The 57,671-nt window shown below is 68.3% G+C and carries 39 protein-coding genes and 1 pseudogene (2 of these 40 running past the window's edge); 19 read left to right on the forward strand and 21 right to left on the reverse strand.

The features are described from left to right. A protein-coding gene (locus tag OEJ36_RS12940) for a mechanosensitive ion channel family protein (protein WP_317891579.1) crosses the window boundary here: on the forward strand, window positions 1-136 show its final stretch. It extends 986 nt beyond the left edge of the window; 136 of the gene's 1,122 nt are visible here — the last part of the coding sequence; its start codon lies beyond the left edge, outside the window; the stop codon is at window positions 134-136. Between the two features lies 1 nt (window position 137). Here the strand turns inward: OEJ36_RS12940 and OEJ36_RS12945 are convergent, their stop codons facing one another. Beyond that, entirely contained in the window at window positions 138-656 is a 519-nt protein-coding gene (locus OEJ36_RS12945; RefSeq protein ID WP_263401822.1) for a CinA family protein, read from the reverse strand. A 366-nt stretch (window positions 657-1,022) separates the two neighbouring features. Between OEJ36_RS12945 and glgA the strand changes: the two genes are divergently transcribed. The 16 genes from glgA (at window position 1,023) to OEJ36_RS13025 (ending at window position 20,595) form a co-directional block, all read left to right on the forward strand. After that, window positions 1,023-2,564: a glycogen synthase GlgA gene (gene glgA / locus OEJ36_RS12950; protein WP_411860999.1), complete on the forward strand. Its 1,542-nt coding sequence runs from the start codon at window positions 1,023-1,025 to the stop codon at window positions 2,562-2,564. Further along, complete coding sequence (gene treZ / locus OEJ36_RS12955; RefSeq protein WP_263401824.1) at window positions 2,564-4,330, forward strand: malto-oligosyltrehalose trehalohydrolase; 1,767 nt, start codon at window positions 2,564-2,566, stop codon at window positions 4,328-4,330. Before glgA ends, treZ begins: the two co-directional genes overlap by 1 nt. Continuing rightward, window positions 4,327-6,411: a 4-alpha-glucanotransferase gene (malQ, locus tag OEJ36_RS12960; protein WP_263401825.1), complete on the forward strand. Its 2,085-nt coding sequence runs from the start codon at window positions 4,327-4,329 to the stop codon at window positions 6,409-6,411. Before treZ ends, malQ begins: the two co-directional genes overlap by 4 nt. Beyond that, complete coding sequence (locus OEJ36_RS12965) at window positions 6,404-9,202, forward strand: malto-oligosyltrehalose synthase (RefSeq protein WP_263401826.1); 2,799 nt, start codon at window positions 6,404-6,406, stop codon at window positions 9,200-9,202. Before malQ ends, OEJ36_RS12965 begins: the two co-directional genes overlap by 8 nt. Continuing rightward, complete coding sequence (locus OEJ36_RS12970; protein ID WP_263401827.1) at window positions 9,199-9,522, forward strand: DUF2934 domain-containing protein; 324 nt, start codon at window positions 9,199-9,201, stop codon at window positions 9,520-9,522. Before OEJ36_RS12965 ends, OEJ36_RS12970 begins: the two co-directional genes overlap by 4 nt. Before the next feature lie 43 nt (window positions 9,523-9,565). Then, window positions 9,566-11,692, forward strand: coding sequence for a glycogen debranching protein GlgX (gene glgX, locus OEJ36_RS12975; protein WP_263401828.1), 2,127 nt, complete (start codon window positions 9,566-9,568; stop codon window positions 11,690-11,692). Then, a complete protein-coding gene (locus OEJ36_RS12980) occupies window positions 11,692-12,726 on the forward strand; it encodes an acyl-CoA dehydrogenase (RefSeq protein ID WP_263401829.1) in 1,035 nt (344 codons plus the stop codon). Before glgX ends, OEJ36_RS12980 begins: the two co-directional genes overlap by 1 nt. Further along, window positions 12,723-13,478: a PIG-L deacetylase family protein gene (locus OEJ36_RS12985; protein WP_263401830.1), complete on the forward strand. Its 756-nt coding sequence runs from the start codon at window positions 12,723-12,725 to the stop codon at window positions 13,476-13,478. The genes OEJ36_RS12980 and OEJ36_RS12985 overlap by 4 nt, the downstream gene beginning before the upstream one ends. Continuing rightward, window positions 13,475-14,086: a class I SAM-dependent DNA methyltransferase gene (locus tag OEJ36_RS12990; RefSeq protein ID WP_263401831.1), complete on the forward strand. Its 612-nt coding sequence runs from the start codon at window positions 13,475-13,477 to the stop codon at window positions 14,084-14,086. The genes OEJ36_RS12985 and OEJ36_RS12990 overlap by 4 nt, the downstream gene beginning before the upstream one ends. Then, window positions 14,083-14,730, forward strand: a complete 648-nt coding sequence (locus OEJ36_RS12995) for a glycosyltransferase (protein WP_263401832.1) — start codon at window positions 14,083-14,085, stop codon at window positions 14,728-14,730. Before OEJ36_RS12990 ends, OEJ36_RS12995 begins: the two co-directional genes overlap by 4 nt. 222 nt (window positions 14,731-14,952) lie before the next feature. Continuing rightward, the gene (locus OEJ36_RS13000; protein ID WP_263401833.1) at window positions 14,953-15,366 is read left to right on the forward strand and encodes a CBS domain-containing protein; all 414 of its coding nucleotides are present in this window, start codon (window positions 14,953-14,955) and stop codon (window positions 15,364-15,366) included. A gap of 23 nt (window positions 15,367-15,389) precedes the next feature. Further along, window positions 15,390-16,676, forward strand: coding sequence for a zinc-dependent alcohol dehydrogenase (locus tag OEJ36_RS13005; RefSeq protein WP_263401834.1), 1,287 nt, complete (start codon window positions 15,390-15,392; stop codon window positions 16,674-16,676). A 13-nt stretch (window positions 16,677-16,689) separates the two neighbouring features. Further along, window positions 16,690-17,610, forward strand: coding sequence for a DUF72 domain-containing protein (locus tag OEJ36_RS13010; protein WP_263401835.1), 921 nt, complete (start codon window positions 16,690-16,692; stop codon window positions 17,608-17,610). Continuing rightward, a complete protein-coding gene (locus OEJ36_RS13015; protein ID WP_263401836.1) occupies window positions 17,607-18,395 on the forward strand; it encodes an endonuclease/exonuclease/phosphatase family protein in 789 nt (262 codons plus the stop codon). Before OEJ36_RS13010 ends, OEJ36_RS13015 begins: the two co-directional genes overlap by 4 nt. Next, on the forward strand, window positions 18,392-19,612 hold the full coding sequence (gene clsB, locus OEJ36_RS13020) for a cardiolipin synthase ClsB (protein WP_263401837.1): 1,221 nt from the start codon (window positions 18,392-18,394) through the stop codon (window positions 19,610-19,612). Before OEJ36_RS13015 ends, clsB begins: the two co-directional genes overlap by 4 nt. Continuing rightward, window positions 19,609-20,595 carry a lysylphosphatidylglycerol synthase domain-containing protein gene (locus OEJ36_RS13025; RefSeq protein ID WP_263401838.1) on the forward strand — a complete coding sequence of 329 codons (987 nt, stop codon included), beginning with the start codon at window positions 19,609-19,611 and terminating at the stop codon, window positions 20,593-20,595. The genes clsB and OEJ36_RS13025 overlap by 4 nt, the downstream gene beginning before the upstream one ends. Window positions 20,596-20,703: 108 nt before the next feature. Here OEJ36_RS13025 and OEJ36_RS13030 read toward each other — a convergent pair whose 3' ends face one another. The 11 genes and pseudogenes from OEJ36_RS13030 to OEJ36_RS13080 all read right to left on the reverse strand — a co-directional run bounded on the left by OEJ36_RS13030 (window position 20,704) and on the right by OEJ36_RS13080 (window position 32,630). Further along, complete coding sequence (locus OEJ36_RS13030) at window positions 20,704-21,675, reverse strand: LysR family transcriptional regulator (protein ID WP_263401839.1); 972 nt, start codon at window positions 21,673-21,675, stop codon at window positions 20,704-20,706. A gap of 52 nt (window positions 21,676-21,727) precedes the next feature. Continuing rightward, complete coding sequence (locus tag OEJ36_RS13035; RefSeq protein ID WP_263401840.1) at window positions 21,728-22,705, reverse strand: peptidylprolyl isomerase; 978 nt, start codon at window positions 22,703-22,705, stop codon at window positions 21,728-21,730. Window positions 22,706-22,710: 5 nt separating this feature from the next. Further along, complete coding sequence (locus tag OEJ36_RS13040) at window positions 22,711-23,193, reverse strand: YbjN domain-containing protein (RefSeq protein WP_263401841.1); 483 nt, start codon at window positions 23,191-23,193, stop codon at window positions 22,711-22,713. A gap of 49 nt (window positions 23,194-23,242) precedes the next feature. Next, entirely contained in the window at window positions 23,243-23,896 is a 654-nt protein-coding gene (locus OEJ36_RS13045) for a DNA repair protein (RefSeq protein ID WP_263401842.1), read from the reverse strand. Between the two features lie 26 nt (window positions 23,897-23,922). Continuing rightward, a complete protein-coding gene (locus OEJ36_RS13050; RefSeq protein ID WP_263401843.1) occupies window positions 23,923-25,617 on the reverse strand; it encodes a putative porin in 1,695 nt (564 codons plus the stop codon). Window positions 25,618-25,652: 35 nt separating this feature from the next. Continuing rightward, on the reverse strand, window positions 25,653-26,381 hold the full coding sequence (locus OEJ36_RS13055) for an energy transducer TonB (RefSeq protein ID WP_184492168.1): 729 nt from the start codon (window positions 26,379-26,381) through the stop codon (window positions 25,653-25,655). 2 nt (window positions 26,382-26,383) lie between these two features. After that, window positions 26,384-26,809, reverse strand: coding sequence for an ExbD/TolR family protein (locus OEJ36_RS13060; protein ID WP_021221719.1), 426 nt, complete (start codon window positions 26,807-26,809; stop codon window positions 26,384-26,386). Between the two features lie 10 nt (window positions 26,810-26,819). Beyond that, the gene (locus tag OEJ36_RS13065) at window positions 26,820-28,679 is read right to left on the reverse strand and encodes a DUF2341 domain-containing protein (protein ID WP_263401844.1); all 1,860 of its coding nucleotides are present in this window, start codon (window positions 28,677-28,679) and stop codon (window positions 26,820-26,822) included. A 31-nt stretch (window positions 28,680-28,710) separates the two neighbouring features. Then, on the reverse strand, window positions 28,711-30,321 hold the full coding sequence (locus tag OEJ36_RS13070; protein WP_411861001.1) for a ShlB/FhaC/HecB family hemolysin secretion/activation protein: 1,611 nt from the start codon (window positions 30,319-30,321) through the stop codon (window positions 28,711-28,713). A 365-nt stretch (window positions 30,322-30,686) separates the two neighbouring features. Beyond that, a pseudogene (locus OEJ36_RS30635) lies at window positions 30,687-30,801 on the reverse strand (transposase); the annotation flags it as partial. A 935-nt stretch (window positions 30,802-31,736) separates the two neighbouring features. After that, the gene (locus tag OEJ36_RS13080) at window positions 31,737-32,630 is read right to left on the reverse strand and encodes a LysR family transcriptional regulator (RefSeq protein ID WP_263401845.1); all 894 of its coding nucleotides are present in this window, start codon (window positions 32,628-32,630) and stop codon (window positions 31,737-31,739) included. Between the two features lie 146 nt (window positions 32,631-32,776). On the opposite strand from OEJ36_RS13080, the gene OEJ36_RS13085 reads away from it, so the two are divergent. After that, window positions 32,777-33,754, forward strand: coding sequence for a hypothetical protein (locus tag OEJ36_RS13085; protein ID WP_263401846.1), 978 nt, complete (start codon window positions 32,777-32,779; stop codon window positions 33,752-33,754). A gap of 126 nt (window positions 33,755-33,880) precedes the next feature. Next, the gene (locus OEJ36_RS13090; RefSeq protein WP_263401847.1) at window positions 33,881-34,657 is read left to right on the forward strand and encodes a sulfite exporter TauE/SafE family protein; all 777 of its coding nucleotides are present in this window, start codon (window positions 33,881-33,883) and stop codon (window positions 34,655-34,657) included. Window positions 34,658-35,014: 357 nt separating this feature from the next. Here the strand turns inward: OEJ36_RS13090 and OEJ36_RS13095 are convergent, their stop codons facing one another. The 9 genes from OEJ36_RS13095 to gspG all read right to left on the reverse strand — a co-directional run. Beyond that, window positions 35,015-47,701, reverse strand: coding sequence for a filamentous haemagglutinin family protein (locus OEJ36_RS13095; RefSeq protein WP_263401848.1), 12,687 nt, complete (start codon window positions 47,699-47,701; stop codon window positions 35,015-35,017). A 208-nt stretch (window positions 47,702-47,909) separates the two neighbouring features. Further along, window positions 47,910-49,061, reverse strand: coding sequence for a substrate-binding domain-containing protein (locus OEJ36_RS13100; protein WP_263401849.1), 1,152 nt, complete (start codon window positions 49,059-49,061; stop codon window positions 47,910-47,912). A 516-nt stretch (window positions 49,062-49,577) separates the two neighbouring features. Then, window positions 49,578-50,786, reverse strand: a complete 1,209-nt coding sequence (gene gspF, locus OEJ36_RS13105; protein WP_263401850.1) for a type II secretion system inner membrane protein GspF — start codon at window positions 50,784-50,786, stop codon at window positions 49,578-49,580. Continuing rightward, the gene (gene gspE, locus OEJ36_RS13110; RefSeq protein WP_263401851.1) at window positions 50,786-52,204 is read right to left on the reverse strand and encodes a type II secretion system ATPase GspE; all 1,419 of its coding nucleotides are present in this window, start codon (window positions 52,202-52,204) and stop codon (window positions 50,786-50,788) included. Before gspE ends, gspF begins: the two co-directional genes overlap by 1 nt. Then, entirely contained in the window at window positions 52,201-54,597 is a 2,397-nt protein-coding gene (gene gspD, locus OEJ36_RS13115; protein ID WP_263401852.1) for a type II secretion system secretin GspD, read from the reverse strand. The genes gspE and gspD overlap by 4 nt, the downstream gene beginning before the upstream one ends. Continuing rightward, window positions 54,594-55,145 (reverse strand): type II secretion system protein M, encoded by a 552-nt coding sequence (locus OEJ36_RS13120; protein ID WP_263401853.1) that lies wholly within the window; start codon window positions 55,143-55,145, stop codon window positions 54,594-54,596. The genes gspD and OEJ36_RS13120 overlap by 4 nt, the downstream gene beginning before the upstream one ends. Next, window positions 55,138-56,304, reverse strand: a complete 1,167-nt coding sequence (gene gspL, locus OEJ36_RS13125; RefSeq protein WP_263401854.1) for a type II secretion system protein GspL — start codon at window positions 56,302-56,304, stop codon at window positions 55,138-55,140. Before gspL ends, OEJ36_RS13120 begins: the two co-directional genes overlap by 8 nt. After that, complete coding sequence (gene gspK, locus OEJ36_RS13130) at window positions 56,301-57,269, reverse strand: type II secretion system minor pseudopilin GspK (protein WP_263401855.1); 969 nt, start codon at window positions 57,267-57,269, stop codon at window positions 56,301-56,303. The genes gspL and gspK overlap by 4 nt, the downstream gene beginning before the upstream one ends. Before the next feature lie 8 nt (window positions 57,270-57,277). Then, a protein-coding gene (gene gspG, locus OEJ36_RS13135) for a type II secretion system major pseudopilin GspG (protein ID WP_021217637.1) crosses the window boundary here: on the reverse strand, window positions 57,278-57,671 show its 3' portion. The gene runs 56 nt beyond the window's last position; the window shows 394 of its 450 coding nt (coding positions 57-450); the start codon falls outside the window, past its right edge — the gene reads right to left on this strand; its stop codon occupies window positions 57,278-57,280.

The raw sequence follows: 57,671 nt of genomic DNA on the forward strand, positions 1-57,671 counted from the left end.
GCTGAATTTCATCGCCCACCGCTACCCGCATTGCCTGCCGCAGCTGCGCGCCGAGCTGACCCGCAGCCAAGCGCCGGAACTCGGCGGGCGGCACCCGGAACCCATCGTCGAGCCCGAGCGCCAGCCGCCGGTGTGACTCAGCCGTTGGCCGCCGCGCCCGGCAGGCGTGCGGCGATGGCCTGGTGCAGGCGCTCGTAGTAATAGGGCAACTGCAGCAGCACATGCTGGGCGGCGGCCTCGCGCACCTGGTTGCGATCGCCGTCGAAGCGCAACTGCTCGCTGACCACCCAGGGCTCGCCGTCCATCAGCATGGCGCAGGCGAAGCACACCAGGCCGTCCAGGGGGCCTTCAGCCTCGGCCATGCCGGTATTGGCCAGGGCCACGCTGGCCTCGCTATTGGCCAGGGCGCCCAGGGCCATCTCCCGCGCCACCTCTTCGCTGGTCAGCCCGTAGCGGGCGATGGTCGCCGGGTCCACCCCCAGGCATTGCTGCTTGGCGGTGGGCGAATAGGCCACGTAGCCGCGGTCCAGCACCGCGCCGCAACCGGGCACGCCGGCCAGCAGGGAAGCCATCAGCCCCCCGGTGCAGGATTCGGCGGTCACCAGGGACAGCTGGTACTTCTCGAGGAAACTCACAACCTGCTCGACGCTCTGCATGACGGCCTCCGGGTATCGCTGTGCCTGTTGTAGAGGCTAGGAATACCCCCGCGCCCCCGAGTTCCCCCAATCCACCGTCCCAGGCGACGGGCGCGCATGTCGTGGGAGCGAATTCATTCGCGATGCGGCAGCCGACAACCGCCATCGCCAAAGTTCCCCGACAGCCGGTCGGAGGGAAAAAAAGTCGAAACTTCTCCGCGCTGCGCCCGGTCAGGGTTTATGTGGGGATGTGACGTCTGTGCTCGGTTTTCAAACTCATCTTTCCAACTGGCATCGGCGTTCATGCGATGCAGGAACGATGGCCCGTGCATGGGTGGCGAGGACGGCATCCCCCGTATCAGGGAATTTCGGATAGCGGAGGATGATATGGGAAATGCTGTAGCGAGCGCTCAGCTCGGGGGTTTGAGTTCCATGACCAATCGCCCCCAGCTGCATGTTGAAAGCCTGCACACCAACAAGAAAAGAATTCTCTTCGTCACCTCGGAGTTCGCCGATCTGGTCAAGGTCGGCGGCCTGGGGGACGTTTCTGCTGCCCTGCCCCGTGCCCTGGCTTCCCGACATGACGTTCGCGTCCTCATCCCCGGTTACCGGCAGGTGCTGGAGAGTGGCCACCCGATCCGCGTGATCGGCCGGGTGCCGGGGCACGCCGCCCTGCCCGCCTGCCGCATCGGCCGCATGGACCTGCCCGACGGCCTGATCGTCTACGTGATCATCTGCCCCGAGCTCTACGAGCGCGAAGGCACGCCCTACGGCGACGCCAACGGCCGCGACTGGCCGGACAACCACATCCGCTTCGCCCGCCTGGGCCTGGCCGCCGCCGAGCTGGCCGCCGGCACCGCCTGCCTCAGCTGGTGCCCGGAGCTGATCCACGCCAACGACTGGCCCGCCGGTCTAGCCCCCGCGTACATGGCCTGGCGCGGGCAGACCACGCCCAGCGTGTTCACCATCCACAACCTTGCCTACCAGGGCCTGATCGACCCGCAATGCAGCCCCGAGCTGGGCCTGCCGCCGGAAGCCTGCAGCCACGAGAGCATGGAGTTCTACGGCAAGCTGTCGTTCCTCAAGGCCGGCATCGCCCATGCCAACCACGTGACCACCGTGAGCGAGAACTACGCCCACGAGATCACCACCGAGGACTTCGGCTGCGGCCTGGAAGGCATGCTCAAGCACCGCGTCGACCAGGGCCAGCTCAGCGGCATCACCAACGGCATCGACGAAAGCTGGGACCCGCGCACCGACGAACACCTGGTGGCCAGCTTCAGCGCCCAGCTGTGGCAGGGCAAACGGGAGAACCGCGAGTACGTCGAGAAGCTCTTCGACCTGGAGCCCATGGACGGCCCGCTGTTCGCCGTGGTCTCGCGCCTGGTGCAGCAGAAAGGCATCGACCTGACCCTGGAGATCGCCGACGCCATCGTCGAAGGTGGCGGTCGCATGGCCATCATCGGCCGGGGCGAACCGGCCCTGGAAGCGGCCATGCAGGACCTCGCCCAGCGCCACCCGCGGCGTATCGGCGTGCACGTGGGCTTCAACGAGACCGACGCCCGGCGCATGTTCGCCGGCAGCGACTTCCTGCTCATGCCGTCGCGCTTCGAGCCCTGCGGCCTGAGCCAGATGTACGCCCAGCGCTTCGGTTCGCTGCCCATCGCCCGGCGCACCGGCGGCCTGGCCGACACCATCGAGGATGGCGTCACCGGCTTCCTGTTCCGCGAGGCCGATGCCGCCAGCTACCTGGATGCCGTGCAGCGCGCCCTAAACGTCTACCGCCACCCCGAGCTGCTCAACGCCATGCGCTGCCAGGCCATGGCCTCGCCGCTCTACTGGCGGCAATCGGTGAAGCCCTACGACCGGCTCTACAAGCGGCTGCTCAAGGCCACCTCGGTGGCGCTGCAGGCGGAGGGCCCGGCTTGATGTTTCCCCTCACGCGCAGCCATGGGGCGCTGCTCGAGGAGGACGGCACCACGCGCTTCGCCCTCTGGGCACCCGACGCCCGCTTCGTCGAAGTGGAGCTGGCCGACGGCAGCCGCCACCCGCTGCGTGCCCACGGCGAAGGCTGGCACTGCTGCCACCTGCCCGTGGGCGCCGGCACCCTGTACCGCTACCTGATCGACGAACACCTGCGCGTGCCCGACCCGGCCTCGCGGGCCCAGGAGGACGGCCCCCACGGCTTCAGCCGGGTGGTCGACCCCGAGGCCTACCGCTGGCGCCACCCGGCGTGGCGCGGGCGGCCCTGGCACGAGGCGGTGATCTACGAGCTGCACGTCGGCCTGCTGGGTGGCTTCGACCGGGTCGAGGCCCTGCTGCCCGGGCTCAAGGAGCTGGGCGTCACCGCCATCGAACTCATGCCCCTGGGGGAATTCCCCGGCGCGCGCAACTGGGGCTACGACGGCGTGCTGCCCTTCGCCCCCGACAGCACCTACGGCACGCCAGAGGCCTTGAAGCGGCTGATCGATAGCGCCCATGGCCTGGGCCTGATGGTGTTCGTCGACGTCGTCTACAACCACTTCGGCCCCGACGGCAACTACCTGGGCCAGTACGCCAGCGCCTTCTTCAATGCCGAACGGCAGACGCCCTGGGGCCCGGCCATCGACTTCCGCCAGGTGCAGGTGCGCGACTTCTTCTGCGAGAACGCCCTGATGTGGGTGCTCGACTACCGTGTCGACGGTCTGCGCTTCGATGCGGTGCACGCCATCGCCGAGAAGGATTTCCTCACCGAACTGGCCAGCCGCCTGCGCGCGGCCGCCGGCAACGGCCGCCACCTGCACCTGGTGCTGGAGAACGAAAACAACGACGCCGGCCTGCTGGAACAGGGCTACGACGCGCAATGGAACGACGACGGCCACAACGTGCTGCACACGTTGCTCACCGGCGAGCGCGAGGGCTATTACGCCGACTTCGCCAGCGATTCCACCAGCAAGCTGGCGCGCTGCCTGGGCGAAGGTTTCGTCTACCAGGGCGAGGCCACCCGCCGCGGCCACCTGCGCGGCGAACCCAGCGTGCACCTGCCGCCCACCGCCTTCGTGCTGTTCCTGCAGAACCACGACCAGGTGGGCAACCGCGCCTTCGGCGAGCGCCTGGCCAGCCTGGCCGAGCCCGACGAACTCAAGGCCGCCACCGCCCTGCTGCTGCTCAGCCCGATGATCCCGCTGCTGTTCATGGGCGAGGAATGGGGCTCACGCCAGCCCTTCCTGTTCTTCACCTCGCACAACGAGGAACTGGGCCGCGCGGTGCGTGACGGCCGGCGCAACGAGTTCCGCGAGTTCGCGGTGTTCGCCGACGAGCAGATCCGCCAGAGCATCCCCGACCCCAACGCCCTGGGCACCTTCACCGGTTCCATTCCCGACTGCGCCACCTGCACCGAGCCCGTCCAGCAGGCCTGGCGCGTGTACTACCGGCGCTTGCTGGAACTGCGCCACGCGCAACTGGTGCCGCGCCTGCCCGGCAGCCAGGCCATCGGCACCCGGGTGCTGGAGGAAAAGGCCGTCTCGGCCAGCTGGCGCCTGGGCGACGGCAGCCTGCTGCGCATCGACCTCAACCTCGCCGCCGAGCCGGTACGCGCGCCGCTGCCCCGTGAAGGCGCGCGGGTGATCTTTTCCCACCGCACGGCCCTGGACGACTACCGCCAGGGCCTGCTGGCCGCGCGCAGCGTCGCCGTAACCCTGGAGGACAGCGCATGAGCGACGCCCTGTTGGCCGAACTGGCCGGTGCCGCCGGCCTCAGCATCCACTGGACCGACGCCGATGGCCGCCCCCAGCAGGTGGCGCCCGAGGCCCAACGCGCCCTGCTCGAAGCCCTCGGCTACCCGGCGCAGAGCGAGCAGCAGCTGCACGCCGGCCTGGCCCACCTCGAACAGCAGCGCAGCCAGGCCGCCCTCGCCCCGCTGCTGACCCTGGACCAGGGCCAGCCGCTGTCCCTGGCCCGTCACTTCGCCGCCGACACCCCCTTCCAGCTGCAGCTGGAGGATGGCGCCCGGGTCGACGCCCGCCTCGACCACGAAGGCCGCCTGCCCGCCATCGCCGCCTGCGGCTACCAGCGCCTGCTGATCGGCGACCAGGCCCTGACCCTGGCAGTGGCACCACCGGCCTGCCAGAGCGTGGCCCAGCTCAGCGACCACCAGCGCCGCCACATCTGGGGCCTCACCGCCCAGCTGTACTCCCTGCGCCGCCCCGGCGACGGCGGCCTCGGCGACACCCAGGCCCTGGAGGAACTGGCCCGCAGCGCCGCGGCCAAGGGCGCCGATGCCATCGCCCTGAGCCCGGTGCACGCCATGTTCAGCGCCAACAGCTACAACTACAGCCCCTACTCGCCCTCCAGCCGCCTGCTGTTCAACGTGCTGCACGCCGCCCCCGGCTGCATCCTCGGTGAACGCGCCCTGCAGGAAGCCATCAACGCCAGCGGCCTGGGCGCCGAACTGGCGCGCCTGGAGGCCGAGCCGCTGATCGACTGGCCCGCCGTGGCCGCCAGCCGCCAGGCCATCCTGCGCCAGCTGTTCGCCGGTTTTGCCGGCCCGGAGAACGCCTTCAGCGCCGACTTCGCCAGCTTCCGCCAGCACGGCGGCGACGCCCTGCTGCAACACTGCCGCTTCGAGGCCCTGCACGGCTTCATGAGCCGCAGCGGCCTGCCCACCGACTGGCGCGTGTGGCCCGAGCAATACCGCGACCCCCACCACGAGGCCGTGCAGCGCTTCGCTGCCGAGCACGAACAGGAAGTCACCTTCCACGCCTTCTGCCAGTGGCTGGTGGCCCGGGGGCTGGATCGGGTGCAGAGCGCCGCCCGTGGCGCCGGCATGAAGATCGGCCTGATCGCCGACCTCGCCGTGGGGGCCGACGGTGCCGGCAGCCAGGCCTGGGCGCGCCAGGCCGAATTACTGCCTGCCGTGACCGTGGGTGCGCCGCCGGACATCCTCAACCGCTCCGGGCAGAGCTGGGGCGTCTCGGCCTTCTCCCCCGAAGGGCTGCAACGCCACGGCTACCGCGCCTTCATCGAAATGCTCCAGGCCAACCTGGCCCACGCCGGCGGCATCCGCATCGACCATGTGATGGGCCTCAAGCGCCTCTGGGTGCTGCCCCAGGGCGCGCCGCCGGAAGCCGGCGCCTACCTCAACTACCCGCTGCAGGACCTGCTGCGCCTGCTCTCGCTGGAATCCTTCCGCCATCGCGCCCTGGTCATCGGCGAAGACCTCGGCACCGTGCCCGCCGGCCTGCGCGAGGAACTGGCGCAGCGGATGATCCTCGGCATGCGCGTGCTGCTCTTCGAGCAAAGCGACGGCCGCTTTCTGCCGCCCCACAGCTGGCCCCGCGACGCCCTCGCCACCACCACCACCCACGACCTGCCGAGCATGCGCGGCTGGCTGCTGGGCCGCGATATCGAGTGGCGCGAGATCACCGGCCAGCGCAGCGCCGAGCACAGCCACGGCGACCGCGAGACCCGCGCCCGGGAAAAGCTCGCCCTGACCACCGCGCTCTATGCCAGCGACCAGTCCCAGGCGCTGCAGGGCGAACGCGACAACGACGAGCAACTGGACGCCTGCATCGGCTTCATCGGCCGCACCCCCGCGCCCCTGGTGCTGCTGCCCCTGGAAGACGTGATGGGCAGCGACGAACAGCCCAACCTGCCCGGCCCCGGTGACCACCACCCCAACTGGCGGCGGCGCTGGGCGGAACCCGCCGCGACCATGCTCGACGGCCCCGCCGCCGAGCGACGCCTGCACCGCCTCGACGAAGCACGCCGCCAGGTAGAGGACCAGGGCCATGAGTGAAATCCGCGCCACCCAGCGCCTGCAGTTCCACCGTGGCTTCACCCTCGACGACGCGGTGCCCCTGGTGCACTACTTCGCGCGCCTGGGCATCAGCCACCTCTACGCCTCACCCCTGCTCACCGCGCGCAGCGGCTCCACCCACGGCTACGACGTGGTCGACCCCACCCGGGTCAACCCCGAGCTGGGCGGCGAGGCCGCGCTCAAGCGCCTGGTCGCCGCCCTGCGCGAGCAGCGCATGGGGCTGATCCTCGACATCGTCTCCAACCACATGGCCGTGGGCGGCGACGACAACCCCTGGTGGCTCGACGTCCTCGAATGGGGCCGTGGCAGCCCCTACGCGCAGTTCTTCGACATCCAGTGGCGCTCCCACGACCCGCTGTTGCGCGGCCAGCTGCTGGTGCCCTTCCTGCGCAGCGACTATGGCGAGGTGCTGGCGGCCGGGGAGATCGCCCTGCGCTACGACGCCGACAGCGGCAGCCTTTATGCCCAGCACTTCGACCACCGTTTCCCCCTCACCCCGCCCAGCTATGGCGAGCTGCTGCGGGCCAGCGATGCCCCAGAGCTCACCGAGCTGGCCGCGCGCTTCGAGGCCCTGGAGGGGCAGCCCGAGGCCTGGCAACAGGCCGCTGAACTGCGCCGCCAGCTGGCCGCCGCCGCGCCCAGCGACGAGCCCCTGCTGCGTGCCCTGGAGCGCTACCACCCCGACACGCCCGAGGGCCTGGAACGCCTGCACCAGTTGCTGGAACGCCAGCACTACCGCCTGGCCAGCTGGCGCACCGCCGCCGACGACATCAACTGGCGGCGCTTCTTCGACATCAACGAGCTGGGCGGCCTGCGGGTAGAACGCCCCGAGGTGTTCGAGGCCACCCACGCCAAGGTCTTCGAGCTGATCGAAGCCGGCCTGGTGGACGGCCTGCGCATCGACCACGTCGACGGCCTGGCCGACCCGCGCGGCTATTGCCGCCGCCTGCGCCGGCGCGTCGAGGGCCTGCTGGACAAGCGTCCGCGCGCCCTGCTCGGCCAGCACTTCCCCATCTACGTGGAGAAGATTCTCGGCCCGGGCGAGCGCCTGTCCCGCGACTGGCTCGTGGACGGCACCACCGGCTATGAATTCATGAACCAGGTGTCGCTGTTGCAGCACTCACCCCTCGGCGAACTGCAGCTCACGGCCCTGTGGAGCACCCTCAGCGGCCGCTCCGGGCGCTTCGAGGATGAAGTGCGCGAAGCCCGCCAACTGGTGCTCACCAGTTCCCTGGCGGGCGACCTGGAAAACCTCGCGCAGAACCTGCTGCTGGTGGCCCGCGAGGACATCGCCACTCGCGACCTGACCCTGGGCGCCATCCGCCGTGCGCTGCTGGAGCTCATCGTGCATTTCCCGGTGTACCGCACCTATGCCGGCGCCCTCGGCCGCTCCGAACAGGACCGGCGGGTCTTCGAGCAGGCCCTGGCCGGCGCCCGCAGCACCCTGGGCGAAGCCGACCAGCCCCTGCTGCAGCACCTCGACCGCTGGCTGGGCGGCCAGCCCCTGCGCGAGGTGCCGCCGGGGCCGCAGCGCAAGCTACGGCGCAAGGTGCTCGCGCGCTTCCAGCAGCTCACCTCGCCAGCGGCGGCCAAGGCGGTGGAAGACACCGCCTGCTACCGCTCGGCGGTGCTGCTCTCGCGCAACGACGTGGGTTTCGACCCGCAGCAGTTCAGCGGCCCGGTCGGCGACTTCCACGCCCAATGCCTGGCCCGCTCGCTGGATTTCCCCGGCAACCTGCTGACCACCGCCACCCACGACCACAAGCGCGGCGAAGACAACCGCGCACGCCTGGCGGTGCTCAGCGAACGCTCGGCCTGGTTCGCCGCCCGCTGCGAGCACTGGCGCCGCCTGGCCACGCCGCTGCGCGAGGTACTGGACAACCAGGGCGCGCCCAGCGCGGCCGACGAGCTGATGCTCTACCAGTGCCTGCTCGGCAGCTGGCCGCTGGACCTGGACGCCGACGACCGCCACGCCCTCAACGCCTACCTGGAGCGCCTGCTGCGCTGGCAGGAAAAGGCCCTGCGCGAGGCCAAGCTGCAGAGCAGCTGGAGCGCGCCCAACGCCGCCTATGAAGTGGCCTGCCGCACCTTCCTCCATGACCTGCTGGCCCGCGACACCGCCCGCGAGCTGCGCATCGAGATCGCCGCGGCGGCCAACGCCATCGCCCCCGCCGGCGCCCTCAACGGCCTGGCCCAGTGCCTGCTGCGCATGACCACGCCGGGCATCCCCGATCTCTACCAGGGCACCGAATTCTGGGACTTCAGCCTGGTGGACCCGGACAACCGCCGCGAAGTGGATTTCGCCCGGCGCATCGACAGCCTCACCGAGCTGGCCGACCAGCCCGGGCTGATCGCGGCCTGGCGTGACGGCCGCATCAAGCAATCACTGATCGCGACCGTGCTCTCGGTGCGCTACGCCCGCGCCGAGCTGTTCGCCCGGGGCGATTACCAGCCCTTGCAGGTGGAAGGCGCCCATGCCGAGCAGGTGCTGGCCTTCGCCCGCAGCCACGGCGGCGATTACCTGGTGGTGCTGGTCCCGCGCCTGGCCAGCGAGCTGCTGGGCGAGGCCGTCACCCCGCACATTCCGCCCGAGCGCTGGGCCGACACCCGCGTGGTGCTGCCCGCCGCCATCGGCGACAGCCCGCTTACCGGCGTGTTCTCCCGGGCGCCGCTGCACCCCGTAGAAGGGTGTATCGCCCTGGCCGAGGCGCTGGCCGACTTTCCCGTCAACCTCTTGTGTTTCAGACCCCATCAGGAGCAGCAGCCATGAGTGCAGATGAACAGCGCATCCGCGAATTCGCGTACCAGATCTGGGAGTCGGAGGGCAAACCCAGCGGCCAGGACGCCCGCCACTGGGAGATGGCGCGCAAGCTCGCCGAATCGGAAACCCGTGGCGAACGCCCACCGGCCCCCAAGCCACGGCGGGTGAACAAGCCCAAGGAAGTGCCGGCCAGTGCCCCGGCCGAAGCGGTCGCCGCCCCGACACCCACGCGCAAGCCCCGGGCGACCAAGGCCGCCGCCGAAGAGAAGCCGGCGCTGCTGAAGAAACCCCGCGCCACCAAGGCCGCCGCCAAGCCGCCGAAAGCCTGATCCGCCCCTGAAGACGAACCGAGCCGTGTGAGGAGAGACACCAATGAGCAGGCAACGCTCACGGATAACCGAAGGCCACCCCTTCCCCCTGGGCGCCACCTGGGACGGGCTGGGGGTGAACTTCGCGCTGTTTTCCGCCCATGCCACCAAGGTGGAACTCTGCCTGTTCGACGCCAAGGGCGAACGGGAACTGGAGCGCATCGAACTGCCCGAATACACCGATGAGATCTGGCACGGCTACCTGCCGGACGCCCACCCCGGGCAGATCTACGGCTACCGCGTGCACGGCCCCTACGAGCCCGACGCCGGCCACCGCTTCAACCCCAACAAGCTGCTGGTGGACCCCTACGCCCGCCAACTGATGGGCGGGCTGCGCTGGTCGGAGTCGCTGTTCGGCTACACCATCGGCCACAAGGACGGCGACCTGTCGTTCGACGAGCGCGACAGCGCCGCCTTCGTGCCCAAGTCCAAGGTCATCGACCCGGCCTTCACCTGGCCCGAGCACAAGTCGGTGCGCGTGCCCTGGGACGCCACGGTCATCTACGAGGCCCACCTGCGTGGCACCAGCATGCGCCACCCGGCGGTGCCCAAGCACCTGCGCGGCACCTGCGCCGGGCTGATGAACGCCGAGCTGCTGCAGCACATCCGCTCCCTGGGCATCACCAGCATCGAGCTGCTGCCGATCCACGGCTTCGTCAACGACCAGCACCTGCTGGAAAAGGGCATGAACAACTACTGGGGCTACAACAGCCTGGCGTTCTTCGCGCCCCACGCCGCCTACCTCGCCAGCGGCCACATCAATGAGTTCAAGGAGATGGTCGCGCACCTGCACGACGCCGGCCTGGAGCTGATCCTGGACGTGGTCTACAACCACACCGCCGAGGGCAACGAGCTGGGCCCGACCCTGTGCATGCGCGGCATCGACAATGCCACCTACTACCGGCTGATGCCCGACAACCGCCGCCACTACATCAACGATTCCGGCACCGGCAACACCCTCGACCTCAGCCACCCCTGCGTGCTGCAGATGGTCACCGACTCGCTGCGCTACTGGGCCACCGAGATGCACGTGGACGGCTTCCGCTTCGACCTCGCCACCATCCTCGGCCGCCACCCCCACGGCTTCGACGAGCGCCACGGCTTCCTCGTCGCCTGCCGCCAGGACCCGGTACTGAGCAAGCTCAAGCTCATCGCCGAACCCTGGGACTGCGGCCCCGGCGGCTACCAGGTGGGCGGCTTCCCGCCCGGTTGGGTGGAATGGAACGACCGCTTCCGCGACACCGTGCGGGCCTTCTGGCGCGGCGATGGCGGGCAGATCGCCGGGCTCGCCAGCCGCCTCACCGCCTCGGGCGACCTGTTCAACCAGCGCGGCCGGCGGCCCTACGCCTCGGTCAACTTCGTCACCGCCCACGACGGCTTCACCCTGCGTGACGTGGTCAGCTACGACCACAAGCACAACGAGGCCAACGACGAAGGCAACCGCGACGGCAGCGACAACAACTACTCCTGGAACCACGGCGTCGAAGGCCCCACCGACGACGCCGACATCCGCGAACTGCGGCTGCGCCAGATGCGCAACATGATGGCCACGCTGCTGCTCTCCCAGGGCACGCCGATGCTGGTGGCCGGCGACGAGTTCAGCCGCACCCAGCAGGGCAACAACAACGTCTACTGCCAGGACAACGAACTGGGCTGGGTGGACTGGGAACTCGACGACGAAGGCCGCAGCCTGCTGGACTTCACCCGCCGGCTGATCAGCCTGCGCCGCGCCTACCCGATCCTGCGCCGGGGCCGCTTCCTGGTGGGCGAGTACAACGAGGAACTCGGGGTCAAGGACGTCACCTGGCTGTCGCCCTGCGGCAACGAGATGACCGAGGAACAGTGGCAGGACGGCAACGCCCGCTGCCTGGGCATGCTCCTGGACGGCCGCGCGCAGCCCACCGGCATCCGCAAGAGCGGTGCCGACGCCACCCTGCTGCTGTTGCTCAATGCCCACCATGACGTGGTCAACTTCCGCCTGCCGGAAGTCGCCCAGGGAACCGCCTGGACCCTGCTGCTGGACACCAACCGCCCCGACGAACGCTCCCTGGAGCGCTTCGAGTTCGACACCGAGTTCACCCTCACCAACCGCTCGCTGCTGCTCTTCGAGCTGCAACGGGAGATCGGCTGATGCAGGGCGCCCCGGCCGTTCCTGTCGAGCGCCTGGAAGGGTGCCTGGCGGAACACCCGCGCCCGGGCGCCGACGCCCTCGAACTCGGTCATCGCCTGGCCGCGCTGGTGGCCGAGGGCCTCGACCGCCTGCCGTTGCCCGGCTTGGGCGCCACCCTCGCACGCTGGCAGGCCCTGGCCCGGGTCGCCGCCCGCGACCTGGGCCTGTGCAAGCTCTACGAAGGCCACACCGACGCCCTGGCCATCCTCCATGAACTGGGCGCCGACGCTCCGCCGGCCGGCAGCACCTGGGGCGTCTGGGCCGCCGAACCGCCCCAGGCGCGGGTGCGCATCAACGCCCGCACCTCGCAGCAGGACGTGCGCCTGGACGGCACCAAGGCCTGGTGCTCGGGTGCCGCCGTGCTCAGCCACGCGCTGCTCACCGGCTGGAACGAGGAAGGCCAGCAACAACTGGTGGCCGTGGCCCTGGACCAGCCCGGCGTGCGCGTCGGCGAAGGCGGCTGGAATGCCGTCGGCATGGCCGCCACCGGCAGCGTCGCGGTGCACTTTGAGCAGGCCCGCGCCCACTGCATCGGCCCCGCCGCGGGCTACCTGGAGCGCCCTGGTTTCTGGCACGGGGGCGCCGGCATCGCCGCCTGCTGGTTCGGCGCCGCCCAGGCCCTGGGCGAGGCGCTGCGGACGCATGGCCGCGAACATGACGAACCCCACGCCCTGGCCCACCTGGGCGCCCTGGACGCGCACCTGCACGGAGCGGCCTGCGCCCTGCGCGAGTGCGCCGCCTGGATCGACCGCCACCCCCGCGCCGACGCCGAAGGCCAGGTGCGCCGCCTCCGCGCCCTCTGCGAAAGCGCGGCCGAAGCGGCCCTCCTCCATGTCGGCCACGCCCTGGGCGCGGCCCCCTATTGCCTCGACCCCTACCTGGCCCGGTTGCTCGCCGACCTGCCGGTGTACCTCCGCCAGAGCCACGCCGAACGCGATCTCGCCGTCCTCGGTCGCCTCGCCGCCCTGGCCCCACAAGGGAGCTGGATGCCATGAGAGCCCACCTCATCCACGGCAACGGAACGCCGCTGCAGGCCTGGAACGCCTCGCACCACCTGGGCCTGGTGCCCAGCATCGATTGCGAGCGCCTGGTGCCGCCGGAAGCCCGCGCGGTGATCATCGCCCCGCACCCGGACGACGAGGTGCTCGGCTGTGGCGGCCTGCTGCAGTTGCTGTTCCAGCTGGGCCGCCAGGTGCTGCTGATCTCGGTCACCGACGGCAGCGCCAGTCACCCCGGCTCGCCCTACTGGACGGCGCACCGCCTCAGCATCGTGCGCCCCCAGGAGAGCGCCGAGGCGCTGCACCGGCTGGGCATCCCCGTGGCCGAGCTGAAATGGCTGCGCGGCGGCTTCCCGGACACCGGCGTCGAGCGCCACCTGGGCGAGCTCAAGCGCTTCCTCACCACCTACCTGCAACCCTCGGACGTGGTCTTCACCACCTGGCGCGAGGACGGCCACGCCGATCACGAGGCGGTGGGCCTGGCCACCCTCGAAGCCGGCATGGAAGTCGGCGCGCTGGTCCATGAAGTGCCCATCTGGGCCTGGCACTGGGCCGCCCCCGAGGACCCGCGCATCCCCTGGGAGCGGGCGCGCAAGGTGGAGCTGGATATCTGGACCCTGGCCCGCAAGCGCCATGCCGTGCAGGCCTTCGCCAGCCAGCTGTACGCGGACCCGGACGGCGGCCAGCCGGTACTCACCCCCGCCAGCCTGGAACGCCTGCAGCAACCTTTCGAGCTGGTCTTCCTGTGAGCGTGGCCGACACCTATTTCGACAAGCTCTACCAGGACAGCCGCGACCCCTGGGCCTTCCGCAAGCGCTGGTACGAGAAGCGCAAGCGCAACCTGGTGCTGGCCGCCCTGCCCCGCGGCTTCTACGACAAGGTCTTCGAACCCGGCTGCAGCAACGGCGAGCTGAGCCTGCGCCTGGCCGACCGCTGCCATGACCTGCTGTGCTGCGACACCTCCGGCCGCGCCATCGAGCTGGCCGGCCAGCGCCTGGCCAACAAACCCAACGTGCGCCTGCAGCAGGCGCGCCTGCCGGAGCAATGGCCCAGCGGGCGCTTCGACCTGATCGTCCTCAGCGAGCTGTGCTACTACCTCGACGCCGCCGACCTCGATCGCCTGATCGGATGCGTGCTACGGGCCCTGAACCGTGGCGGCACCCTGCTCGCCTGCCATTGGCGCCCGGTGATCGAAGGCTGCCCGCTGACCGGCGACCAGGTCCACGCGCGCCTGCATGAAGGCCTCGGCATGCCGCGCCTGCTGCGCCACGAGGAGCCCGACCTGCTGCTGGAGGTCTGGTGCCACGACGCCACCTCGGTGGCCGAGCGCGAAGGACTGCGGGAGCGCGATGCATGATCGGCGTCGTCATCCCGGTGCATGACGAGGAACAGTTGCTGGGCGCCTGCATCGACTCGGTGCTGCAGGCCGCCATACACCCCGATCTGGGCGGTGAAGCCGTCCAGGTACTGGCGGTGCTGGACGCCTGCAGCGACGGCTCCGCCGCCATCGCCGAGGCCGCCGGCATCGCCACCCTGGCCATCGATGCACGCAACGTCGGCCAGGCCCGCGCCACTGGCGTGCGCTGGCTGCTGGACCGGGGCGCGCGCTGGATCGCCTGCACCGATGCCGACAGCATCGCCGGCGCCAACTGGCTGGCCGCGCAGCTGGCCCTGGGTGCCGATGTGGTCTGCGGCACCGTGCGCATCGCCCAGTGGGACGGCATCCACCTCGACGCCCAGGCGCGCTACCACGCCCACTACCAGCAGCACGACGACCACCGCCACGTGCACGGCGCCAACCTCGGTTTCAGCGCCGAGGCCTACCTGCGCGCCGGTGGCTTCCCGCCCCTGGCCGCCCACGAGGACCTGCACCTGGTGCGCGCCTTCGAACGCAGCGGCGCGCGCATCTCCTGGAGCAGCAGCCCCGCCGTGCACACCAGCGCCCGCCTCGACGCCCGCGCGCCGGAGGGCTTCGCGGAGTTTCTCCGGGGATTGCTATAGGGCCGCCGTAACACACCCCGCCGGGTTTCACCCGACCTACTTGGCTGTGCCCCCCTTCCCCGGGCTGAAGCCCGGGCTACTGGCTTGGAAACCCCCAGCGCCAACCGGCAGAAAACCTGAACCGCTCCCCAGCCGCCCAGTCGGAACTATCAGGTGCCGCTCGCCGGCGCTTCCCGCTGGCTGCCGGCTGGCGTCGGCCCGGGCCCTGAAAAGGAGCGAACCATGAAAATCAGCGAAATCATGACCCGCAACGTCCAGACCACCAGCCCGGAACAGAGCATCCGCGAGGCCGCCGCGACCATGGCGCGGCTGGACAGCGGCGCGCTGCTGGTCAACGAGAACGACCGCCTGGTGGGCATGGTCACCGACCGCGACATCGCCATCCGCGCCGTGGCCGAGGGCCTGGGCGCCGACACGCCGGTGCGCCAGGTGATGAGCGGCGACATCCGCTACTGCTTCGAAGACGAAGACGTGCAGCACGTGGCCGCCAACATGGCCGACCTGCAGGTGCGCCGCCTGCCCGTGCTCAACCGCGAGAAGCGCCTGGTGGGCGTGGTCTCCCTCGGCAACATCGCCAGCTCCGGCAGCATCCGCGCCCAGGCCACCGTGCTGCGCGGCGTGGCCCGCGGCCATTGAGCCCTCACCCGACAGGAGCCCGCATGAAGGCAGTCGTATTCCATGGCGTGGGTGACATCCGTCTCGACGACGTCCCCGAGCCCACCCTCCAGGCCCCCACGGACGCCATCATCCGCCTCACCGCCTCGGCCATCTGCGGCACCGACCTGCACTTCGTGCGCGGCACCGTCAGCGGTATGGTCAAGGGCACCATCCTCGGCCACGAGGGCGTCGGCATAGTCGAAGCCCTGGGCAGCGACGTGCGCAACCTGCAGATCGGCGACCGGGTGGTGGTGCCCTCCACCATCGCCTGCGGCAACTGCTCCTATTGCCGCTCCGGGTACTACGCCCAGTGCGACCTGGCCAACCCCAACGGCAAGCAGGCCGGCACCGCCTTCTACGGCGGGCCCAAGGCCACCGGCCCCTTCCAGGGCCTGCAGGCGGAGAAGGCGCGCATCCCCTACGCCAACATCGGCCTGATCAAGCTGCCCAGCGAAATCAGCGACGACCAGGCCATCCTGCTGTCGGATATTTTCCCCACCGGCTACTTCGGTGCGGAGATGGCCGAGATCACCCCCGGCGACACGGTGGCGGTGTTCGGTTGCGGCCCGGTGGGCCAGTTCGCCATCGCCAGCGCCAAGCTGCTGGGGGCCGCCCGGGTGTTCGCCATCGACCACCTCGACGACCGCCTGCGCATGGCCCGCCAGCAAGGCGCCGAGGTGATCAACTTCGATCTGGAAGACCCGGTGAAGACCCTGCGTCGCCTCACCGACGGCATCGGCGTCGACCGCGCCATCGACGCCGTGGGCGTGGACGCCGAGCACGCCTGCCACGACCACTACGGCGCCGGGCGCATGCGTCAGGAAATGGCCGAGCTGACCCCGCGCACCCACCCCGACGGCGACAACTGGCACCCCGGCGATGCGCCGAGCCAGGCTTTGCAGTGGGCCGTCGAGGGGCTGGCCAAGGCCGGCACGCTGTCGATCATCGGCGTCTACCCGCAGCAGGCGCGCAGCTTCCCCATCGGCCTGGCGATGAACAAGAACCTCACCATCAACATGGGCAACTGCCACCACCGCAAGTACATCCCCACGCTCATCGAGCTGACCCTGAACAAGCGCGTGGACCCGGCGAAGATCCTCACCCAGGTCAAACCCATGAGCGATGCCATCGAAGCCTTCAAGGCCTTCGACCGCCGCGAGAACGGCTGGATCAAGGTGGAGCTGCACCCGCAGCGGCAGCAGCCGGCGGGCGATGGTGGCGAGGAGGTCATCAAAGGCGAGGAACAGCTGGAACGGACCCTGTCCGCATCCAAGGGCCAGGCTGGTTAACGGGGACGCGGTGATGGCAGAGATCCGTATCGGCATTTCCGGCTGGCGCTACGCCCCCTGGCGCGGCGACTTCTACCCCAAGGGCCTGGTGCAGAAGAAGGAGCTGCGCTTCGCCTCGCGGGCGGTCAACAGCATCGAGATCAACGGTTCCTTCTATGCCCTGCAGACGCCCGAGCGCTACGCCGGCTGGGCCGCCGACACTCCCGAGGACTTCCTCTTCAGCGTCAAGGCGCCGCGCTACATCACCCATGTGAAGCGCCTGCGCGACGTGCAGCAACCGGTGGCCAACTTCATGGCCTCGGGGCTGTTCCACCTGGGCGACAAGCTCGGGCCGCTGCTCTGGCAGTTCCCGCCCAGCTTCGCCTTCGACCCCGCGCTGTTCGCCGACTTCCTCGCCCTGCTGCCCAGGGACAGTGACGCCGCCCGGACCCTGGCCCGCCACAGCGATGCGCGCATGCACCAGGCGGGCTACCTCGATATCCCCAAGGGCCGGCCCCTGCGCCATGCGGTGGAGATCCGCAACGACAGCTTCCGCGACGAGGCCTTCATCGCCCTGCTGCGCAAGCACGGGGTGGCCCTGGTGGTCGCCGACACGGCGAAGAAGTGGCCCTACGCCGAAGACCTCACCAGCGACTTCGTCTACATGCGCCTGCACGGCGACAAGCAGCTCTACGCCAGCGGCTACTCACCCGCCGCGCTGAAGGCCTGGAAAAAGCGGATCGAAGCCTGGAGCCAGGGCGGCCAGCCCGACGACGCCCGGCTGATCAGCGCCGAGCCCCCCGCAAAACGCGCCAGCCGCGATGTGTATTGCTACTTCGACAACGACATCAAGGTGCGCGCGCCCTACGACGCGCGCCACCTGCTGGAGACCCTCAAGCTGGCCACGCACCTGCAGACCGAACCTGGCCAGGCCCTGGAAGGAGCCGACCTGTGAATACCGTTACCACCGCCCCGCTGCCCGCCACCGACCTGCTGCCGGCCGTGCATCAGCTGCGCATCATCACGGTGAACACCCACAAGGGCTTCACCGCGCTGAACCGGCGCTTCATCCTCCCCGAGCTGCGCGACGCCGTGCGCACCCTGGGCGCCGACCTGGTGTTCCTGCAGGAGGTGCTGGGCACCCACCAGTCCCACGCCAGGCGCTTCAGGAACTGGCCGCCGACGCCGCAGTACGAATTCCTCGCCGACAGCATGTGGACCGACTTCGCCTACGGCCGCAACGCGGTGTACCCGGAGGGCGACCACGGCAACGCGCTGCTGTCGAAATTCCCCATCCTGCGCTACGAGAACCTGGACGTGTCCATCGCCGGCAACGAGGAGCGTGGCCTGCTGCATTCGGTGCTGGATGTGCCCGGCCACCGCGAGGTGCACACCGTCTGCGTGCACCTCGGGCTGCGCGAGGCCCACCGCCGCGAGCAGCTGGAACTGCTCTGCCGCCTGCTCGACAGCCTGCCGCCCCTGGCGCCGGTGATAGTCGCCGGGGACTTCAACGACTGGCGCGTACGCGCCGACGACATCCTCGCCAGCCGCGGCATGGTCGAGGCCTTCGTCAACGCCTACGGTGCCCCGGCGCGCAGCTTCCCGGCACGCTGGCCGCTGTTGCGCCTGGACCGCGTCTACGTGCGCAACGCCACCAGCCACTCGCCCCAGGTGCTGCTGCGCAAGCCCTGGTCACACCTTTCCGATCACGCCCCGCTGCTGGTGGAGGTGCACCTGTGAACTTTGACTGGCGCGATGGCAACCGCGTGGAGTTGCTGATCAATGGCGAGGACTTCTTCCCGGCGGTGTTCGAGGCCATCGACAACGCCCGCCGCGAGGTGCTGGTGGAGACCTTCATCGTCTTCGAAGACAAGGTCGGCCTGCGCCTCAAGGAGACGCTGATCGCCGCCGCCCGCCGCGGTGTGCGCGTGGAGCTGACGGTAGACGGCTACGGCACCGCCGACCTCGGCACGCGCTATATTCGCGAGATGACCGAGGCCGGCGTCGGCCTGCACATGTTCGATCCGCGCCCCCGGGTGATGGGCCTGCGCACCAACCTGTTCCGCCGCCTGCACCGCAAGCTGGTGGTGGTGGACGGCGAGCTGGGCTTCGTCGGCGGCATCAACTTCTGCGCCGAACACCTGGCCGACTTCGGCCCCATGGCCAAGCAGGATTACGCCGTGGCCGTGCGCGGGCCCATCGTCAGCGACCTGCACCGCGCCTGCAGCCAACTGCTGGCCCACAGCGCCAGCGAGGTGCACAGCCTGCTGCCGGCCTCGCCGGAGAACCGCCACGCCGGCAGCGCGCGCCTGCTGCTGTCGGTGCGCGACAACGAACGCCACCGCAACGACATCGAGGAGCAGTACCTGCGGGCGCTGCGCTCGGCCAGCCAGCGCCTGGTGGTGGCCAACGCCTATTTCTTCCCCGGCTACCGCCTGCTGCGGGAGCTGCGCAACGCCGCCCGCCGTGGCGTGCAGGTGACGCTGATCATGCAGGGCCAGCCGGACATGCCCCTGGTGCGCCTGTGCTCGCGGCTGCTCTACAACTACCTGCTGCGCGACGGCGTGGTGATCCACGAATACTGCCAGCGGCCGCTGCACGGCAAGGTGGCGCTGGTGGACCGCGAGTGGTCCACCGTGGGCTCCAGCAACCTCGACCCGCTGAGCCTGTCGCTGAACCTGGAAGCCAACCTGATCATCCGCGACCCGGCCTTCAACCAGCAGCTGCACGACCACCTGCTGCAACTGGCCGGCAACCACTGCAAGCGCGTGACCCTGCAACGCATCACCCGGGGCCACTGGTGGCGGGCGCCGCTGATCTTCCTCAGCTTCCACTTCCTGCGCCACTTCCCGGCCATCGCCGGCTGGTTCCCTGCCCACTCGCCGCGCATCAAGTCGCTGCAACCCCTGGAAGAGGCCGGCGCAGAGCCGGTCTACGAGCAGGAGAAGAGCTCATGAGCGGCGAAAAGGCCACCTGGAAGACCTGGGCCAAGCGCGGCCTGACGGTGTTCTTCTTCTGCCTGGTGCCGGTGCTGCTGTTCATGCTGGTGAAGAACCTCGACTGGCAGGAGGTGCGCCAGGCCATCGGCAACTTCAGCGCCACCACATTGGCCCTGGCCGGCCTGGCCTGCGCGGCGAGCTACGCCACCTACTGCTGCTTCGACCTGGTGGGCCGCCACTACACCGCCCACAAGCTGCCGGCCTGGCAGACCATTCCGGTGACCTTCGTCTGCTACGCCTTCAACCTCAACCTCAGCTCCTGGGTGGGCGGCATCGCCCTGCGCTACCGCCTCTACTCGCGCCTGGGACTGGATGTGCCGACCATCACCAAGGTGCTCAGCCTGAGCCTGATCACCAACTGGCTGGGCTACATGCTGCTGGCCGGCTGCGTGTTCTCCCTGCGCCTGGTGGACCTGCCCGAGGGCTGGAAGATCGGCGAGACCGGCCTGCAGCTGATCGGCTTCGCCCTGGTGGCCGCCGCCCTCGCCTACCTCGGTGCCTGCCGCTTCGCCAAGCGCCGCAACTGGCGCTTCCGCGACCAGGAACTGACCCTGCCGAGCCTGCGCATGGCCCTGATCCAGGTCGGCCTGGGCATGCTCAACTGGTCGCTGATGGCGCTGCTGATCTGGACGCTGCTGCCCAAGGAGGCCTTCTACCCCTCCATCCTCGGCATCCTGCTGATCAGCAGCATCGCCGGGGTCATCACCCACATCCCCGCCGGGCTCGGCGTGCTGGAGGCGGTGTTCATCGCACTGATGCAGCACCAGATGTCCAAGGGCACCATCCTCGCGGCGCTGATCGGCTACCGCGCCATCTACTTCCTCCTGCCCCTGGCCATCGCCTGCGTGGTCTATCTCGTGCTCGAACGCCGCGCCAAGCAGATCCGCAAGCGGGATTGGGCGCACACGAGCAAGCCGGATGCCCCGGAGCCCGGGAATTGATGGGTTTCGTGCCTCTACCCATCCTACGTGGGCACCGTGCCAGCGGGTCGAACGACGCTTCGTAGGTTGGTGCCGAGCGTAGCGAGGCCCAACGGTGCAATCCCCCGGCTAGAACCAATCCCGACGCTCATCGAAGGCGGCATGCACCAGGGCGATGAGGCGGCGGACTTCTTCGCGGTCCTCTTCGCCGGCGCGTACGGCGAGCCAGGCTTGCATGTCCATGCGCGGTTCGAACAGCGCTGGCAGGGCCATGAGGTTCTTGTCCAGCTGGCCAACGTAATGGGGCAGCAGGCCGATGCAGGCGCTCCACTGGATCATCTGCCGGAGCATTTCATAGGAATTGACCCGGGTGACCCCGGCGCGGCGGTCGGCGATGGCGAGGTTCCAGGGTTGCAGCGCCTCGATGCCGGCGTAGCCCTGCAGGTCGACGAGCATGTAGTCCTCCAGCTCCACCAGGCTGCGCGGGCGGCTGGTCTCGCGGGAGTAGCGCTTGGCGACGTGGGGCAGGTATTCCAGGTGGGCCAGGCATTCCAGGTGGGCGCTGGCGAAGCCCGGCCAGGGCTCGACGTCGTCGGGCGGGGCCAGCCAGACGCGCAGGTCGGTGTCCGGCGCGGGAGCTTCGCCTTCGTCCAGGCGCGCCAGCTCCAGGCGCACGTTGGCGTGCTGGCGGAGGAAGGCCAGCAGGTCGCGGCCGAGGATGTCGTGCAGCAGCGGCTCGGCCACGGCGATGCGCACCAGCGGCTGGTCCTCGTTATGCGCCAGGCCCGGCGACAGCACCGCCAGGCGCGCCACCAGCTGGGTGCGCAGGCGGCGGCCTTCCGGGCTGAGCACCAGTGCGTTGCCCTGGTGCAGGAACAGCGGGTGCCCGGCCCAGGCGGCCAGCAGCCCGAGCTTCTTGCGCAGCAGTGTGGGCTTGATGCTGAGGCTGCGTGCCGCCTGCATGAAGCAGCCGCAACGGGCCGCCACCACGAAGTAGTGCGCCGCCTCTACGTCCAGGCCGAAGAAGCCGTCGTCCGCCGTATGCCCACCGGCGACGGCCGCGCCATGGGTCGTTGCCTGTTCGTTCTCCTGAAATGCCATATGCCCTCCTCCGTAAGGTTGCGGCGCGCCGGGCCTCCCGCCCGGCGCTGTGTCAGTGGCCCTTCTCCAGTGCCTGGTTGAGGCTCGCCCCGTCGATGCTCAGGGTCGCCGAGCTGACCATGCCGTCCAGGTAGGCCCGTGCCACCTGCTCCTGGCGCTGGGCGCGCAGGGCCTGGCGCAGGCGGTCGCGCACCTCGTCGAGGCTGGCGCTGCGCCCGGGCTGCTGCTCGGTGAGCTTGAGGATGTGGTAGCCCGCGTCGCTGCGCAGCGGCTCGGAGACGCTGCCCACACGCTGGCGGGCGAGCACCTGGCGCATCGCCGGAACGAACTGCTGCAGCGGTTGCAGGCCGGTGTCGCCGCCCTGCTCCGCCGTGCGGGCATCCTGGGAATACTGGCGCGCCAGGGCGGCGAAATCGGCGTTGGCGGCCGCCGCACGGCGGGCCAGCTCAATGGCCTGCTTGCGCACCTGCTCCTCCGCCGCACCGGGGTCGACGGCGAGGAAGATCTGGTTGACGCGGTACAGCGGCGGCGTCACCCAGTTGTCCTTGCCGGCTTCATAGGCGGCCTGCAACTCGGCATCGCTGGGGTAGTCGGCAGGCACCTGGCTCACCGATTCCAGGTAGGTGCGCAGGAGGATCTGCTCGGTGGCGGCGCGGGTCATGCGCTGGATTTCCGGACGTTCCTCCCAGCCCTGGGCCTGTGCCTGCTGCAGCAGGGCCTTCTCCGCCAGACGCCCGCGTATCCAGCCTTCCAGGGCGCCACGGTCGACCCGCAGCTGCTCGCGGCTGGCCGCCGGCAGGCCGTCCAGCACTGCCTGCAGTTCGCCCTCGCCCAGCGCCAGTTCACCCAGGCGCGCCACCGCCCGCTCGGCAGGGGCGGCCTGGCTGGCCGCCCTCGCCTGCTGCACCTCGGGCACGGCCTGCACCGCCGCCTCGAGGCCGCTGCCCGGGCGCAGCCCGAGGGCCAGGCCCACAGCCAGCGCCACGGCGGCAAGCGCACCGCAACCGACCATCCAGCCCTTGGCGTTCATCCGGCTCACGCCTCGCTGTCTGCGGTTTCGGCCGGCGCCGGGGTGGCGGCGGCCTGCTCGCGGGCCATGGCCTGGCTGTAATCGCGCAGGTAAGCGATGAACTCCTGCAGCAGGCGGTCCCACAGCTCCATCTGGCTTTGCAGGTGCTGTGGGCTGACCCCGGCGGCGACGATGGCGTCCATCTCCAGCACCAGGAACTCGCCCTGGCGCGACAGGCGGGCGAAGCGGCGGGTGGCGTTCCACACTTCGGCCATGCCCGCGGGCAGCTCGCCCTGGATGCGCAGCGCGCAGCTGAAGCAGTAGTCGAGGTAGGCGCCCGCCTCCTGGGCCGGGTTGCCGAAGCGCACGGCGAAGCCGATGCCCTGGCTGGCGCTGAGCAGTTGCACTACGCCGCCCTGTTCGCTGCGGTTGACGCGGTAGCCGGCGGCCTGCAGGCGCTCGGTGAGCTGGTCGGGGCTGATGCTATGGATCATGTCGATTGCGGTCATTGCGCTACTCCTTGTCTGCGGTTGGCGCCGGCACTGCCGGCGCCCTGGATCACTGCCCGGTGGCGGGCACCATGGCGGCGTCGAACTGGTTCTTGTAGAGCGCGTCGCCGTAGACCTGCCCCAGCTCCTCGAACTTCACCCGGGCACTGCCGGCGAAGGGCTGGCGGATCTTCATCACATCACTGACGTCGATCTTCTCGTAGGCTTCGAGGATGCCCTTGGCCACCTGGTACATCTGCTGGTTCTTGGTGGTGCACTGCTGCACCTGCTCATCGCGGGTGGCGAGGTCGGTGGCCAGTTGGGCGCGGGCCGATTCGATGCCACGGGCACGCCCCAGCAGCTCCTCGTAGGCCTGCTTGAACTTGCCCACCTGCTCGTTGCTGGCGGCCACCTGGGCCTGGGCGGCGTTGCGCAGGCTGTCCTGCTGGCCGCTCAATTGCTCGGCCTGGCTTTTTGCCTTGGCCAGCTCGGCGGTGAGCTGCTTGATCTGCGCCTGGGCCGCCGTCAGTTGGCCTTCCGCCGCAGTACGCGCGGCGGCGGCCTGGGCCTGTTCGCTCTGCAACGCCTGCAATTGCTGGGTGGTGGTGCGCAGCTGGGCGCGCAGGCGCTCCTCCATGCCTTCGGCCGAGGCCGAGTTGGCGACGCAGGCCCCCAGCAGCAGAGCCAGGCCCAGCTTCAGCGGTGTGTGCGATCGGGTGTTCATGCTCTCGCTCCTTGGCCACACGCGCATCAGAAGCGCGTGTTGACCTCCAGTTGCAGGACGTCGATATCGAAGGGCGCGCCGTACACCTCTTGCGCGCTCAGCCAGCGCACGCTGCCGGCCACGTTCTTGTCGAAGCCGTAGTTGGCGCCGAGGAACCAGCCCTTGGCGTTGGTGCCGCCGAGGTGGAAGGACGAGTCGTTGAAGCCGTCCGGCAGGGCGTCGGGTTCGATGCGCTTGTAGCCGGCGTAGAGGTTCCAGTCGCCGTGCTTCTTCAGGTCCAGGGCGTTGCCCAGGGTGAACTGCAGCATCCAGGCGGTATCGCCGCTTTCGATGTTGCCGTTGGCGTCGACGTTGCTGGCCAGCTGGCCGGCGGAGCGCTTGCGCATCTCGCCTTCGTCGTAGCCGAGGTTGCGCACGTAGTGGGCCTGGCTGCGCAGCTTGAAGTCGTGGAACAGCGCGGTGTCCCAGGCGAGGTTGAGGTCCACCAGGTTGAACTCCGAGGCCAGGCCGACGAACTGCGGCTGCGGCGTGGTGGTGGGCCGGGAGGGGTCGATGACGATGTCACGCAGCAGCATCAGGGTGTTGCCCTTCTGCATGAAGGCGGGGCGCGATTCGTCGGTGTCGCAGGCCGGCTGCCCCGAGTACAGCGAGCAGGGGCTGGAGCGTTTGCCTTCGATATCGTCGAAGCGGTAGTAGGCCAGCGCGCCCTTGAGGCTGTTGTCCGCGTCCAGCTGCCAGCGGGCGCCGAACTGGGCGCCGTAGAGCCAGTTGTTCTCGCTGCTTTCCTTGTCGAAGCCGTTGCTGCTGGCGGTGTCGGAGGTGTACTCCACCGGGAACGCGCCAACGGTGCCGAACAGCCCCATGTCGCGGTCCAGCGGCTGGTCGAACACCGCCGCCAGGCCGTCGAAATTGAGGTCGCCGGAGTACAGCAGGTCGGTGGTGTAGAACGGGTTGGGCATGCGCCCGCCGGTAAGGGTCAGGCGCTCGTCGGGCTTGTAGGCGAGGTAGCCCTGGTCGAGCCAGAGGTCCTTCTTGCCGAAGCCGCCACCCAGAGTCTGGGTGGTGGACACCGGGCCGCTGTCGGAGCCGGTGCCGACGCGCATGACCGCCGTCCAGCTGGGCGAAAGCACGGCGCGCATGCCCAGGCGGGCCCGCAGGCGCAGCAGGTTTTCCCGGTCTTCGCGGGTGTTGAGCAGCGGTGGCAGTTGCGTGTTGGTGTTCTTGTTGACGTCGTAGGGGCCGCGGTCGTTGAGCCGCGCGAAGTCGGTGATGCGGTCGCTGTTGGTGTCGGCGAAGTAGCGCGACTCGCTGCGCAGGCGCACGTCGCCCTCCAGGCTGATGCGCGACACCCAGTCGGGGAAGGTGTTGGGCGTGGCCCAGTTTTCCTGCTTGGCCTGGGCCATGACCTCGGCCTTGACCTGATCACGGATCTGGTCGCGGACGATGGCCGGCACGTATTGCACACGCACCTCGCCCGGTACGCCGGCCGGGGCCGCCGGTGCCGAGGCAGCGGCCTGGCGGGCCTGCACGGCTTCGGCCTCGGCCTGCTGGATCAGCGCCTGGGCCTGGTCCTGCTTGAGCACGCCCTGCTGTACCAGCAGGCGGATCAGGTTGATGGTGGCGTTCTCCGAGGGTGCCGGCGGTTGCGCCAGTACCGGGCCGGCCAGGCCGGCGACCACGGCACCAATCCCCAGCGCCAGTCGGCTCATTCTGCAGATCATTGTTCTACTCCTTGGCTGTTCTTGAGTGGCGCGGCCTAGCTGGGCCGGCGTCCTTGCAATGAGAGGCGGACCGGCATCGACATCGAGGCCGGCGGGCGTTCCAGGGGTGGCGAGCCGCGCAGCGCAGCCAGCACCTTGGCGTCGAGTTCCGGGTCGCCGGTGGAGCGGGTCAGCTCCACGCGGGTGACCTGGCCGCTCTGGTTGATCCACACCTCCAGGTTCACGCGGAACGCCAGCGAACGCAGTTCGGGGCTGTCGCGCATCAGGCGCTGGAAGGCATAGGAGAGGAACTGGCTGTAGGTGCCGTTGCCCAGGCGCCCACTGCCGCTGCCAGCCATGCCGCCGCCCTTGCCGGCGCCGATGTTGAAGGCGTCGGAACCGGCCTGGGCGTCGCCATCCATCTGCATGGGGTTGGCCAGGTCATCGGCGGGTGTCGGCGGTGCTTCTTCCTCCGGCTTGACCTCTTCGGGCTCGGGCGTGGGCTCCGGCTCGACGATCTTTTCCTCCACCGGGGTTTCCGGCTCCGGCGGTTTTTCCTGAACCGGCGGTGGGGGCGGCGGCGGTGGCAGCGGGATGATCGCGGGGATCTTCGGCGCCTCGCGGCGTATGCCGCTCATGTCGTTGGCCCACTGCCAGAGCAGCCAGGCGAGGCCGGCGGCGACCAGCGCCCCCACGCCCCACACCAGCGGCCGGCGCCATTTCGGCTCGGCGCTGCGGACTTCGGCGAGCCCGCTGTCCGGGCCCTTGCTGGGAAAGGTGGTCATGGTCAGCCCTGGTTCGGTTTGCCGGTGACCAGCCCGACCTGGGAAAGCTCCAGGCGCCGCAGCAGGTCAAGCACTTCGATGACCTTCTGGTACTGCACCGTGGCGTCGCCGCGCACGATCACCGGGAAGTCGGGGTTCAGCGCCTTCTCGGTGCGCAGGCGGTCCTCCAGCTCCGGCAGGGTCACCGGGTAGGCGTCGAGGAACACCTGCCCGCCGTCGTTGACCGAGATGGCCTTGGTCTTCGGCTGCGCCAGGGAGATGGCCGCGCTGGCCTTGGGCAGGTTGATCTGGATGCCCGAGACCTGGGCGGTGGCGGTGAGGATGAACATCACCAGCACCACCATCAGCACGTCCACCAGGGGTGTGATGTTGATGCTGTCGACGGCGGCGTCTTCGTCGTCGTCATGGCTGCTGCTCAGGTTGGCCATGGTTGCGTCCTCAAGCGGTCAGCGGTGCGCTGCCGGCATGGAAACCCCGCCGGTGAGCCGCTTCGCTGAACTGGGATTCGCCATGCACTTCGGCCAGGCGGGTGACGAACTCGTCGACGAACACCCGCATGTCGGCGCTGACCTCACGGTTGCGCGTGGTCAGGCGGTTGTAGCCGAACAGCGCGGGGATGGCGACGAACAGGCCCATGGCGGTGGCCAGCAGCGCGGCGGCCATGCCGGGGGCGATGGCGTTGATGTTGACGTCGCCGGCCATGGCGGTGCCGAGGAACACCACCATGATGCCCAGCACCGTGCCCAGCAGGCCGATGTAGGGGCCGCCGGCGATGGCGTTGGACAGGGTGGAGAGGCGCGAGGACAGCTGCTGGTTCTCACGGGTGCGCACGCCGTCCATGGAGGCGCGGATGGCTTCGATGGTGGCGGCGGAAATGGAGGAGGTGTCGGCGCCCTGGTCGCGGCGGGTGCGGATCTCTTTCACCGCCACCTGGTACAGGCGCCAGAGCGAGGAATTCACCAGCCCCTCGTTGAGGGCGCGGTCGTCGGCGAGCATTTCCAGGCGGGTGCCGACGCGAGCGAACTGCTCGCGGAACAGCTCGTTGGCGCGGATCACGCGGGCCACGCTGCGGCTCTTGCGGATCATGATCACCCAGGACTGGATCATCATCAGGATCAGGACGGCGATGATCACCCAGGCGTCCACCGGCACCGCCTTGAGCAGGAAGCCGAGGCTGCCGAAACCGAAGCCGGACTGTTCTTCATCGACGCCGTAGACCACCAGGCGCGATTCGGCGCCCTGGGCGGTGGCGTCGGCGAGGATCAGCGCCGCCGGGCGCGCCACCTTGGACAGGCGCAGTTCGTCGATGGCGCCGGCGAAGGCACCGAAGGCGGCCGGGGCCGGGGTCTCGGCGGTGGCGCCTTCGACGGGTGCAGCCGGTGCGGCCTGGGTGTTCGGCAGGTCGGCGCCGATGGCGATCACCGAGGCGAAGGCCGGCAGCGACAGCGCCAGGCTGCCGGATTCGCGGCCATTCACGTACAGGCGCAGGGCGCTGCCATCGGCGCTCAGGGCCAGGTGCTGCCACTGCCCGGCGGCCAGGGCCTGGGTGGCCTGGGCGCGCTGGCCGTTGACCTCGACGAAGGGCAGGCCCTGGGCCAGGCCCAGCAGCAGCGTGTTGCCGCCGTCGCGACGGGCCAGCAGCAGCTGGTCGCCGGCGGACTGGTCGGCGCGCACCCAGGCGCTGAAGGTGAAGGCACCACCGGCCGGCAGGGCCAGGGACGGGCTGGCCGGCAGCATCAGCGGCTTACCATTGAGCTGGGCGGCGCGGCCGATCACCCCGTCGATGCTGCTGGCGGGCGGCGTCTGCCCGTGGTTGCCGTAGGCGGTGGTGTCACGGGGAGGCGCGCCGACGGCGCCGTCGAAGTGGTAGACCAGGCTGTAGTCGGGATCGAAGGTCAGCTGGCCATTGCCGGTGGCCGGGGCCTTGGCGTTGCCGTAGTACATCCAGATGTCCTGGCGCTGGCCGCCTTCCACCTGGGGCACGTCGACCCAGATCAGCGCCATGCCCATCAGCGGGTCGAAGCTTTCCACCTGGTGGTTGAGCACGGTCTTGTCATCGGCGGCGACGAAGCGGATGTCCGAGCCGTTCTCGTTGACCCCGTCGAAACTGAAGTTGCCGGTGTGCAGGCGCACCAGCAGCGGCGTGCGCCCGGCGGCCTGGTCGATGGCCGCGCCCTGGGGCGTGGTGTCGACGGAAATCTGCTTGCGGTAGAGCCAGTCGTCCTGCCACCAGGCACTGGCGATCGCCGGGTACATAAGCCCCAGGCTGATGAGCGCGGTGAAGATCAAGCGTTGCATGTGTGTCACTCCGGAGTCTGTGCCTGTGGGGTCAGAAATTCGCCTGCACGCTGAAGTGCACGCGCGGGTCTCGTTTTTTGGTGTTGGGGCCGTCTTTCAGCGGGTAGCCCCAGTCGAGGCTGCCGGAGAGCCACTCGCGCAGCGTGGCGCGGGTGCCCAGGCCGACGCTGGCGAGGCTGTAGCTGTCTTCCTGGTCGGGCAGCGGTTCCTGCAGGGAAAGCTGCGCGCCCTCGGCGAAGGCGTAGAAGCGCCAGTCCTCGACATGGCTGCCCAGGCCCTTGCCGAGGAAGCTGACCAGCGACGGCGTGCGCAGCTCCTGGGAGAGCAGCCAGCCGTCGTCGCCGGTGCGCTCGGCGGCCAGGTAGCCGCGCACGCTGGTGGCGCCGCCGGCGGAGAACTGCTCGTTGGAGACCAGCGGCCCGGAGGCCAGCTGGAAGCCCAGCTTGGAGGCCGACTGCCAGTCAGCGCCGAAACCGAAGGTGTAGGTGGCGTCGCCCTTGAACACGGCGAAACTGGGGTTGGCGCGGTAGCGCTTGTAGTCGAACTCCTCGGCGTCGCTGCCGTAGCCGAGGAACTCGCGGGTGCCGGCCACCAGCGACAGGCCGAGGCCCAGCTGCGAGGCCTCGGTGTAGCGGTAGCCGTTGTAGCCCAGGGTGATGGGGGCGTACTTGAGCGGCACCTTGTCTTCGGCACCGCCGAACTGCAGCGACTCCTCGAAATCCTTGAAATCCACGCCCACCGACAGCGAGTGGGCCCAGGGGCCTTCCGGTGGCAGGCCGTAGATCAGCGAGGCGCCGTAGGAGTGGCCCTTGCCCAGCACGTTGCTGCCGCCGATGGTGGCCACGTCGCTGTCGGACTGGTAGCCGGAGAACTGCAGCGTCCAGCGTTCGTCCAGGGGCGCGGCATAGGAGCCGGACCAGACCTCGGCGTTGTTGCGGTCCTCGGGGGCGGTGAAGTAGGTCAGCGAGGCGCTGTGGCCGCGCTGGAAGAGGTTGTTGTAGCCGAGGCTGACCACCGAGCGCAGCTTCTCGGTGTCGGCGCTGTAGTCGTTGTTCAGGCCGACGCTGGCCTGCCAGGGGTTCTTGTCCTCCACCTGCAGGTCCACGTCCATGGTCCCCGGGCGCTGGCCCTCGCGCACCAGTGGCACCACCTGGCGCCCGGGGTTGCGGTTGATCGCCGCCAGCTCGCCCTGGACCTTGGCGAAGTCGGGCACCTTGCCCTCCTCCAGTGCCGGCACGTCGTCGAGGATGGCCACCGGCGAGTAGTGCTTGGCACCGACCACGCGCACGCGGCCGACCTTGGTCTCGCTGACCTGCAGGTAGACCACGCCGCCTTCGACCTGCTGTTCCGGCAGCTCGACGAACACCGACTGGTAGCCCTTGCCCTGGTAGCGCTGCTGCAGGGCGTCGCGGGCGCCCTCGATGTCGGCGAGGCTGCGCTGCGGGCCGAGGAAGGGGTAGACCGCCTCCTCGATGTCGCGGGCCTCCAGCACCGTGTTGCCGCGCACCACGTATTCGTTGACGTCGACCAGGCGCGCCGGGGCGTCGGCGCTGGCCGCCGGCTGCGCCGCGCCCTCCTCCGCGAACACTGGCGCGGCGTGGATCGCCAGGGCCAGGCAGGCCGGCGCGAACGGCAGGCTCAGGGCCGCGGCGACGCCTCGTTGGTTGAATGACAGATGACCCACACAGCCCCCTCGTGAAATGGCGCCCGGCACCCCGGGCTGCCTTCCGTGCAGGCGTGGCCGCGCCGAACGCGCGCACCCCACCGCATCAGTGAACGTTTCGTTGTTGGTTCGCAGGCCGCCTCAGCGTTGCCTTGCGCCGGCCGCAGGCCGGGCCAGCCAGGTGTGCAGCTGGGCGAAGTTCAGCGAGAACTCCGGCATCTGCATCAACCCGCCGGAGAACACCTCGCCAATCACCCGCTCGATCAGGCGTACCGCCTGGGGGTTGTCCAGCACCACGCCGAGATCACGGACGAAGGTGGCGAAGCCCCAGACCCGCTGGTTCAGCTCGAGGCCGACGAACCAGCGGAACAGCAGGTTGTAATTGAGCTGCTCGTAGAGCTGCTTCTCGCTGGGCAGCGAATAGAGCAGTTGCAGCAGCAGCGCATGGAGCAAGGCCGGCAGCGGCACCTGCAGCTGCTGGGTGGCCGCCCAGCCCTGGAGTTCGGCCAGGGCCTTGCTCATCACCTCGTCGATCTGCGGTCGCAACAGGACCAGCGAATGGCCGGGCGGGATGTAGCTGGACACTTCCTTGAGGGCGCTCTGCCAGTCGTCCTGGGACACGATCCAGACCCAGGGTGCGCCGTAGCGATAGACCGAGACCGGCTTCTTGCGCGCCGCCTCGACAATCTTCGACAGCCGCTGGTCGAGCTCCTGCATCCCCACTTTCGAGTAACCGTCCATATTCCCCATCGCCCTTGTTCCAGTGGCCTCGGCACGCCCGCAAACCGCGGGCGAAAGTCGTCGCCATCCCTGGCGACTTGCTCCCTCTCGGCGATATCCCTCGCCGTTGACGCTCCGTACATCACCTTGACCGGGGCCGGATGGCACCACCGAACTTTTGTCATCGAATCTTCATGAACGGAGATCGACGGAAAGGGTCTTTCTGGGTGAAAAGCGTCTGGAATGGGCATTACAGGGTGCCCATGCCCGTCTCCGTCCGGTGGATGCAAAGAGCGGCATCCACCCTACGCACGGCCCAACACCGTGCCCACAAAGACACTCCTGTAGGGGCGAATTCATTCGCCAAGGACCGCGCAGCGGTCCCCTGTGCCTAGGTGCCTCGCGAAATGGATGATGCATATCGGACGTAGCTCGGTGTTTCCAGCGAGCACCCGGTGCGCGCAGCACACCCTACGTCCGAAGTGAGCGGCGGCTGCATGCTCCGAGGTCCGGCTGCGCCCCCCCTGCAGCAACGGCTCTCCTGAAATGAAGAAGCCCGGCTGATGCCGGGCCTCTTCTGGTCACGCTATTGGTGAGCGGGTGATCTGATCGTCTTCGATCGGTTTGCTGCGTTCAAAATCAGCGAAGGCCGAGGTCGGTGGGAAATACCGGGCTCATTCAGACCGCTCCTGGAATGTACTGATGTTTCTGAACTCATCCGTTATCAACTCTGCAAAGGCATCCCGTGCTCGATGCAATCCAATATTCTTGTTCCAGATGAAGTAGTTCTGTATTGGCGTCAGGTCGTCGAAGGCATAGCCTTTTATATTGCCAATCTTCTTGTATTGCTCGAACACCCCAGATGGAACCAGAGAAACCCCGGCGCCTGCACTGACGCAGCCAAGAATAGTTCCATAGCTCGCGATGCTGGTTATAGGTGTTGATACCTGTGCGGCCTTTAGCCAACGTTCAAGGGCGTGGCGATAAGGGCAGCCTACAGGCCACATGAAAATATTCAGGTTGTTGACGTCATCAGCAGAAGTGATTTCGCCTATGGATTCTGATGCGATCAGTATCAAGGGCTCTTTGTATATTTCCAGCTGGGCAATGTCAGCGTGATCGCTCTTTACGGCGATGATTGCGCCATCCAACTTGTGCCCGACAATCTCGGCCACCAATTGCGACCACGTGCCGGTACTGAACTGCATGTGCACACTCGGGTAGTGCACATGGTAACGAGACAGTAGAGCAGGTAGGCGGCCAGTCGCGGCTGATTCGATAGCGCCTATCTTGAGCACCCCGGCTGGAGTCGCCTCAGGATCAAGCGCTCTTTTCGCCTCCTGGCAAGTATCGAGAATCTTGTTCACGTAACCGAGAAGCAACTCACCGGAAGGGCTTATGATCAGCCCCCGGCCTTTACGTATAAAAAGACTCACTCCAAGTTCCTGCTCCAACAGTTTTATCCTGTTGGTAATGTTGGAGGGGACGCAATGCAATATCTTGGAGGCTTTGACAATACTTCCCTGCTCTGCAGTCACTTTAAACATTTTGAGTTGCGACAATTCCATTGCTGCACCGACGATTCATTCAAAGTGAATAGTGGCGTGATTATAAATTACTTGTTTGGCGCGTACAAGTGACCTAGCTTCGTGCCCGCCCTTAACTTGAAGCGACAACACGTCCGCTCACACACTTTATGGAAGAAGGTTAAGCAATGAATTCTATTGTTATGGAAAGCAATATAGTTGTGCCCCAGCACCAACTATCCATGCAGCAATTTGGTGAGGCTTTTATTGAAGATCTTCCCAAGCACTTTGCAGCCTTGAAGATACCTGGCCGAGTGATTTGCGGCGATCAGCGCAAAGCTGCAATTCCTGCACACGTGGATCAGGTGCCCGCTATCCAGTTGGCGATGCATGAAGTGCTATGCCATGAAACAACTCAAGCGTCGCAGGAGTGGACAGAGAAGAGCTTCAATGCGTTTCTAGAGAAAGCGCTTGTCGATGAAGGTGTGCTGAAATTCTTCAATGGCTGGAATGAAACCCATAAGACCACAAGCCTGGTTTCAGCAAAAATAATCATGCGACTGGCTGCTGACGCAGGCGCGATCCCTGCTCACCAGCAATCCCTGTACAACAATGTCATGGCGCATATGCATGAAGTGGCCAAGGATGACTTCGGTCTCGGCCATGAAGGCCACGATGGCATGTACGGATACATGACGTCCGCGTTCGGCGCTTCGCGCTGGGTCGAAAATCAATATGTCGTACCCGGGTGCAATGAGTTCTCAGGCTTCCTCTACAGAGTAGGCATCGCAGAAAATAAATCGCCTTTGAATTCCCATGAATACAAACGTTCCATGTTGGAGGCCATGATGACCTCGGTGGCGTCAGAGCTCTGGAATGGTCGCGAATACAACTATATTGCGCAACATATCGAGGAGAAGCTAAACGCCGTCAATCCAGATCTTCGCGCTGACGTGAAGGCGCTTCGGAATGCCAAGGGTTATGTCATGGGGCATTCAGGAGAGGTGGAGAACAGGCATGGATTGCATGCGTTGGCCGCCGCTCAGGCCTATTGCCGATTCGCCGATCTGGAATTTGATATTCATCGCTTGAAAGAAATCATGATCGATTATAACGGCCGTGTTGGAAAGGCATTCCGTAGTTTGCACGAGGCGTTAACTGCTTGATCGTGTTTTAAAACTGCTTGCCGCTGGTGCGATGCGACTGCGCATCAGCGGTTTCGCTCATCTGATCTCTGCATGGATACGGCTTCGGGAGATGATGTGAACAGTGGAAGGTGAAGAGATGTTCTCATGACCGTTGAATACACCCTCGTCGCATTGGGTTTTTTTGCATTCTGCGGCGGTTTAATCGATGCAGCAGTTGGAGGTGGGGGGCTTGTTCAGGTGCCTGCCCTGCTTCATGCGCTCCCTCAGCAAAGCCTGGCGACGGTCTTCGGAACCAATAAGCTGGCCGTGCTGCTAGGTAATTGCTTTTCCATATCCCGCTATTTGAGGCGCATACATATTGCTTGGAAATTAATTCTTCCAACCATGATCGCTGCCTTTATTTTCTCTTTTCTAGGTGCTTTCTCTGTTTCATTGATACCTAAAGAGGCAATGGAGTACGTAGTCTTCGTGGTGTTGATAGTGATGGCTGTCTATACCTTTGCCAAGAAGGACTTAGGCCGAGTTCATCGATCTGTCGAACATGGGCCAAAAGAGATTGTGCTGGGCGTTTTCTTTGGCGCATTATTGGGATTCTATGACGGCGTATTTGGCCCTGGCAGCGGGAGTCTTTTGCTGTTTGTTTTTGTAAAGTACTTCGGCTTCGATTTTCTTAATGCGTCGGCTTCAGCCAAGCTCGTTAACTTGGGCACTTTCAGTGCTGCGCTATTCTTCTTCGTACCCTCAGGTAATGTGCTCTGGCTTATCGGTGGCATGGTGAGCCTGTGCAATATCGCCGGCGCCCTCACCGGCGTGTTCTTAGCACTTCGTTATGGAAGTGGGTTCATTCGGATTTTCTTCCTGATTCTATTGGTGTTCCTGATAGGGCGCATGGGGTTCTCAATTTTCATTGAGGCCCCGTGACATAGACTCCCCCGTTCACGCAGCTCGCTACTGGCGATAGCCGTAACCCCCTCCCCTCACTTATGGCGCCGGGAACTTCGCTCAAGCTCTTTCCCGCCCGCCCATGTAGGGCAGCAGAGACTAGCCAAGGCACCCTTGTAGGGGCGAATTCATTCGCCAAGGACCGCGCAGCGGTCCCCTGAGCCGCACTTAAATCCTCGCCAACCTCGAGCGTACGGCGCTCCGCTTCAGCCCACCGCTCTTGGTGTGTTTCGAGGCCCAACTGCGTGCCCCCACTCCCCCAACAAAAAAAGAGCGGCAGTCGCCTGCCGCCCTCGGGAAAGGGATACCGCCCCGCAGGGCGGTGAAGGGGTGGGATCAGAGCGTCAGGTTGCGCTGCTCCTCCGGGGTCAGCTGGTTGCGTGCCTGTTCGTCCAGCTGGCCGGCGCCGAGCACCTGCACGCTGCTGCCGGGGTCGTAGGTCGGCGTGCGGCTGGCGCCCTCGTTGGTGGGCTCCACGCGCTCATTGCCGAAGCCCAGCACCTGCACCGTGAAGATCGACGGCTGGCGCTGGCGCGAGGCGGCCTGCTGGTCGCGGGCGACGCCTTCGGCGGCGTCGCTGGCGGAACTGGCCGCCGAGCTGGCGGAGGACAGTGCACCGGTGTTCACCGCGGCCACCACCGGCACGCCGTTGGACTTGCCCTGCACCTGGATGTTGGCGGCGTTGACCACCTGCAACGCGGCGATGTTGACGTTGCCGGAGACGCGGATGCCCGCCTCGCCCGCATCGATGGTGCCCAGGGGCGCCAGCAGGTCGATGTCGCCCGGCGGCACCTCGGCAATGGGCGCCAGGGTGGCGATGCCGGCGCCGGTGCTGGGCACGGTGGGCGACAGGGTGACGTTGCCCCAGTTGTCGTAGACCCGGCGCGGCGGTGTGTACACCAGGGTGGTCTTGGAGCCGCGCCCGGCGTTGATGTCACCGGCCGCGGACCAGGCCAGGATGTCGCCGCCGAAGGTGGTCATGATGCGGCTCTGGCCCAGTAGCACGCTGCCGTTGGCGAACAGCTGGATGTCGCCCGTGCCCTGGGTGATGACCCCGGCGGTGGACGGCGGCGCCTCGCCCTCGATACCGAACACCTGCTGCCCGCCCGGGGTGAGCATCTGGATGCCGCCACCGAAGTTGGTGTGCACCCCGGCGCCGCCGTACATCGTGATGTCGCCCTGGTAGAGGATCGGGTTGCCGGCCACGTCGTGGGTGGGGAACAGCGCGGCGATGGCGTTGCGGCCCCGCAGGTAACTGCCGAAGCGCGGGCTCTCCGCATCGTTGTATTCACGGCCACCAGCACGCAGCTCGGCGAAGTAGATCTCCCGGGCGAAGACCCGCTGCTGCTCCGCCGGCAACGCGGCGTAGTAGGCGCGCGCCTCCTCGCTCGTGCCGCTGAAGCCGAAGCGTTCGGCAAGCCAGGCCACCAACTCCACCTCGTAGGTCTTGGCCACCCCGCCGCCCGCCAGGCTGCCGCCCACCTCGACGCGGTTGGCCGGGTCCAGGTAGCGCTGGGCGAAGGCCAGATAATCCGGACCGCTGCCGACGCCGGCCTGCATGACGATATCCGCCCCCGGCCGGTTGTCGCCCGGCACGATGGCGCCGAGGCTGGTCACCGCGGCCTTGTCCTCCATCAGGATGTTGCGCCCGGCACTGATCTCCAGCGTGCCGGGGCCGGCGACGTTAAAGGTGCTGTAGAGGATGTCGCGGCCGGCCGAGACGATGGAGATGTCGGTGGGGTCGTCGTGGATGAAGAGGTTGCCGGTGCTGGTGGCCAGGCCTGCGAACTGCGGCAGCAAGGTGCCGGTCGGCTGGCCGCTGTTGACGATATCGCGGCCGGCCATGATGCGCGCCGGGCGAGCCGCTTCGTACCAGGTCTCGCCCGCCCTCGGTGCACTGGCGAAGGTGATGAGCTCGCCGGTGCGCAGGCCGATGATGTCACCGTTGAGGGCATAGAAGCGTGCTGGCTCGTCGGCACCGCGGTAGGCGCTGCGGGTCCCCGTGCCACCAAAGGCGAACAGGCTGCGCCCGAGGCTCCCGGCGCCTGACAGGTCTCCCTGGTTGGCGCCATTGGAATCGAGGTAGTAGAAGGCCGGGTTCAAGGGGGTCGCCAGGCTGGACACCGGTGCGTTGCTGGGCGTGATGGCATAACCGCCGGCATAGATCGAGTCGCCTGCCAGGAATTCCAGCTGCGCTCGGCTGCCAGGTGCCAGCAACAACGAATAGCGGGTGGTGTTCAGGCTGTTGTCCGTCCACAACGCCGATGGGCCGTAGTAGAGGCTGCCGCCCGGTGCGACTGCGCGCAGGATCGACGGATAGACGAACCGGCCATCGGTGGCGGAGAAGTCCATGCGGTCCCGAACACTATCGCTGGAGCCCGCCGCAAGCTCACCGACCTGCGTCGAAGGAGTGAGGTTGCCGCCTGCGGAGAACAGGTCGATGGCCGTGTGGTCGGTCCACAGGCTGAACCATGAGCGGCCAATGCTCTTGCCGCCATTCAGATCGACCGGCTGCCAGTTGCGGGCGTTGGTCCGCCCGGCATCGGCCGCGCCGCCAAGCACCAGGTCACCCCGGGCGTCCAGGCTGATGGTGGCGTCGCCCGGCACCAGTACCAGGCCGCCGGTGGCACTGGCCATGGTGGCCTTGAAGGGGTCGTAGGCACGGCTTTCGCGGGGGTCCTGCGACATCTGCATCGGCCCATTGACCTGCTCGATGCCGCCAAAGGAGCCCGCACTGGCACGCACGGCGCCACGCAGGTTGGCCAGGCTGCCATTCAGGTCATGGCGTTGTGCGACCGGGCGGCTCCGGTCGTCCAGCATCGAGCGCGCCGTCAAGGCCGGGTTGAGCCCACCGCCCACCTTCAGATCGAGGTCGCCACCGCCGGTAAGCACCAGTTCACCGTCCACCCTACGCCCGGTCGAGCCCACCGCCAGTACCAGCCCCTGGCTGCGGGTGGCGATGGTGTTGTCCAGGGTGCCCCGGGCCGCCAACATGCCGGCGTCGCCGCCGACACGTACATCGAGGTTGCCGCCGCCCAGGGTTCCGAACCCGGTGAAGCCGGTGAAGGCGACGTTGTCCTGGAAGGGCATGTAGGTGCCGAAGTTGATCCACCAGGCGGTAGGCACCTCGCCGTTGACTCCACCGCCCTGGCGCCACAGCCAGCTGCTGACGCTTGAGCTTTCAGGCTGGTCGAGTCCGCCACTGCCCACCAGCTTGGAACCGAGGATATCGCCGGTCAGGTCACCGCCGACGGAAAGCAGCAGGTTGCCGCCATGATCGGGGTACCAGGCCCGATAGAGGCTGCCGGAACCGCCATTGACCAGGGCTTCGTAGCTGCCGCCGTTCTTGCCCAGTACCGTCGTATCGAGCGTGCCGTTAGACAGCTGAGTGAAGCCTCGTGGCTGATTGAAGACTGCTGACGCTGCCAGATCCAGGGAAGAGGTGCCGGCCGTATAGATGCCGTACAGGGACTGCATGCTGAAGTTGCCAGCACTGACCAGATCCAGGTCGCCGGTACCGACTCGAAGCACACTGAAGCGACTGGTTCCCAGTGCGTATTCATATTCCGTTGGCGCCTGCGTAGCCCCGCCGCTGCACAAACTGGCCCAGGCGCAGACTTCGTCCTCGGAGATGGCGAACTCCAATGCGACTTCCGCCACGGGTCTACCTGCTTGAGACGCATCCCCATAAAACACCGTGGAGCCCTCGGCAGTCAGCAGGCGCGGTGAAGCAGCCGCGTTGCACAGACTGGCCCAGGCACAGACCTCGTCCTCGGTGATAGCGAACTCCGTCGCGACCTCCGCCACGGACTTACCGGCATGGGACTCATCGCCATAGAAGGTCATGGAGCCTTCGGCCGTCAGCGTCCGCGCAGCGACCGTTGCCTTGCACAGGCTGTCCCAAGCGCAGACCTCATCCTCGGAGATGGCGAACTCCGCTGCCACGTCCGCAACGGGCTTGCCGGCATGGGACTCGTCGCCATAGAACACCATCGAGCCTTCTGCCGTGAGCACTCGCCCACCTGTGGGCTGCCCGGGCTTGGCGGTCACCAGGTAGCCGTAGTGGGTGTCAGCCACGCGAAGTTCACCCCGCTCGGCATAGGGGTCCACCAGGCGAGTGTCTGCCGCCTGCAGGTCAGCGCCGGCCACGGCTCGCAACGACCACGATTGGGTGCCTTCGGCCAGCATCTGCGCGGCGGCCCAGTTGCGCCCTTTGCCATCCCCGCCACGCAGGTTGATCTTCTCCACGCCGGCGGCGAGCTTGACGTCGGTTCCGGCTGGAATGAGCGCCCCCAGGGCCAGGGTCAGGCTGCCGGCCTGGATCACCACATCCGGATGGCTGCTGTTGACAGCGCGCAGCGGATTGTTCGGCAACGCCACGCCCTTGGGCCAGTTCATGCCCGTGACCGCCGTGTCGCCCACCAAAAGCGTGCCGGCGCCGAGGATCATGTCCTTGGCCAGGGTGATATCGGCGGAGAGTCGCGTACCTGCCGCATAGGCCAGGCTGTTGTCGGCGTTGCGTATATCACCGGAGAGCACGGTGCCGGCTGCCAGCGTCAGGGGCTGATCCAGCGTCGCAGCGATCGGCAGGCGCGTGCCGGACGCCAGGGTCATGGCCTTGATGGGCAGGTCGTAGTTGAGCACGGTCCCTGCCGGGAATGCGGTGCCGTCCTGCAGCTCGATACCTGCGCGCGGCACCACCACATCGCCATTGAACATCTGCTTGCCGGGCGTCAGCACCCAGCCGGCGTCGTCCTGGGTTTCCGGCGGCGGCATGAAGCCGTCGTTGACGCTGCCGAACACGGAGAGGTCGCCACCGGCGCGGATCACCAGGTTGCCCACTTCACCCGAGCCATACACGGCGCTGGATTTCTGGGTGTTGGGATTGAGGCTTTCGTAGCGATGGCCAGAGAGGTCCAGATCACCCTGCACCACCAGGTCGCCATCAGCGGTCTTGCTGACGATCTCGACGCCCGGGCGCAGGTGGAAGGCATCGGCATAGGTGGCGTTGTTGAGGCCGGCCAGCTTGCCGTTGACCAGCGCGCCATTGGCCAGGGCGTTGCCGATGAAGGCCAGGCTGTCGGTGTGTTTCTGGTTCAGGTAGTCCTGGTCGATCTGCTGGTATTTGTGCCCGTTGACGGGATCGGTGACCTCGCGTGCGTCGTCGTAGCGCTGCACGCCGTTCACCGCGATCAGCCTGGCGCCCTGGATGTCCAGGCTGCCGCCGGCGTCGATGGCGATATCGCCGGCGGTGGCGCCACCCAGGCGCGGGGCGTTCAGTTCCAGGGTGCCGCGGGCCTTGCCGTCATGCCCGCTGGTGGCGGCGGTGCCGTGGCGCAGGTCGATGCGCGCGCCATCGGCCAGGGTCAGCAGGCCGTCGCCGGAGCCCAGTTCCACCACGGCGCGGTTGGGTGAGTCGATGATCTTGCCGTAGCTGTCCACCCGCAGGCGGGTGCCGTGGGCGTCCAGCAACGCATGGCCGCCGATGGTCAGCCCCTGCTTGCCGGCCAGGCGGATGGAACCCACCCGCTCGCCGCTGGCGTCCACTGTGCCGTTGACGGTGAGCGTGCCACCGTCCACCGAGACGTCGATCGCCCCGGCCTTGAGGCCGTCGCCGATCACCAGGTCGCCCTGCTTGAGCTGGAAGCTGCGGGCCCCGAACACCTGGCCCTGGTTGAGCCGCTGGTTGAGGGCGGCGAAGTCGTCGCTGAGGCTGCCAGCGCCTAGACGCTGCGCACGGATATCGACGCTGCCGGCCTTGAATGGCACCAGGGTGCCGCCAGCGTCGTAATAGCCGCTGCTACCACCGAGGATGCTGCCGCGCAGGTCGACGACCCCTGCATCGGCGGCCAGGGCAGTGGCCTTGAGGCTGCCGCCCTGGTTGTTTTTGGCCGACAGGTCGATCACCGAGCCGGCGGCCTGGCGGATATCGCCGTTGCGGCTTTCCAGGATCAGGTCGCCGCCCCAGCTGTACTTGTTCACGTCGTTGAAGGTGACCTTGCGCCCGGCCAGGTCGATGCGCGCGGCATCGGTGAGGCTCAGTTGCGCCTCGGCCTTGAGGCTCAGCTTGCCGCTGGGCAGCACCACGGCCCCCTCCAGTAGCAGGTTGCGACCGCTGAGGGACAGCTCGGCACCCAGCGCATCGCCACCGATGCCCGGCAGTGCACTGCCACTCGGCGCACTGACGCGGACATCGCCGCCGGCGGTGATGCGGTTGACCGAGCCGGCGCCGCCGGTCATCACCGGGGTGCTGATGTTCAGGTTGCCGCCGCTGTACTGGAAGCCCTTGCCGGTGACGTAGCCGTCCTGGCGCTGGTACACCGACAGGCCGCCCTTGTGGTTGGCGGTGATGCGTTCGCTGGCGTTGAGGTTGACGTTGGCGAAGCCCACGGCCAGGCGATCGCGAATTGTCGCGGCGGTGGGTTGTGTATCCGGCTGGTAGCCGAACTCGATGCGCTCGGCGTCGATCACCAGGTTGCCCGCACCGGTCCCAGCCCCCCCGGTGATGATGGAGCCGGCCTCGTTGTGGGCGCCGTTCCAGATCAGGTTGGAGGTGTGGATGCGCGCGGTCTCGCCCGCCTCGCCCTTGCCGTAGATGGCCGGGGTGGTCAGCACCAGCTCCTTGAGCCGCGACTTGCCGTCGGCACCGAAGGTATCCAGGCTGGCGTTGCCGAAGAAGTTGAGCGAGTCGCGAGCGCCCAGCACCAGGGTTTCCAGAGCCGGCGCGCCGGTGCTGGTATCACCGCGCAGCAGGCGGTCGAGCACCTGCTGGTTGAGGGTCAGGCCGCTGGGCAGCAGGTTGCGGGCGGCGAGGTCGGCCAGCGCCTCGGCGCTGCCGACGTTGATGCCGCCCACTGCCAGGGTCAGGTTGCGGGTGCCGTAGTTGACCGCTTCGCCCAGTTCGAAGGCGTTGTCGGTGGCCGTGGCGATGGTGCCCTCGGAGTAGAGCCCGGTGGTACCGCTACAGATGCCATCGCACACGCCGATGCGGATGCTGCCCGGGGCTTTCTGTGGCTCCTGCGGGTTGGCAGCGTCCGGGGCCAGCATGTTCAGGTAACCGTTGGAAACCGCCAGCACGCTGTTGCGCCCCGGCTTGTAGATGTAGCCATCGCGGGAGTCGCGGGATGCATCGCCCTGGCCCAGGGTGTTGATGCTGGCGCCCTGCTCCACCGTGATGCCACCGGTGGGCCCGGCGGTGACCAGGAAGACTTCCGGGGCCTTGAGGGTCGCGCCGCTGCGCAGCACCAGGTTGGCGGTGCGGGCCACGCTACCGCCCGTGCTGCTGGCACCGTCGTCGAACTGGATGAAGTTGCCGCCCTGGCCGTAGAAGGAGCGCGCATAGGCGCCGATGTTGAGGCTGCCGGCACCGATGGCGTTGAGGGATTCATCGGTCAGGGTCACGCCGTTGAAGCCAGCGGTGGCGCCCTGCCCGGCCCTGACGATCTCCAGGTTGCCCGTGGAGGTCTGGGTGATGCTGGAGGTGCTGCCACGCCCGCCCTCCCCGCGCGCCTTGAGCAGTTCGCCGGCGAAGCTGAAGCTGGGCCGGTCGGTGGTGTTGTTCGCAAAACTCAGGTTGAAGGCCTTGGCGTCCCTGGGCATCAACGCGGCGGGAATGCCCAGGCGCGCCGCGTCGGCCTGGAGGAACTGGCTGAAGCGGGTCTCGTTGTACTGGGAGTAGCGGCGCAGCACATCGGCCGGGGTGAGGATCACCTGGCTGGCCAGGCTATCCCGCGCGCCGCTGGCCAGGCCGAGGGTGCCGGCGGTGGACCAGGAGCCATTGCGCATGGCCTGGGTGGTGATGGCACCGCCCTGCCCGGCCAGGCCGTTGACCTCCACGCGGAAGGCCCCCGGCAGCAACGCATAGGTGGATGGCAGCAGCGTATAGGTGCCCGCCGGCAGGCCCGGCACGCCGGCGCCGATGGTGATCTGCTGGCCTACCCTGGGGTCGACCGCACCGTCCTCGCCCCCTTGGGGCGCGTAGCCCGCCTGCACGCCAGGCACGATGGCGTAGACCGGGTTGCTGCCAAGGGCCGGCAGCAGGAAGCCATCGGTGCCGTACTGCATCAGCGGATTGAAGCGCGCATCGGTGGAGCCACCGCGCCCGGAGACGAAGCCCGCACCGACCAGCTCGCCACCGCCGGATACATCCACCACCGCCCCCTGGGCGACATCGATCACCTGCCCCACGAGGTCGACCTTGCCCGGCATCAGGCTCTGCCCTTCCTTGAGCAGGTCGTTGGACAGCGACACGCCGTCGTAGAGCCAGGTCTTGCCGTCCACCGTGCCGCCGTAGGGGATCACCAGCCCGGCGCCACTGACCGAGGCCAGGCTGCCGGGCAGCAGGTTGACGATGCTGGCAGGGCGGGTGGCGTCGCCCTGGTAGCCGAGTATCAGGTCGCCCAGCGGCGCACGCAGGATGCCGCCCTGGTTGATGACGTCCGCCTGCAGGCTGATCGAGCCGAAGGCCGAGTAGGGAGCGGACGGCATGCCTTGACCGCTGCGGGCGATGTCGATCCTCGATGCACTCACCTGCCCTTTGACACCGGTACCCGGATAGATCTGGGCGGCGCTCATGGCCAGGTTGCCGGGCACTTGCAGGCGCATGGCGCGGGCGTCCTCCGTGCTCAGCAGCCGCAGGTCCCCCTGGCTGCTCAGGTGCATATCGGAGAAGGCACGGCGGTCTACCACCTGTGCGCCCCCCTGCAGCATCAGGATGCTGCCCCGGGCGCCGAGCCTGACGGCATCACGCACATCCAGCAGGCCTCTGGCCGATAGATTCAACTGCCCCGTGGCAGGGCGCTGCGAACTGCCGACGCGGATGGCGGTGTCCGTACTTGCGCTGTCAGCAGGCGCCCCCAATGCCCCGGCCAGGCGCAGGTAACCACCGCGCAGATCGACCACGGAACCTGCGGCAGCTGTCTCGGCCAGGGCGTAGGTACCGGCATAGAGGTTGAGCGCGTTGGCCATGTCCAGGTTCAGAGTGCCGTCGAAGCTGAGCAAACCGGTGCTCAGCAGGGAGAGGTTGTCGAAACCGCCGGCCTCCACCTGCTCAACCGCCAGGCGGCCGTGGCCGTACTCCAGCAGCGTTGCGCCCTGGCCCGGCTCACCCGTACCCGGCAGCGATTCACCCCGCTGCTGTGCCAGGACCAGCTCCCGCGCCTGGCGTACTGCATCGGTCGCCCGGGGATCGTTTATCCGATAGGACGGGGCACCGAGTGCAACGGAGAGGCTGCCCCCCGATGCCCCTGCGCCACCGGCCTCGGCCTTGAACTGGCCGTCCAGATAGAGCCCGCTGGTGGACGCGAAGGCGATGCTGCCGCCATGGCTGGCCACGGGGGTGGCGCCCTGCCCCGGGATATCCAGCACGGCCTGGGCACCGGATGCGTCCAGGCGCGCGCCCTGGCGTACCACCACGAAGGCGGCGGTGGCGGTTAGGCCGCCCGTGGCGTGATCGATGTCACCGCCGATGACGATGCTGCCGCCGTTGCGCACCGTGCCATAGCGATCGCCACGGCTGTCCACGGCCGTGACCGAGCGCGCGGCGGCGTCCAGCACCGCGTGGTCGCCGATCCAGATGGACTGGTAGGTCTCCAGCGGTTTTTGCAGCTCGGTATCCGGGGCCGAAACGATGATCGAGTTGACCGAGATCCTTCCGCCCCAGGCGTTCAGGGTGCCGTCCACCGTCACCTGGCCGATGCCAGCCAGGCCGATGGATTGGCCCGGGTCGACGTTGAGTATCGCCCCCTTGCCCACCAGCAGAGGGGTGGTGGCGATATCACCCGCCGCCGTGATGGCGCTACCGGCGCGCAGCGATAGGCTGGCCCCCTGGCGCTGGGTCAGCATTCCCTTGGCGGCATCCTCCAGGTAGAGAGGGGGCGTCCAGGTTTCCAGGGCGTCACGGGGCGCACCACCGGTGGCCAGGCTGATCGCCCCATCGCCCTGCCGGTACACCGGCATGCTCACATCCACCCGGGTGCCCTCGGCCACTTCCAGGCCGCGGTTGCCCGCCACCTCATAGGCAGAGAAGCCCTTGTCGAAGAAGTCCCCACGCAGCAGCAGGGTGCCGGCATCAGCCGAGGTGGCGCTGTCGCTGATCAGCACCTTGCCGGCCTGCAACGCCAGGGTGCCACCGCCCTTGACGCCCTGGCCGCGCAGCTCGCCGCCCAGGCCCAGTACACCTGCGCCACTGTCGGTGTTGGCGTTGGCCGCCAGGGTCAGGTTGCCGCCCTTGCCGCCTTGCAGCTTGCCGCTGGCCAGCAAGGCGGCACCGGAGGACACATCCACCAGACTGCCGCTACCCAGCAGGGTGCTGCCGCTGCTGCGCAGGGAGATGCTGCCGCCGTTGAGGTAAGGCAGCGCACGGCTGTCGTTCGGGTCCAGCAACTGGTTGCTCCACAGGCCGCTGGCGTCGAGCTTGACGCCCTCAGCGACCTTGACGGTTGCCGCCCCGGCCAGGGTGGTATCGGCCTTGCCGTTGGCGGTGATCTGGTTGAGCACGTTGCCCAGCTGGATGCTGCCGCCATGGGCGGTGATATCGGCATTCACCTCCACCTTCGGGCCATACAGGGTGACGCTGCCCGCCGGGGCCACCTGCAGGTCGCCGTCGACGCGGATGCCTTCGCTGGCGGCCACCTTGACCGCCCCGAGGTTGAAACCGTTGAGCTGGGCGCTGTCGAGATACAGGGTGCCCTGGCGTCCGGCCGGCAAGGCCGAGCCAAGGTCCAGCCCATCGGCGATACGGGTGCCGCCTTCGCCGAGGATCACGTTCTTCAGGGTGTTGGCATCGGCGCCCAGGGCGTACTCCAGGGTGCCGCTGCTCTTCACGTACCAGGGGGTGTAGCTGCCCACCACCAGCTGGGCGCCACGGGCCACGGCCTTCTGCGACTGGCTGTAGCCGTCGAGGCCGGATTGGGCACCCTGGGTCTGACGCTCGCCCTGGTAGGTGTCACTGGCCAGGGTGCCTTCCAGCACGGCGTTGCGGGTGCCGATCACCAGGGTCCCGGCATCGCGGCCCACGGTGTAGCCGCCTTCCTTGCGTTCGTTCGAGGCGATCAGCGGGTTGTAGTAGTAATCGGTCTGGCCCCAGCGCTGGCTGTGGTCTTCGTAGCCCTTGTAGAGGCCGGTGTAGAGGATGTCCCCCGGCGCGCTGGAGAGCTCGTAGAGGCGCCCGTCGGCGCCCTTGAGCCAGGTCTGCTTGATGGTGCCGGCCTGCACATCCAGGGTGCCGCCGGAGAGGTTGATCTGCGAGCCGGCCTGGGTCACCACCTCGTTGCCGGTGAAGCTGACGGTGCCGCCCTGGGCCATCCACTCCGCCACGCTGTGGCCCTGGGTGCCCAGGTAGCCACTGACCTCCAGCAGGCCACCGGCGGTGTACCAGCGGTCCGTGGCATAGCCGTTGGTGCCGGCGGGCACGAACACCAGGTCGCGCACGTCGACCCAGACATCGTTGTTGTTCAGGCCGCCACCGTCGCGGTTGACCGAGGAATCGCGCTGCTCGTTGCCCTGCAGGTTGACCTTGACGCTGTTGGACTCCATCGCGACCTTGACCCCGGTGGCGCCGGAGACGTCGATCACCGCGCCATCGCGCACCAGGCTGCGCTGGCCGGCGTTGACCGCCACCTGGCCACCGGTGGCCAGGGTGATGGAGCCTTTCTGGAAGTCCACGGTACCGCTGCTGTCGATCTGCACCAGGGACAGGTCGCGACGGTAGGCATCGCCGGCCACCACGTTGCCGCTCTGGGTCACCGCCGGTGCGATCAACGCATCGCGCTGGCTGTCCAGGGCCGTGGCGCTGGCGTCCAGCAGGATGGCGGTGGTACTGCCCTCGCCCAGGGTCACGCTGCCATTGGCGCCGGTGGCGGTGAGGTGCACCGTGCCGCGGGCATCGGCCGAAGTGCTGGCCAGGGCCGCGCCGTTCTGGCGCACCTGGTTGCCCGCCAGGGTCACATCGCCGCTGGCAGCGAGGATGACCCCGCTGTTGGTCACCGTACCGGTGCCGCCGACGGTCACCTCGTTGCCACGGGTGGTGGAGGTCGGGCTGCCGTCGGTGCCATAGCCCTTGCGGATGGTGAAGCTGTCACCCGCCGCCAGCAGCGCCTGGCCCTTGGGCGTGGCGATGGTGCCGGCGTTGTCCACCTCCTTGCCCAGCAGCAGCACGTAGCCGCCGCCGGCCGTGGAGGTGGCCGGCGCGGCGGTGTTGAGCTGCGCACCCTGCTCCACGCGGATGGCGCCCTGGGCGTTGGTGAAGGCCGGGTTGCTGCCGCTGTAGAGGCCGCCGGTCCTGAACTGCTCCTCGCTGAAGTCGGTGGCCGCGGCCACCAGGTTGCGCACGTTGACCTGGCTGCTGCCGCTGAACACCACGCCGTTGCCGTTGAGGATCATCACCGTGCCGTCGCCCTTGATCTGGCCCTGGATCTGGCTCGGCGCCGTGCTGTTGTTGACCTTGTTCATCAGGGCCCAGCTGGACTCCTGCTGGAAGGCCACGGTGGTGTCGCGGCCGACGTTGAAGGTCTCCCAGTTGAGGATGGCCTTGTCGGCGGTCTGCTTGATGGAGACCAGCACCTTGCCGTTGGCGTCGGTCTGCACCGGGCCCTCGGCATTGATGAACAGCGGCTTGCCGTCCGGGCCGATCACCACATTGAGGCCGTTGCCGCCGAGGCCGTTGTGAATGGTCTGCGGCCCGCTGGAGGCGGCGGCGCGACCTGCTGCCTGGGCGGCCTGGGCCGCAGCGATGGCGGCCACCGTGTTGTTCATGTTGGCGAAGGTGCGCCCCAGGCGCTCCTGCACCCGTTGTTGCTGGGCCAGGGGCGGCGGCGAGCCCGGCACCGGTGTGGTCGGCCGAACGGTGCCCGATGCCTGCGCAGCCCCCTTGGAGGCGAACCAGGCGGAGCTGAACGCCTGCTCCGCCTGGGCGCCACCGGCCAGCAGCATCAGGGCGATGGCCTGGGCCAGGGGCTTGAGCGGCAGGAAGGTGTCGTGGCGGGTGGCGGTGCGGGAAGCGGGCTTGCTCGACTGGGAACGCATCACTACGGATCCTTGTGTTCTCGCGAAAGACGGGCGCATCGCCCTCCCCTGAGGTGCGCGCCATGGCTATACCCCAAGGCGGTAGCAGCCGCGCTCGACCGAACTTTTGTCATGCAAAGTTCATCTGCTCGGCAGGCGGCTGAAACAGGAAAACCGGCAATGGCGCGAGGCCATTGCCGGTTCGTTGGAGCGGTGCCTGGTGAGAGGCTTAGAGCGGACGACCGATCTGGTTGCAGGCAGTGGTGTTGCCGATGGCCAGGGAGTTGGTCGGGGTGTAGAAGGTGCTGCGAATAGCAGTCTTCCAGTCGTCGGTCAGCGGGATCAGCTTGTTGGCGATGATCTCGTCGTCGTTGTTGTTGAGGTCATCGGTGTTGTAGTGACGGCCAACGAAATCACGGATGGAAGTGCGGTCGGCGGTGTCCTTGTAGCACTGGCTGAACACCAGGTTGGTGTAGCCGACGATCTTGTAGCCACTGGAAGGGTTGGCCAGAACCGGTACCCACTTGGAAGGATCGGCGCGATCAGCAACAACCGGCGGAGCGATGGTGCTCAGGGCAGTAGTGACGTTACCGATGGTAGGCAGCAGGCCATTGACCTTGGCCACTACGGCGTTGTTGGTGGCATCGACGTCTTCCGGGCCGACGTAGCCGATGGCGCCTTCGGTGGAAGCGACGGTGCTGGCCAGGTTGGCGCTGCTGGTGGCAGCGATCCAGGAAGCCGGCTCGGCGCCGACGTTGGCGGTGGTGAAGGTGCTGTTGGTGGTGAACTTGGCCGAGCACTGGCTGTTCAGGTGACGGGTAAAGATCTCGGTGGTGCCGCTGCTGCCGGCGCGGTAGACGACCTTGATCGCAGTAGCCGGGTAGCTGGCGTTGACCTGGTTCCAGGTGGTGATGGTGCCCGAGAAGATGTCGCACAGCTGAGCGCTGGTCAGATCCAGGTTGTTCAGCGCAGCGCCACCGGCCAGGGTGAGTTTGTAGGGAACGGTCACCGAAGTGGCAGCCGAGGGAACCTGGACCAGTGCGCCCCAGTTGGCAGCGCTGGTAACCGGAACGGCCGGGGACTGGTGAGCACCTTGGTAGGTGGAGATCTCGCTGGCGGTCAGGATGGAATCACTGCCGGCGTAGTCGACGGTGATGCCGGCGGCCAGGCCCAGCTTGGTGGAATCGTTGGTCAGTACGGCGGATTTGCCAGCGCCGCTGCCCACGCCGATGTAGGCGTTGAAGCCCGACGACAGAACGGTAGCGGTGTTGTACAGGTTCTGCGGCAGAGTGGCGCCGCCACCGACTACGGCAGCCATGGCCTGGGCGGAGCACAGGCCGGCTACGGCCATGGAAACAGCGAGAACATTGCGCTTGAACATGAAGAATCTCCTTTCATCGTGTCTGGACGTTGAGTGGTTCGCTCTTGCATCACGCTGCGGTCCAGCCCCGAGCAACATTCCCCTGCTCGTCGGTGGGCTGGCCACGAGATAGACGTTCTCAACTTCCGGTGACAGAGAAAGGAAAAAACCTCGGGAGCTTGCGCGGATTTTTTCCAGTATTTCTCGGGAGTTAGCGAAACTTTCCTGACATGTCGGCCAGCGCTGCCGAGCGTTTTCCGTTGAGTGCCGGCCCCCCCTCTCCCGCCGTTGCTGGCCCGGGCCGTCGGTGCATGACGGAAGGATGAACCCGAGTGGCGCGAAGACGGGGCTCTGGAGTGAGCGGCAAGCCTTGAAGTGGGAGCGAATTCATTCGCGAATGGGCTCGGCAGAGGAACATGTGCCGTAGGGTGTGCCGTGCGCACCGCCGCTCGGTGCTTCCGGAAAATCTCAGGTGCGCTCAGCACACCCTACGTCCGGGGCACTTGTGAAACGGTTATCCCAGGGGAGACGAACGCCCTACTGCACCAACTGGTTGATCTCGATGATGGGCAGCAGCACGGCCATGACGATGGTCAGCACCACGCCGCCCATGATGACGATCATCAGCGGCTCCAGCAGCGCGGTCATGCCCATGGCGCGGCGCTCGATGTCGCGGGAGAGGGTCTGCGCGGCGCGGTCGAGCATGGGCGGCAGGGAGCCGGTCTTCTCACCGCTGGCGATGAGGTGGATGAGGATGGGCGGGAACACGCCGCCGGCCTTGAGCGCGCTGGCCAGGCTGATGCCCTCGCGCACGGCGAGGGTGGCGTCGGCCACGCAGGCGGCCAGGCGGTCGTTGGCCAGGGTTTCACGGGCGGCGTCGAGGGCGCGCAGCAGCGGCACGCCGGCGCTGCCGAGAATCGCCAGGGTGGAGGCGAAGCGCGCGGTGTTCACACCCAGCACGAAGCGCCCCAGCAGCGGCAGGCGCAGCACCCTGGCGTGCCAGGCCAGGCGCGCGGCGGCGTCGCGCAGGTACATCCGCCAGCCCCAGAAGGCCCCGGCTATACCGGCGAAGCAGACCACGCCCCAGGCACGGACGAAGTCGCTGGCCTGGAGCATCACCCGGGTCAGCGCGGGCAGGTCCTGGCGCGCCTGGGAGAAGGCGCTGACCACCTGGGGCACGACGAAGCCGAGGAGGAAGACGACGATGCCGATGGACACCAGCCCCACCACCGCCGGGTAGATGAAGGCGGTGAGGATCTTGCCGCGCAGGTTGTTGCGCTCCTCGATGTAGTCGGCCAGGCGCTCCATCACCTGGGCCAGGTTGCCGGACTCCTCACCGGCGGCGATCAGCGCGCGGTAGATGTCGGGGAAGTCGCGCGGGCGCGCCGCCAGGGCCTCGGCCAGGCGCATGCCGCTGCGCACGTCGGTGCGCACCGCGCCCAGGGTTTCGGCGATATGGCGGCGCTCGGCCTGGTCGACGGTGGCCGACAGCGCCGACTCCAGCGGCAGCCCCGCCGCCAGCAGGCTGGCCAGCTGGCGCGTGGCCCAGGCCAGGTCGCCATCGGACAGGCGCGGCGCGAACAGGCCGCCGTCGGTGCTGCCGGCGGCGGCCTCCTCGGTCAGTTCCAGGGGCGTCAACCCACGGGTGCGCAGCAGGCCCATGGCGCCGCGCGGGCTGTCGGCCTCCAGGGTGCCGCTCTCGATGCGGCCACTGGCGTCGGCGGCCTCGAAACGGTAGCGGTTCATCAGGCGTCCCTCGTGACGCGGAGGATTTCCTCCGGCGTGGTGAAGCCGCCCTGCACCCAGCGGTCACCGTCCTCGCGCATGCTGGCCATGCCGGCGGCGCGGGCGGCTTCGCGCAGGCTCTGCTCGGCCTCGCCCTGGTGGATCAGGCGGCGGATGTCGTCGTCGATCACGAAGAGTTCGTGGATGCCGGTACGGCCGCTGTAGCCGGTGTTGTTGCAGGCGGCACAGCCCACCGCGCGCCACTGCCCGGGAAAGGCCGGGTCGGGCTCGCGGCATTGGTTGCACAGGCGGCGCACCAGGCGCTGGGCGAGCACGCCGAGCATGCTGGAGGCCAGCAGGAAGGGCTCCACGCCCATGTCGGTGAGGCGGGTGACGGCCGAGACCGCGTCGTTGGTGTGCAGCGTGGCCAGCACCAGGTGCCCGGTGAGCGAGGCCTGCACGGCGATCTGCGCCGTCTCCAGGTCGCGGATCTCGCCGATCATGATGATGTCCGGGTCCTGGCGCAGGATGGCACGGAGGGCCAGGGCGAAACTCATGTCGATGCGCGCGTTGACCTGGATCTGGCTGATGCCGGGCAGGTCGTATTCCACCGGGTCTTCCACCGTGAGGATGTTGCTGGTGGCGGCGTCCAGCCGCGCCAGGGCGGCGTAGAGGGTAGTGGTCTTGCCGCTGCCGGTGGGCCCGGTGACCAGCACGATGCCGTGGGGCTGGCGGATCAGCCGGTCGAGCTGCTCCAGCAGCGTCGGCGCCATGCCCAGGGTCTCCAGGCGCAGGCGCCCGGCCTGCTTGTCCAGCAGGCGCATCACCACCCGCTCGCCGTGGCCGGTGGGCACGGTGGAAACACGCACGTCGATGGGCCGGCCGGCCACGCGCAGGGCGATGCGGCCGTCCTGGGGCAGGCGTTTTTCGGCGATGTCCAGCTGCGCCATGATCTTGATCCGCGACACCAGCGCCGCGTGCAGCGCCTTGCGCGGGGCGACCACGTCACGCAGCGAGCCGTCCACCCGGTAGCGCACCACGGAGTGGGTCTCGAAGGGCTCGATATGGATGTCGCTGGCCTCGTCCCGTGCGGCCTGGGTCAGCAGGGCGTTGATCATGCGGATCACCGGCGCGCCGTCCTCGGTGTCCAGTAGGTCGGTGACCTCGGGCATGTCCTGCAGCAGGCGGTCCAGGTCCACCTCGCTCTCGGCGGCGCCGACCACCGCGGCGGCGCTGCCGGTGTCGGCGTAGGCGCTGGCCAGCAGGGTTTCCAGCTCGGCATCGGTGACCCGCTGGATGGGCGTGGCGCCATGCCGACGGCGCACTTCGCCGATGGCCCAGCCGGGGGTGCTCGGGCTCACCAGCAGCCGTGCGCCCTCCCCCTCGCCTTGCAGCAACAGGCGCTGGGCGCGGGCCCAGGCGTAGGGCAGCGCGCTCATGGCTGCTCGCCCGGGCGCAGCGGCACGGCGCGCATGGGCCGGGGCTGCGGGGCCGGCAACGGCGCGGCCGGGTCCAGCGGCATGGCCTGCTCGGCCGGCGGCAGTTGCGGCGCCTGCATGTCGGTAAGGGGCCACTTGTGCTCCGGCTGCATGGCGCCCTGGGCGCGGCGGATGAAGTCGTAGCGGTTCAGGGTGATGCTGCGCCCCACGCTGTCGTCGCGGATGATGTAGGGCCGCAGGAACACCATCAGGTTGGTCTTGGTCCGCGAGCGGCGGTCACCGCGGAACAGCGCGCCGATACCGGGCAGGCTGCCGAGGCCGGGCACCGCCTCGCTGCTCTGGATGAAGCTGTCCTGCAGCAGGCCGCCGAGCACCATGATCTGCCCGTCGTCGAGGAGGATGCTGGTGTCGATGGCGCGCTTGTTGGTCACGGTGCCGGCGTCGTTGTCGGCGCGCTCGTCGACGCTGCTGACCTCCTGGTAGATGTCCAGCTTCACCGTGCCGCCTTCGGAAATCTGCGGGCGCACGTTGAGGCGCAGGCCCACCTCCTCGCGCTCGATGGTCTGGAAGGGGTTGTTGCTGGTACCGCCGCCGTTGGTGACGTAGTTGCCGCTGACGAAGGGGATGGTCTGGCCGACGAAGATGCTCGCCGCCTCGTTGTCCAGGGTCAGCAGGTTGGGCGTGGACAGCACGTTGGTGCCGCCCTTGCTCTTCAGCGCGCGGGCCAGGACCTTGAGGTCGAGCACGCGGCCGATGCCGGGGATGTCCACACCGCCGGCCACCTTGCCGATGCTCAGACCGCCCGGCAGTGCGTCGATGCTGTTCTTGGCGCCGGTGTTGATGCCCGCACCGCCGAGGTTGGCGCCGCCGATCCAGCCGTTGCCGGCGAGGTTGCCGGCCTGCCACTGGATGCCGAACTCGCTGGTGTCGTCTTCGCTGACTTCGACGATCAGGCTCTCGATCACCACCTGGGCGCGGCGCTGGTCGAGCAGATCGATGACCTCGCGCAGGTTGCGGTACAGCGGGTCGGGCGCGGAGATCAGCAGGGTGTTGGTGGTGGTATCCGCCTGCACGGTGACGCCGTTGGCGGAGAAGGCCACCGCACCCTCCTGGCCGCCCTGCCCCTTGGCCGCCGACAGCAGGCCGCCGCCCGACTGACCGTAGCCGCCGGAACTGCCGCTCTGCCCGTTGCTGCTGGTGGAGGTGCCGGAGCTGGAACCGCTGCTGCCGGTGCCACTCTGCGTGCTGCCCCCCAGGTTGCCGCCATTGAGCTGGGCGCGGCTGCCGTCGCCCTGGCCGGCGCTCTCGCCCTCGCCGGTGAGCAGGCCGCGCAGGGCCTGGGCCAGCTTGTTGGCCTGGGCGTTGCGCAGGTAGACCACGTGCAGGTTGCTGGGGTTGCCCTGGGCGCTGTCGAGCTTGGCGATCAACTGCCGGGCCAGTTCGCTGCGCTCCGGGCTGCCGGTGCGCAGGATGATGCTGTTGGAGCGCGGGTCGCCGATCACCGCGACCTTCTGCGCAACGTCGTTGCCCGGGCTCTCCATCAGCTCGGAGACCATGGCGGCGATGTCGGTGGCGATGCCGTTCTGCACCGGCACCACATCGGTGTCGATGGAGCCGGGCACGTCGATGTTGGCGATGATCGCGGCGACCCGCTCGAGGTTCTCCGCGTAATCGGTGACCACCACCGTGTTGTTGCCCGGGTAGGCGTTGATCGGGTTGTTCGGCGAGACGATGGGCCGCAGCACCGGAATCAGGTTCACCGCGTTCTCGTACTGCAGGCGGTAGGTGCGGGTGACCATGCCGTTGCCGCCGGGGCGGTCGGCGTCGCTCACCGGGCCGCCGAGCAGCTTGGCGTCCGCCTCGGGCACCACCTGGCTGACGCCGCCCACTTCCACCACCGAGAAGCCCTGCATGCGCAGTGCCGCCAGGAGCATGTCGTAGGCGGTATGGGCTGGCACCTCGCCCTCGGAAACCAGGGTCAGCTGACCCTTGACCCGGGGATCGGCGAGGAACTGCCGGCCGGTGGCGCGGGACAGCGCCCGCAGCACCGCGGGGATGTCCGCCTCGACGAAATTCAGCTGCACCGGCTGGTCGCCCAGCCCGGCGCTGCGGGCCTGGCGGGGCGGCGGGCCCGTGCGGCGGGCGGCCTGTTGCGCACGCTGGGCCTGGGCCGCCCGTTGTTGGCGCTCCGCCTGGGCCTGGATGCGTTCGCGCTCCACCAGTGCATCGCCCTGCCCCACCTGGGCCATGGGCCGGCCCAGTTCGCTTTCGGCGGGGATCACCGGCGGCGGCGTGCCACCGGACTGGCTGCAGGCGGCGAGCACCGCCGCGAGGGAAATCGCCACCCCATGCCGCAGCGGTCGCCGCAACCCTTGTCCATCGAACCGCTTCATGAGGATTCCTTAGCGCCTGGCGCCTGTTCCATGCCGACGACGCCGGAAAGCCGCGCATCCGTCTGTTCGCTCTGTGTCCCGCCGTCGCGCCGCAGCTGCACCTGGCGCAGCTCCAGCGGCAGGCCCGGGGTCACGCCCAGCAGCCAATCCATCACTCCTTGCGCCGGGGCGCCTTGCAGTTCCAGCCGCCAGTGCGGGCCTTCCGCGCGCAACTGGTAGTGCCCGGCCAGGCCGTTGTCATCCAGCCCCTGGCGCAGCAGCGCTTCCAGGGATGCGCCGGGCGCCAGGGCTGCGGGCCCCTGCACCTCGGCCAGCACCGCTTCGAGGGTTTGCGCCTGGGCACGCAGGCGCGGCAGCTCGGCCTGCCAATGCTCGATGCGCGCCAGGGACGGTTCGATCAGGGCGAACCACAGCAGCATCGGCGGCAGCACCAGTCCGGCCAGGCGCAGGATGCGCCGGTCACGCGGGCCCAGCCGCTGCCAGCGCTGGCGGGCCTGGGCCGTCTGCTCACGCCAGGTGCCACGCAGTTTCAGCAGGCGTTCATTCATCACGGCCGGCCTCGTTTTTCAGCGCATCCGCCGGCAGGCGTTTCAGGCTCCAGCCATCGGCGCCGATGCCGGCTTGCAGCCCGGCCTGGGCCAGGGCCGCCTGCCAGGCGGGGTCCGCCGGGGGCTTGCGCGCGCCGGCGCGGGGCGTCAGGCGCAGGGTTTCGCCGTCGTAATCGATGGACTCGATGGCGCCCAGGGCGAAGGGCATGGCGCCAACGGCCTGCTGCACCATGGCGGCGAAGCGGCCGGGGCCATCCTGGGTGCCACCGGCAAGGCGCGCGTCGCGCTGCTGGCGAGCTTGCTGCAAGGGGTTGAGCACCACCGGCAACTGCGGGAAGACCTGCTTCACCCGCTGCGACATCTGTTGCTTGAGCGCCAGCCCCTGGCTGGCCATCTGCGAGGCATGGAGGTTGAGGCCGAGGGTCCACACGGCGGCGGCCAGGGCGCAACAGGCCACGGCCCGGCCCCAGCGCCGTGGTCCCTGGGCCGGGCCCGTCAGCCCCTGCAGCAGGTTGCAGGCGGGCACCGCACCGGTCCAACGGCGGCTGGCGGCCACGGCCTCGCCGGGCAGGCCTTCGGGCACTTCGCCGGGCCAGTCCGGCGCCACGCCGCTCTCCAGCAAGCGCGGCAGGCAATCTTCAGGCAGGGGATGCACCCAGCCGCCCTGTGCACCGTCGCGCACCAGCAATTGGCCGTCGCGTAGCTGCGCACAGGCCGTGCCCTTGTCCGCCGCCAGGAAGAACGGTGCACCATAGAGGCCACGGGGCTCCAGCGCGCATTGCCGCAGGCCGTGCAACAGGCGTTGCAGGCGCTCGCGTTCCAGCCAGGCGAGCTGCACCCGACCATCGGCCTGACGCGGGCCATGCACCAGTTGCAGCCCCTCGCAACCGCCGAGCACCAGGCCGTCCGCAGCGCAACGCACAGCATCCCCCAGGCGCGTAGCGGGCAACGGCGGCAGTTCGAGGCTGGCCAGCAGGCTGTCGTCGGGGTGCAGCACCAGTTCCACGGCCTTGCCCCGGGCCTGGCGACCCAGTTCGGCGAGGCTGGCAATGCCGTGGTTATCCAGTTGGCCCTGGCGGTTCAGCCAGGCGTACTCCACCTCGGCCTCGGGGCGCAGCCCGTCCAGGGCTGGCAGGACGATCCGCAGCAGCGTGCTCATGCGCCCACCCGCGACCAGACAATGCGCGGCTGGCTTTCCTCGGCACGGAACAACAGCGCCTCCACCGGGCTGCGGCGCTCGCCGGCACGGGCCAGGCCGCGCACCAGGAACCATTCGCTGGTGATGCCGATGCGCACCAACTCGGTGGTCATGTCCGGCATGCGCAGGCGGTTGAGTACGTCGCCGCTGTTGATGAACCACTGGCCGCGGTCGCGCTCGGCGATCAGGGCACGGGCGCGCTCCAGGCCGAGGCCGGGCACCCGCGCGGCGATCACCTCGGCGCTGGCGGTGTTGCCGTTGACCCAGGTGGGCATGGGCAGCAGCGTGACAAAGGGCGCCAGGCGTTGCAGGGCATCGGCCGGCACGCCAGGCAGGTCGGCCAGGTCTTCGAGGCGACGCAGCATGGGGCGCTTGGCTTCGAAGGCGCGGTTCTGCGCTTCCGGTGAGGTCAGCCGGCCGCTGTCGAAACCGCTGCTGTTGGCCGGTTCGCTGCGGGGCGGATAGAGGCGGTAGGCATAGGCGTCGATCACCCGGCGGGCGATGCGCGCAGCGGCCTCCTGGGGCACCCCCAGCAGTGCGCAGAGGCGCTCGAAGGTGGCCATTTCCAGGGGGTCGAGCTGCTCGTCACGCACCAGGTTGCGCAGGTTGAAGCGGCCCTGCTCGTCGAGGATCGCGCCCTCGAAGGCCGTCCCCTCGCCCAGGCTGAGGTTGCGCAAGGGCTGCGCCCAGGCCTGGTCGAGCCGGGTGGCGGGTTCGCGCAAGCGCTCCTCCCACAGCCGCTGGCGGCTCCACTCCAGGGCGCCACGCGCGGCCCAGGCGCCCTGCAGGCGCTGGTTCTCGCTTTCCACCGCGCGGGTGATGCGCGTCTGACGGGCGATCATGCCGGCGGCGATCACCGCCACTACGGCAGCGATCAGCAAGGCGCTGATCACCGCCATGCCGCGTTGGCTGGCCAGGGGATGCATGGCGCGGCCTACAACTGCCAGGAGCCGATATCGGCATTCACGCCCTCGCCCTCGGGCTGGCCGTCGGCGCCCAGGGAGAAGATGTCCACCTCGCCATTGGCGCCGGGGTTCAGGTAGTTGTAGGGGCGGCCCCAGGGGTCGTTGGGCAGGCGCTCGAGATAAGAGCGCCAGTTGCTGGAGGTGGCGTTCGCCGGGCGCTCCACCAGCACCTTCAGGCCTTCGTTCTGGCTGGGGTAGCGGCCCTGGTCGAGGCGATAGAGCTTGAGCGCCTGCATCAGCCCGCCGATGTCCTGGCGCGCGGCGGTGGCGCGGGCCTGGTCGGGGCGGTCGAGCACCTTGGGCACCACCATGGCGGCGAGAATGCCGAGGATCACCACCACCACCATGATCTCGATAAGGGTG

Source organism: Pseudomonas sp. PDM13 (assembly GCF_025685765.1).
Classification (GTDB): Bacteria; Pseudomonadota; Gammaproteobacteria; order Pseudomonadales; family Pseudomonadaceae; genus Metapseudomonas; species Metapseudomonas solani.

Excerpts from the sequence above, each read along its gene's own strand:
- OEJ36_RS12945 (WP_263401822.1), bottom strand. The coding sequence starts at position 656 with ATGCAGAGCGTCGAGCAGGTTGTGAGTTTCCTCGAGAAGTACCAGCTG.
- glgA (WP_411860999.1), top strand. The coding sequence starts at position 1,023 with ATGGGAAATGCTGTAGCGAGCGCTCAGCTCGGGGGTTTGAGTTCCATG.
- treZ (WP_263401824.1), top strand. The coding sequence starts at position 2,564 with ATGTTTCCCCTCACGCGCAGCCATGGGGCGCTGCTCGAGGAGGACGGC.
- malQ (WP_263401825.1), top strand. The coding sequence starts at position 4,327 with ATGAGCGACGCCCTGTTGGCCGAACTGGCCGGTGCCGCCGGCCTCAGC.
- OEJ36_RS12965 (WP_263401826.1), top strand. The coding sequence starts at position 6,404 with ATGAGTGAAATCCGCGCCACCCAGCGCCTGCAGTTCCACCGTGGCTTC.
- OEJ36_RS12970 (WP_263401827.1), top strand. The coding sequence starts at position 9,199 with ATGAGTGCAGATGAACAGCGCATCCGCGAATTCGCGTACCAGATCTGG.
- glgX (WP_263401828.1), top strand. The coding sequence starts at position 9,566 with ATGAGCAGGCAACGCTCACGGATAACCGAAGGCCACCCCTTCCCCCTG.
- OEJ36_RS12980 (WP_263401829.1), top strand. The coding sequence starts at position 11,692 with ATGCAGGGCGCCCCGGCCGTTCCTGTCGAGCGCCTGGAAGGGTGCCTG.
- OEJ36_RS12985 (WP_263401830.1), top strand. The coding sequence starts at position 12,723 with ATGAGAGCCCACCTCATCCACGGCAACGGAACGCCGCTGCAGGCCTGG.
- OEJ36_RS12995 (WP_263401832.1), top strand. The coding sequence starts at position 14,083 with ATGATCGGCGTCGTCATCCCGGTGCATGACGAGGAACAGTTGCTGGGC.
- OEJ36_RS13000 (WP_263401833.1), top strand. The coding sequence starts at position 14,953 with ATGAAAATCAGCGAAATCATGACCCGCAACGTCCAGACCACCAGCCCG.
- OEJ36_RS13005 (WP_263401834.1), top strand. The coding sequence starts at position 15,390 with ATGAAGGCAGTCGTATTCCATGGCGTGGGTGACATCCGTCTCGACGAC.
- OEJ36_RS13010 (WP_263401835.1), top strand. The coding sequence starts at position 16,690 with ATGGCAGAGATCCGTATCGGCATTTCCGGCTGGCGCTACGCCCCCTGG.
- OEJ36_RS13025 (WP_263401838.1), top strand. The coding sequence starts at position 19,609 with ATGAGCGGCGAAAAGGCCACCTGGAAGACCTGGGCCAAGCGCGGCCTG.
- OEJ36_RS13030 (WP_263401839.1), bottom strand. The coding sequence starts at position 21,675 with ATGGCATTTCAGGAGAACGAACAGGCAACGACCCATGGCGCGGCCGTC.
- OEJ36_RS13035 (WP_263401840.1), bottom strand. The coding sequence starts at position 22,705 with ATGAACGCCAAGGGCTGGATGGTCGGTTGCGGTGCGCTTGCCGCCGTG.
- OEJ36_RS13040 (WP_263401841.1), bottom strand. The coding sequence starts at position 23,193 with ATGACCGCAATCGACATGATCCATAGCATCAGCCCCGACCAGCTCACC.
- OEJ36_RS13045 (WP_263401842.1), bottom strand. The coding sequence starts at position 23,896 with ATGAACACCCGATCGCACACACCGCTGAAGCTGGGCCTGGCTCTGCTG.
- OEJ36_RS13050 (WP_263401843.1), bottom strand. The coding sequence starts at position 25,617 with ATGATCTGCAGAATGAGCCGACTGGCGCTGGGGATTGGTGCCGTGGTC.
- OEJ36_RS13055 (WP_184492168.1), bottom strand. The coding sequence starts at position 26,381 with ATGACCACCTTTCCCAGCAAGGGCCCGGACAGCGGGCTCGCCGAAGTC.
- OEJ36_RS13060 (WP_021221719.1), bottom strand. The coding sequence starts at position 26,809 with ATGGCCAACCTGAGCAGCAGCCATGACGACGACGAAGACGCCGCCGTC.
- OEJ36_RS13065 (WP_263401844.1), bottom strand. The coding sequence starts at position 28,679 with ATGCAACGCTTGATCTTCACCGCGCTCATCAGCCTGGGGCTTATGTAC.
- OEJ36_RS13080 (WP_263401845.1), bottom strand. The coding sequence starts at position 32,630 with ATGGAATTGTCGCAACTCAAAATGTTTAAAGTGACTGCAGAGCAGGGA.
- OEJ36_RS13085 (WP_263401846.1), top strand. The coding sequence starts at position 32,777 with ATGAATTCTATTGTTATGGAAAGCAATATAGTTGTGCCCCAGCACCAA.
- OEJ36_RS13090 (WP_263401847.1), top strand. The coding sequence starts at position 33,881 with ATGACCGTTGAATACACCCTCGTCGCATTGGGTTTTTTTGCATTCTGC.
- OEJ36_RS13095 (WP_263401848.1), bottom strand. The coding sequence starts at position 47,701 with ATGCGTTCCCAGTCGAGCAAGCCCGCTTCCCGCACCGCCACCCGCCAC.
- OEJ36_RS13100 (WP_263401849.1), bottom strand. The coding sequence starts at position 49,061 with ATGTTCAAGCGCAATGTTCTCGCTGTTTCCATGGCCGTAGCCGGCCTG.
- gspF (WP_263401850.1), bottom strand. The coding sequence starts at position 50,786 with ATGAACCGCTACCGTTTCGAGGCCGCCGACGCCAGTGGCCGCATCGAG.
- gspE (WP_263401851.1), bottom strand. The coding sequence starts at position 52,204 with ATGAGCGCGCTGCCCTACGCCTGGGCCCGCGCCCAGCGCCTGTTGCTG.
- gspD (WP_263401852.1), bottom strand. The coding sequence starts at position 54,597 with ATGAAGCGGTTCGATGGACAAGGGTTGCGGCGACCGCTGCGGCATGGG.
- OEJ36_RS13120 (WP_263401853.1), bottom strand. The coding sequence starts at position 55,145 with ATGAATGAACGCCTGCTGAAACTGCGTGGCACCTGGCGTGAGCAGACG.
- gspL (WP_263401854.1), bottom strand. The coding sequence starts at position 56,304 with ATGAGCACGCTGCTGCGGATCGTCCTGCCAGCCCTGGACGGGCTGCGC.
- gspK (WP_263401855.1), bottom strand. The coding sequence starts at position 57,269 with ATGCATCCCCTGGCCAGCCAACGCGGCATGGCGGTGATCAGCGCCTTG.